Raw genomic sequence first — 57,393 nt, forward strand, 5'->3', positions numbered from 1 at the left:
CTTGCCCGCGAAGGGGCGCGCAGCGGCCCCAAAAATGGCGGAACGATACACATGACCCCCTGGCTGACAGTAGTAGGCATCGGCGAAGAAGGCTTCAGCGGCCTGGGCAAGCAGGCCCGGCGCGCCCTGCTGGGCGCCACGCGGATCATCGGCAGCCCGCGCCAGCTGGCCCTGCTGCCGCGTTGCATCAGTGCCGAGCGGCAAGACTGGCCAACGCCATTCTCCCTCGCCCCGGTACTGGCACTGCGCGGTGAGCCGACCTGCGTACTGGCCAGCGGCGACCCGATGTTCTTTGGCGTCGGCGCCAGCCTGGCGCGACAGGTAGCAGCCGAAGAAATGCAGGTGCTGTCGATGCCCTCCTCCTGTGCCCTGGCCGCCGCCCGCCTGGGCTGGCCACTGCAGGACGTGCAGGTGGTATCAGTTGTCGCACGCCCCTTGGCGGCGCTCAATGCCCACCTGTACAGCGGCCAGCGCCTGCTGGTACTGAGCAACGACGGCGACAGCCCTGCGGCCATCACTGCACTGCTGCGCGAGCGCGGCTTCGGGCCCAGCCGCGTGCACGTGCTGGAGCACCTCGGTGGTGCGGCCGAGCAGCACCTCTGCGGCACCGCCGATGACTGGCCGCACAGCCAAGTCGCCACCCTCAACCTGGTCGCCATCGAGTGCCTGGCCAGCCCGGATGCCGTGCGCCTGTCGCGTGTCCCCGGGCTGCCAGACAGCGCCTTCCGCCATGACGGCCAGCTGACCAAGCGCGACGTGCGCGCCATTACCCTGGCGCGCCTGGCGCCGCAGCCCGGTGAATTGCTGTGGGATGTCGGCGCAGGTTGCGGCTCGATCGGGATCGAATGGATGCGCGCTCACCCGGCCTGCCGCACCCTGGCCATCGAAGCCGACGAAGGTCGGCAGGGCTTCATCGAATACAACCGCAATGCCCTCGGTGTGCCGGGCCTTCAGCTGGTTCGCGGCAAGGCACCCGACGCGTTGGCCGAACTGGAACGCCCGGACGCGATTTTCATTGGTGGCGGCGTGACCCGCGAAGGCGTGTTGCCGCTGTGCTGGGACCGCTTGCGCCCCGGTGGGCGGCTGGTGGCCAATGCAGTGACCCTGCAAAGCGAGCTGGCCCTGGCGCACTTCCGTGAACAGCACGGTGGCGAGCTGACCCGTATCCATGTTGCCCAGGCCCAGCCGCTGGGTGCCTTCGACACCTGGCGCCAGGCGTTGCCGATCACCTTGCTCGACGTGGTGAAACCCCTCGATGCGTGAAGAAACCCGCGAGCAACCCGCGCCCCTGCGCAGTGGCCTGACCACCGGTAGCTGCGCCACCGCCACCAGCCTCGCCGCTGCCAAGTTGCTGCTGACCGGCCAGTGCGACGATGCGGTGAGCATCACCCTGCCCAAGGGCAAGGTGGTGCAGATGCGCCTGGAGTTCTGCCGCCTGGTCGGCGAGCGTGCCGAGGCGGGCACACTCAAGGATGCCGGCGACGACCCAGACGTCACCCACGGCGCCCTGCTCTACAGCCAGATCCGCTTGCAGGCGCAGCCCGGCATACGCTTCGTCGCAGGCCAGGGCGTTGGTACCGTCACCCGCCCCGGCCTGGTACTGGCAGTCGGTGAGCCGGCGATCAATCCAGTACCACGGCGGATGATCAGCGAGCACTTGCAGCAGCTGGCCGACGATTGCGGCTACCCGGGCGGCTTCGAGGTCACGGTCAATGTGCAAGGCGGGGAAGCGCTGGCGCTGAAGACCATGAACCCGCGCCTGGGCATCCTCGGTGGGCTGTCGATCCTGGGCACCAGCGGCATCGTCCGGCCCTTTTCCTGCTCGGCCTATATCGCCTCGATCCACCAGGGCATCGACGTGGCCCACACCAATGGCTACACCCACATCGCCGCCTGCACCGGCAACGCCAGCGAAGACACCATGCGCCGCGTCTACAACCTGCCCGAAATCGCCCTGATCGAGATGGGCGACTTCGTCGGCGCCGTGCTCAAGCACGTACGCAAGGTGCCGGTGCCACGCCTGACCCTGTGCGGCGGTTTCGGCAAGATCAGCAAGCTGGCTGCCGGCCACATGGACCTGCACAGCCGCCACTCCAGCATCGACCTGCCGCAGCTGGCAGGCTGGGCCGCTGAAATCGGTGCCGATGCGCAGCTGCAGGCGGCCATCATCGCCGCCAACACCAGCCAGCAGGCGCTGGCCCTGGCACATGCCGCCGGCATCGCCCTGGGCGACGCGGTGTGCGCCCATGCCCTGGCTTTCGCCCGCAGCGTGGTGCCGGCTCAGGTGCACGTCGAAGTGTTTGCCATCGACCGCCAGGGCGGCATCGTTGGCAAGGCAGGTGTGCAATGAACCGCCGAATCCTGCTGCTCGGTGGCGTCACCGAAGCCTTGGCCATCGCCCGTAATCTCGGCCCCGAGCATGTCTACAGCCTGGCCGGCATCGGCCGCGTGCCGCAGGACCTCGCTTGCCAGGTGCGGGTCGGTGGCTATGGCGGCGCTGACGGCCTGGCCGCTTACCTGCGTGAAGCCGGCATCACCCTGCTGATCGACGCCACTCACCCCTATGCGGCGCAGATCAGCCGCAACGCTGTCAGCGCTGCACGGGCGGCCGGCATTCCCTGCTGGGCCTTGCGCCGCCCGGCCTGGCAGGCACAGCCGGGGGACGACTGGCGTGAAGTGGAAGACTGGGCGGCGCTGATCGAGGCGCTCAAGCCGTTCAGACGACCATTGTTCACGCTTGGCCGCGAGCCACTGCAGCACCTTGCCGAGATTCCCCCAGAGCAGTTCTGGACCTTGCGCGCGCTGGAAGCCTGTGCGGGCAATGAGCGCTGCGAGGTGATCGGCGCGCGTGGGCCGTTTCACATCGAGGACGAGCGGGCACTGTTCGAACGTTGTCGCATCGATGTACTGGTCAGCAAGAACAGCGGCAGCGTGGCGACCGAACCAAAGCTCGACGTGGCACGGGAACGCGGGGTGCCGGTGGTGGTCCTGAAGCGTCCGACATTGCCTGCCGTGGATCGGGAATTCACCCAGGCAGGTCTATTGCTGGCCAAGATCAAGGACTGCCTGTAATGAAGTCAAAACGTATATCCCGTTGACATATACGTCCTCTCACTTAAACTCCAGTCACAGTTTGCTGCTTCCAAGGAGGCCCATCATGGAGCAAGGTGCAGTCTTCAAAAGTAACCGCAGCCAGGCCATCCGTTTGCCGAAATCCGTTGCCCTTCCCGATGAAGTGACCCGCGTAGACATCGTTGCCGTGGGGCGAACCCGCATCATCAGCCCAGCTGGGGAGGCATGGGACAGCTGGTTTGACGGCAACGACGCAAGTACAGACTTCATGGCCAGCCGTGATCAACCTGCCGACCAGGAACGCGAAGGGTTTTAATGCTCAGGTACATGCTCGACACGAACATCTGCATCTTCACTATCAAGAACAAGCCACAATTGGTTCGTGAAGCCTTCAACCGCCACCACGGTCAGCTGGCAATCAGTACCGTTACGTTGATGGAGCTGGTGTACGGCGCAGAGAAGTCAGCACACCCCGAGCGTAATCTTTCGATAGTGGAAGGCTTCGCTGCCCGCCTGGAAGTACTCGATTACGATAGCCAGGCTGCCGAACACAGTGGCCAACTACGTGCAGAACTGGCGAGGGCTGGTACACCGATCGGCCCATTCGACCAACTGATAGCTGGCCATGCCCGGGCTCGGGGGCTGGTGCTCGTAACCAACAACCTGCGTGAATTTCAACGAGTCCCAGGTTTGAGAGTTGAAGACTGGCTGGTCAATCCTGCAGGTCAGGCCTAACGCGGAAATTTCCTACTCATCACCGGCTCATCGGCAAGGAAACGCTCAGAAATTTCCAAGTGGCCTTTCGCCCACTGTGCGCCTTAGACTTTGTGCCTCCCCTCCGGAAGGCGTCGTTCATATGGAAATGCAATGGTGGATCTGGCTGGTCTTCGGTATCGGCCTGATCCTGCTCGAGCTGGTCCTGCCCACGTTCTTCATCATCTGGTTCGGCATCGGTGCCGTGCTGGTTTCGCTCATCGCCCTGGCCGCCCCCGCCCTGCAGCTGGACATGCAGGTGCTGCTGTGGGTGCTGTTCTCCTCGGTGACCACGTTCCTCTGGTTCAAGCTGTTCAAGCGCAAGCAGCCGGACGTGCGCTGGACCGCCGACAGCGTGATCGGTGAAGTCGGGTTGCTGACCAGCAGCGTCTCGCAATTCCAGAAAGGCCGCGTCCGCTTCCAGAAGCCGCTGCTCGGCAACGAGGAATGGACTTGCGTCGCCGACGGCGACATCCCGGCAGGCGAGCGTGTGCGCCTCGTCGCCATCGAAGGCAACACCGCCCGGGTCGTCCGGGCCTGAATTGGCATTTAAAAGGAAGTTTTCATCATGACCAGTCTCATCGTCGTCGGCGCCCTCGCCCTGTTCGTCCTGATCACCGTGTTCAAGGGGGTGCGCATCGTGCCCCAGGGCGAGGAATGGATCGTCGAGCGCCTGGGCCGCTACCACAACACCCTCAAGCCAGGCTTGAACATCGTCATCCCGTACATGGACGTGGTCGCCTATCGCCTGCCGACCAAGGACATCATCCTCGACGTGCAGGAGCAGGAAATCATCACCAAGGACAACGCGGTGATCGTCGCCAACGCCCTGTGCTTCGCCAAGGTGGTCGACCCACAGAAGGCCTCCTATGGCGTGCAGAATTTCTCGTTCGCCGTCACCAGCCTGACCATGACCTCGCTGCGCGCCATCGTCGGCGCCATGGACCTGGACGAGGCGCTGTCGAGCCGCGAACAGATCAAGGCGCGCCTGCGTGAGGCGATGTCCGAGCAGACCGAAGACTGGGGCGTGACCGTACGATCGGTCGAGATCCAGGACATCAAGCCGTCGGAGAACATGCAGCTGGCCATGGAGCGCCAGGCGGCCGCCGAACGTGAGCGTAAAGCCGACGTGACCCGCGCCGAAGGTGCCAAGCAGGCGGCGATCCTCGAGGCCGAAGCGCGCCTGCAATCGGCCAAGCTGGACGCCGAAGCGCAGATCAACCTGGCCGAGGCCTCGGCGCGGGCAATCTCGCTGGTCAAAGAAGCGGTGGGCAACGAGACCGTACCGGCCATGTACCTGCTGGGTGAGCGCTATGTGGGCGCCATGGAGAACCTGGCCAGCAGCAACAATGCCAAGGTCGTGGTGCTGCCAGCGGACCTGCAGGAAACCGTGCGCGGCCTGATGGGCCGCAACAAGACCTGAGCATCACGGGGCGCTTTGCGCCCCTTTCCACCCGCAACCTGCGTCACTTCACCGCACCCCACCATTTTTACCTATACTCCGCCTTACAATACCTTCCACGATTCCTGACCGGATCTCTCCATGCCCCCACGTCGGCACATTGCCTGGATAGCCTGCCTAGCAGTGCTGTTCAACCTGCTGGCCATGCCGCTGTCTTCCGCCGCGCCCAAAGGCCCGGCTGAGCAGCTGCTGTGGGGGGCTTTCTGTTCCAGCGTGGCTGGCAAGGCCAAGGTCGATGTCCAGGCCCTGGCCAAGATCGACCTCGGTAGCCAAAGCGATCAGCACTCCAACATGCAGCACTGCTGGTGCTGTTCGGGCGCTGCCCCACTGCTGGCCCTGCCAGGTTATCCGCCGCAACTGCACAACCCGCCGACGCTGTTGGCCGGGCGCGAGCCGCCACCCGCCAGTTACCAACCCACGCCGCGCCAGCTATGGCCCGCGCTCATTCCCCGTGCCTCTCCGCTGGCCTGAGTTCATCACGCTGTCTGCCTGAACCTGAACAGATCGGAGACTCACCATGCTCAAGCAAGCTCTTGTCCTGGCTGCCCTGTTGCTGCCCGGCGCCTACGCCAATGCCCATGAATACACCGTGGGCGACCTGCACATCGCTCACCCGTGGTCGCTGCAACTACCGCCCAACGCCCCCAACGTCGCCGCCTACTTCGTCGTGCACAACAACGGCAAGGCCGATGACCGCCTGCTCAGTGTCGACAGCCCGATCAGCGATGACGCGCAGTTGCATGAGCACGCCATGAGCGCCAGCGGCGCGATGAAGATGCAGCAGGTGCAAAGTGTGGCGGTGCCCGCCGGCAAAGACCTGGTGTTCGCCCCCAGCGCTTACCACGTGATGCTGATGCAGCCCAAGGACCGCAGCCTGCTCACCGACGGCAAGCGCTTCCCGCTGACCCTGCACTTCGAGAAAGCAGGTGACGTCACCGTCGACGTGGCCGTACAGAAACAGGCACCGGCAGACCAGCCCCAGGCCCACGAACACGCGCACTGACCCCCGCTGACCGGCGCTCGCCAGCATGAGCCTGCCGCGCAACAGCCTCAGCCGTACCACCCGCCCTGAACGCAGGCGCGCCGGTGGCGGCTGGCTGAGCCTGTTCGCCATGTGGATGATCTTCATCGGCCCGCTGATTTCACAGTCGATGCCGATGGACCACCATGCCGGCATGAGCATGCCGATGGACATGTCGATGTCCATGCCGGCGGGCAGCGATATCCATCACGGCCACGATAACGATGGCCAGTTGCATGTGATGTGGGAAAAGTGCGGCTACTGCAGTCTGCTGTTCAACTGCCCGGCCTTGCCACAAACCCTCAGCCCGCTCAGCGTCGCCAGTGCCGTTCCCCCCACAACCCTGCCCACCTCTACGCGCCAGGGCCATGCCCGGCAGGCCGTGTTCCCCGGTGCGCGCAGCCGCGCGCCGCCTCTTTCGATCAGCGTCTGAACTCCCGTTATCGCCCGGAGCCAGGAGGCTTCGCGCACACTCATGACTGATCGACTGGAATCATTATGTCCGGCTGCACCCCTGTTTTAGCTTCTTCCCTGCGAGGGACATTCGCCGCGCTGTGCGGCTCGCTGCTCGCCCCTGTGGCGCTGGCTGCCGCTCCTGGCCATGAAAGCCCCGACACCGAGCTGAGCCCGACGGTGATCACCGCGCTGGCACCGAGCTCGCCACTGACCGTGGTCACCAACCCCAAGGACCCGCGCCAACCCGTGCCGGCCAGTGATGGTGCCGACTACCTGAAGACCATCCCTGGCTTTTCCGCCATACGCGCCGGCGGCACCAATGGCGACCCGGTGCTGCGTGGCATGTTTGGCTCGCGCCTGAACATCCTTACCAACGGCGGCGTGATGCTCGGCGCCTGCCCCAACCGTATGGACGCCCCGACCTCCTACATCGCCCCGGAAACCTACGACCGCCTGACCGTGATCAAAGGCCCGCAAAGCGTGATCTGGGGGCCAGGCGGCTCGGCGGGTACCATCCTGTTCGAGCGTGAGCCGGAAAAGTTCGGCACCCTCGGCAGCCGGGTCAACGCCAGCCTGCTGGCCGGCTCCAATGGCCGCTTCGACAAGGTGCTCGATGCTGCGGGCGGCAACAGCCAGGGCTATGCGCGCTTCGTCGGCAACCAGTCGCACTCGGACGACTACGAGGATGGCAACGGCGACACCGTGCCTTCGCGCTGGGAGAAATGGAACGGCGACGTGGCCCTGGGCTGGACCCCCGATCAGGACACACTGCTCGAACTCACCGCCGGCAAGGGTGACGGCGAGGCACGCTATGCCGGCCGTGGCATGGACGGCTCGCAGTTCAAGCGCGAGAGCCTGGGCCTGCGCTTCGAGAAGTCCAACCTCGGCGAGGTGCTCGACAAGGTCGAGGCACAGGTCTACTACAACTACGCCGACCACGTGATGGACAACTACAGCCTGCGCACGCCATCAGGCACCGGCATGATGGGCATGCCCATGGTCAGCAACGTCGACCGCCGCACGCTGGGCGCTCGCCTAAAGGCCACCTGGCGCTGGGCGGATGTGCAACTGATTGGCGGCATCGACGCGCAGACCAACGAACACCGCCAGCGCGGTGGCATGGGCGTCGATGCGCACAAGGGCAAGCCCTGGACCAAGGACGCCGACTTCCACAACTATGGTGCTTTCGGCGAGCTCACCTGGTACGTCACCGGCGAAGACCGGCTGATCACCGGTGCCCGGCTGGACCGTGCCTCGGCCCGGGACTTCCGCAAGGGCAGCCCGACCCAAGGCGACACCCGCGCCGACACGCTGCCCAGCGGCTTCATACGTTACGAGCACGACCTGACGGCGATCCCCGCCACCACCTACATCGGCCTCGGCCACGCCGAGCGCTTCCCGGACTACTGGGAGCTGTTCTCGCCCAAGCTGGCGCCACCCGGTGCGGCCAACGCGTTCGACGGCATCAAGCCAGAGAAGACCACCCAGCTCGACTTCGGCATCCAGTACCGCGACGAGCGCCTGGAGGCCTGGGCCTCGGGCTACGTCGGGCAGATCCGCGACTACATCCTGTTCGACTACCGCACCGGGATGATGGGCATGAGCACCTCCCAGGCTCAGAACATCGATGCCCGCATCATGGGCGGCGAACTGGGCGCGGCCTACAAGCTCACCGAGCGCTGGAAGGCCGATGCCACCCTGGCTTACGCCTGGGGCAAGAACAGCAGCGACGGCAAGGCCCTGCCACAGATGCCGCCGCTGGAAAGCCGCCTGGGCCTGACCTACAGCCGCGACAGCTGGAGCGCCGGTGCCCTGTGGCGCCTGGTGGCGGAGCAGAACCGCATCGCCGAGAACCAGGGCAACGTGGTCGGCAAGGACTACGACAAGAGCGCCGGCTTCGGCGTGTTCTCGCTCAACGGCGCCTACAAGGTGAACCACAACCTCAAGCTCAGCGCAGGGGTCGACAACCTGTTCGACAAGGCCTACGCCGAGCACCTGAACCTGGCCGGGAATGCCGGGTTCGGCTACCCGGCCAATGATCCACAGCCGGTCAACGAGCCAGGCAGGACCTACTGGACCAAGGTCGATTTCAGCTTCTGACAACAACAACGGGCGCGGCTTCGGTCGCGCTCATCAGCTGGTCAAACGGGAGGTTCCCATGAGAGGAACACGCATCAACTTCTACAACCTGGCCTGGCGTTGGCACTTTTATGCGGGGCTGTTCGTCGCCCCGTTCATGATCCTGCTGGCGATCACCGGGATCATCTACCTGTTCAAGCCGCAGCTCGACCCGCTGCTGTACCGTGACTTGATGGTGGTCGAAGCCGGCCATCATCGACAGGGCGCCGACACGCTGCTGGCCGAAGTGCGCCAGGCCTACCCGAAAGGCCATGTCGGCCAGTACCTGCCGCCGATCAATGCCGAGCGCAGCGCGCAGTTCGTGGTGCATGACGGTGGCCGCGAGCTGAACGTGTTCGTCGACCCGTACAGCGGCAAGATCCTTGGCCAGCAGGACGGCAAGCAGAACCTGCAGGCCATCGCCCGCGCCCTGCACGGCGAGCTGATGGTCGGTACGGTCGGTGACCGCCTGGTTGAGTTGGCCGCCGGCTGGGGCATCGTGCTGGTGGTGTCTGGCCTGTACCTCTGGTGGCCACGCGGGCGTAACGGTGCCGGTGTGCTGTGGCCACGGTTTGCGGCGAAAGGTCGGTTGTTCTGGCGCGACCTGCACGCGGTGACCGGCTTCTGGGGTTCGGCCCTGCTGTTGCTGATGCTGGTCAGCGGCATGACCTGGACCGGCATGTGGGGCAAGCAGTACGCCGATCTGTGGAACCGCTTCCCGGCAGCCATGTGGAATGACGTGCCCAAGTCGGACCAGCAAGCGCGCGAACTGAACAGCGCACACCGTCAGACCGTGCCGTGGGCGATGGAGAACACGCCGATGCCGCAGTCCGGCGCGCATGCCGAACATGCCGGGCATCACATGATGGACAGTGCACCGGCTGCGCCTCAGGTGAGCCTGCAGCAGGTGGAAGACATCGCCACTTCGCGCCAGGTCGAACCGGGCTACAGCATCACCGCGCCTACCACCGCCGAAGGCGTGTACACCATCGCCGTGTTCGCCGACGACCCGCGCAACGATGCGACGCTGCATGTCGACCAGTACACCGGCAAGGTGCTGGCCGATGTGCGCTGGCAGGATTACAGCCCGGTGGCTCGTGCTACCGAGCTGGGCGTGATGCTGCACGAGGGCAAGATGTTCGGACCGTTGAACCAGATCATCATTTTGCTGGTGTGCCTGATGATCCTGCTGGGTTCGGTGAGCGGCCTGGTGATGTGGTGGAAGCGCCGGCCCGAGGGTGGCCTGGGCGTGCCGCCGCTGCGCCATGACCTGCCGCGCTGGAAGGCGGCGGTGGGGGTGATGCTGGTGCTGGGCGTGATGTTCCCGCTGGTGGGGGTGTCGATGGTGGTGATGTGGGTGGTCGATAGCCTGGTGGTGAGGCGCCGCCGGGTGCTGGCCAACGCCTGATCGCGCTTCAACCTGCACCGGCCTCTTCGCGGGCACGCCCGCTCCCACAGGAACAGCACAGCACTCGAACCCTGTGGTGTACCTGTGGGAGCGGGCGTGCCCGCGAAGAGGCCGGCACAGAAGAACAGCTGCTACCCAAAAGTCGAGTCGATCTGTCGCGCCCCGATCTGGCACGAGCGTGTTAGCCTAACCGGCTACCTCCGACAAGAAGACCGACCTTCCAAGGGAATGCAGCTTGATGACGCAAACTTCTCCCAACACGCCAGATGAACAACATCTGCAGCGCAACCTGACCAACCGCCACATCCAGCTGATCGCCATCGGCGGCGCCATCGGCACCGGCCTGTTCATGGGTTCGGGCAAGACCATCAGCCTGGCGGGCCCGTCGATCATTTTCGTCTACATGATCATCGGCTTCATGCTGTTCTTCGTCATGCGCGCGATGGGCGAACTGCTGCTGTCGAACCTCAACTACAAGTCGTTCATCGACTTCTCCGCCGACCTGCTCGGCCCCTGGGCCGGCTACTTCACCGGCTGGACCTACTGGTTCTGCTGGGTGGTCACCGGCATCGCCGACGTGGTCGCCATCGCCGCGTACACGCAGTTCTGGTTCCCCGACCTGCCGCAGTGGATACCGGCGCTGACCTGCGTCGGGCTGCTGTTGTCGCTGAACCTGGTGACCGTGAAGATGTTCGGCGAGCTGGAGTTCTGGTTCGCCCTGGTCAAGATCGTCGCCATCCTCGGCCTGGTCGCTACCGGGCTGTACATGGTCATCACCGGCTTCACTTCGCCGAGCGGGCGCACCGCGCAACTGGCCAACCTGTGGAACGACGGCGGCATGTTCCCCAATGGCCTGATGGGCTTCTTCGCCGGTTTCCAGATCGCCGTGTTCGCCTTCGTCGGCATCGAACTGGTGGGCACCACCGCCGCTGAAGCGAAGAACCCCGAGCGCACCCTGCCGCGGGCGATCAACTCGATCCCGGTGCGGATCATCGTGTTCTACGTGCTGGCACTGATCGCGATCATGGCAGTGACGCCATGGCGCGACGTGGTACCGGGCAAGAGCCCGTTCGTGGAACTGTTCGTTCTGGCCGGCCTGCCGGCGGCGGCGAGCATCATCAACTTCGTGGTGCTGACCTCGGCCGCCTCGTCGGCCAACAGCGGGGTGTTCTCCACCAGCCGCATGCTCTATGGCCTGTCCCAGGAAGGCGATGCGCCCAAGGCGTTCGAAAAACTGTCGAGCCGCTCGGTACCGGCCAACGGCCTGTACTTCTCCTGCACGTGCCTGCTGCTGGGTGCGGTGCTGATCTACCTGGTGCCGAACGTGGTCGAAGCGTTCACCCTGGTCACCACCGTGTCAGCGGTGCTGTTCATGTTCGTCTGGACGCTGATTTTGCTGTCGTACCTGAAGTACCGCAAAAACCGTGCGGCACTGCACCAGGCCTCGAAGTACAAGATGCCGGGCGGGCGCTTCATGTGCTACGTGTGCCTGGCGTTCTTTGCCTTCATCCTGGTGTTGTTGAGCCTGGAGGCGGATACGCGTTCTGCGCTGGTCGTCACGCCTGTCTGGTTCTTGCTGCTGGCAGTGACCTATCAGTTCGTGCGTAGCAGACGTCACCCGCGCACGGCCGTACGCCGCTCATCAGACCTCCCAGGGCAGTGATGACCTGACAGGGCCTCAGGCACGCCAGGCCCCTGTCGTGCCTGATCTAGCGAAGCACTGCCAGGCTCACGAGGATGGGTGCCTTCCAGGCCGGATCATTTACATTACGAGCCTCAAGCATCAACGTACCGTTGTACCAACCTGGTGGTAGCCCGGGGTTATCCAGCGCACTGTAACCCACGATCAGCTGCACCGGACCTCCGTCAGCATCGGGGTGGCATACAACCGTGCTGTTCATGGTCGTGCGCGGGCAGTTCGCTATCTGGCGCAAGGCTCTCAGGTTGACCGGACGAACGAGCCCGTCTTGCCCGGTCAGCTTCACGGTCAAGGTGGTCATGCCTGGGCCGCCATACGTCAATGACGTCGGCCCGACGTCGCTGGACAGTGCCACTACGCCGATTCTTGGGCGCCCTGGTACGGTAGCGACCACCGCGCTCGCCTCTGGCTGCTCGGAGACGTAGATCAGCCGCACGCCTTCGAACGCCGGGCTGTAGCCGCTCAACCGGCCGGCTTGCTCACGCCAGAGCCTGGCCATGTCGGCAGTCCTTGCGTTGCCCAGCGGCCTGCCTTCATAGCTGACTTGTGGGTTCGAGTAGTACGGCACGTTGTTACCGCACAGCATGGTGTGAGCGCCACCAGAGGTCTGGTAGCCAAAGCGATAATTGTCCGTGCCGTTCTCGTTGCAGTGACTCCCGCCAGCGTTATGGCCAACCTCATGGCGGAAGGCCAACGGATAATGAATGCTGTTGATGCTGCTTGCACCGGGTACGTAAGCCATTCCCGCGTAGGGTGATTTTTCGAAGTAGCCGACATTGATGTCATGCAGATAGGAAGCACGCAGCGGGTTCAGCAACTGTTGAAGCTGACCCAGGCCAGAACCGTCGACAGGAAGATCGGTTTCGGTCACGCGAACGCCGCCAAGGCGCAGCTTCACGCCCGTCACTTGTGAGTTGCGTAGGCCGAGATTGGACATTTCCAGTTGCGCCAGCGCAAATGCAACCGGATCGCTCCTGAGCACTGCCAGCGCCTGCTTCGAGAACAGTACCAAGGCATCGATTGCGCCATCGCTGCCAGGTCCGCTTGTGTCAGATGCTCTTGGTAACGCTGCGCGCTCTGCCAACGTGTCCGGCTTCAGATAGTCATAGGCAGGCTCTTCAACAAAGCGCCGTGAGCCAGCTTTATCGACATGAAGGGTGCCCCGCCGCCCCGGCCGGTCGATGATCGCCGTTAAAGCCCCTTCCCGGTCAGTGACCATTACCAATGCGCCTTCAACCCTGCCGCTGAGTGGCTCTGCAAGGTTGCCGCTGTCGATCCTGTAACCCTGGACATCAGCTTGCGAATCGATGTCCTGGAAGCGTCGGCCGCCCAGTTCCTGAGCGACCGCCGCCGTCAGAGGGCGTTCACCCGCTGTTTGAGCGGCATCTTGCGTGCAGCCCCCGGCAAACAGAAGCAGTGCTCCCCAGAGTCCGTGAATGGCTTTCCTGCACAGGACATTGTTCATGCTCTCCACCTCCAGATGTGGACTCGGGTTGACACAACATAGGGGAGCCATGCAGCTGCGCATACTGGCAGAAATGCTAGGTACAGCCAGCTGACAACAGACGCCCTCGGCGCTGGTCGTCACGCCTGTCTGGTTCTTGCTGCTGGCAGTGACCTATCAGGGCGTGCGTAGCCGCCGTCATCCGCGTTCGGCCGTGCGTAACGGCTGATGGCCTCGAGGGCTGCTTTGCAGCCCATCGCCGGCAAGCCAGGCTCCCACGGCTCCGCCCATATCGGGTGCAACCATGCAGGACACAACTATCGCAAGTGCGATGTGTCCGGTTCTGACAACGGGACGCCAATCCCGAACCGCAGAAACTACTGTGGTGCCGCATCGCTTGCCGCCCCTGCGTTGCGGCATTCGTCCTGTCTCGACCTGATATTTTTGCCAGTTGTGACCTCCCCGCCTTAGCCCTCAAATACTCCCAGATCGCGATGTATGGCAATGACCATCCTCACCCGTCAGGGAGCACGCCCGCATGACCGAGCAAGCCGCTACCGCCCACACCTACGCCAAGCTCTTCCCCGAACAGTTGGCCAACCCGTGCAGCCCCGATGCGCCCGAATCGAACACCGGGCCCATCGCCTATCTGCACGCCCTCTATCAAAAGGCCCTGGAAATGGAGGCGGCCAGCACGGACACCCGCCGCCTGACACTGGCGCAACGGCGCCCGGACATCGGCGCACTACTGCTCGATCCCGGCAAACTGGAGCACCCCGTCAGCGCACTGACCCTGGCCATTCGCGCCCTCGCGTACCATGCTCAGGAACGTGCCGGGGCAAAGGCTTACTTGCCCGAGGTACTGGCCAGCGCAGGCCAGCATGCCCACCTGCCGTTCAACTATGCCCACGAGCAAGTCAAGGCGGTACTCTCGTACAAGCGAACTCCTTTATTCGAATTGCTACAGCAGACGCAATACAGCTACCCCAACTTCTGCTATGAAGGGCTGCGCAGCGATGAGCTGCGCCAGGCCATGCGTAACGCCAGCGGCTTCAGCCCCGCCCTGCAAGCGTTGCTTCTGGAAGAAAAGCCCTTGCGCGAGATCGGCAACGAATGGCGTCAGTGGTACGGGATGGCCGATATCGACGCCAAAAAGGCCATTGCTTCGTTGCACGATGTCGAAACATTCGGCCGCCGAACCGGGCTGAGCTTCGAGCAGATACTGGAAATGCTGGCCGTGGCCGGGATCGATGACAATGCCGCGGCCAGCTACAGCCTGGTGCGCAGCTCCGATGCCTACCGCCCCACCGGCAAGCCTGTGCTGGACAAATTCCATTACGGCGCGGCATACATCAATGCGCGCCGAAAAACGCCACTCACGATCAAGGATGGCTTGGCCGGGGCAGGTATCAAACCGCGGTTTGACTCAATCGATTACAACTGCCTGTCGCGTATGTACCAGATGATCCACCTGCAACGGGCGCTGGCGCTGCCATTCAAGGACGTCGACCTGCTGTTGACGTCGATCCTGCGTGCCGAAGGTCAGTTCGACAACTGGCACCTGTCGCCATCCACTATCCGTGCCATGGGGGTTTTCCGCTACCTGAACGAGGCCTACGGCATAAGCGCCGAACAGTTCGCCGCTCTGGTGTGTGAAATCAACCCGTTTGCGGTTGGCGAGCAAGCACCGATGCTCGACCGGATACTCGATGGCCCAGGTGCCGGCCAGCTCGACACACCCAACCCACTGATCCTCGACGATCGCGTATTCGACCCGGCCGATGGCAAGGACGGCCAGTTCAAGGTCGTGCCGGCACTGGCCAAGGCCTTGGGCGTGGATGAGCAGGCAACCTTGGTGTACCTCGCGCAGGTCAAGCAGGCGCAAGGGCTGAAGGTGTACAAAGTGTCGCTGTCGTTGATTTCTGCGCTGTATCGCCTCAGCCGCTTGCATCGCCTGTTCAAGCGCTCCGCCCGCGAAGCAAGCGCCTTGGTTGGGCTGCTGGCAACGACCGGCACCGATGTGCTTGCACAGCTGGCAGGCACGCCGCTGATCAGTGACGTCCCGGGTGCCAGCGATGTGCTCGACACCCTGGTCGCGCTTGGCAACCTTGACCAGTGGCTGCGTCAACAGCAGATCCTGCCCAGTGCTCTGCTGGTGACGTTGGCGCCAGTCCCCACAACGGAGCTAGCGGTGGGCAGCTCGCTGCAAAGTACCCTTCAGAAGCATGGCGAACTTATCAGGGAAGCTCTGCTTCCCAAGGCGACTGAAAGCGATCAGCAAGAGGCGGCAGCAAGCTTGCTGATGTTCGTTTTTGGCAACCTGCTGCCTCAGCCCGGCCTCAGCCTGCAGCACGTGACGGCACTATTGGGCTGGCCCGGTACGACAGCGTCGCAGGTGCTGAAGGCAGCAATGACGGTCCTCGATCAGAACAGCAAGACCAAGGCCGCTGACCGATGGGAATCAAGCCTGGTGTGGTCCAAAGCCGAGCGCCGCTGCGCGCTTGTTGGCCTGCTGCGTGTGAGCCCCGGCGTGCTAAGGGCACTGTGTGACAAGCCGGAATGGTTCGACCTGGAAAAGACCCCGGACGAGGCCATTACCCTCGACCTGTGCTATCAACTCAGTCGCTTCCGGGATTGGGTCGAGGTGGGCAGAGCCAATGGCGCCGATGAGCGTGACGTCATCGGTTATCTGACCAGGCACCGTTTCTCCACCGTTCCAGAAAAAGTTACCCAAGCCGTCAAGGCATTGGGCACCTTGATAGGGTGGGATGAGCGCGAAGTGGAAGAGGCCTGCCCGAACATCATGACGGAACAGGCGGTAGAGGACACAAGGCCGACCTTTGACGACTTCCTGGAAACACTTTCCGACAGAGAACGTGACTACTACAACGTACGAGGAATCAAGCTCCACTTCGAGGCATTTATTGTGCGCCGAACGGGCAAGACCCAATACTTTGCTCCGTTCCAAGGTTTTGTGGACAAACTGATTGAATTTCTCAAGCAAAACCCGGGGCCGCTGCTACTCACACCGGACCAGTACCAAAAAGGATATAAGCCTGATGCATGGGTAGCGAGGTCGGAAGAAAAAAAAACAGACGCCGAGTTTGGCTACTTCCCGATTGCCATGGAAGCACTCGCTGACCGGCCTGGAACGGTCAATCGTCTGGTCGGCACGTCCTGTGTGCCCAGCACCATCAGCGACATCGACTATATCCTGCGGCTGAAACGGCTCAGCGAAAAGACCGGCCTGGCCTGCAACTCACTGCTGAGCCTCAGCGAGCTTAACGAAACCTCGCCGTACCGGGAGTTCGAGGGTGCCAGCCAGTTGCTGATGGCCAGCGTCGATGACGCGCTGCGCGAAGTAGTAGACAAGCAGATGCGCGAACACTGGCGCGACGCACTGGCCGGCTACCTGATCGCACACTGGGCACCGCCCGAGCCTGATGCGAAACCCAAAGTGGCCTCCTTCGATGACCTGTCGAGTTACTGCCTGACCGATATCCAGGTCGCCAGCGAGGTCACCACCACGTTGCTGAACCAGGCCATCGGCAGCCTGCAGCACTACCTTTCACGGCTGTTTGCGCGGCTTGAGCCGGGGTATGGCGACGCCGGGCCTTCCGGCGAGGATCAGGCTGAATGGCAGAATGGGCTGGGGCAGTACGGTACGTGGAAACGCCTGATCGACCGCTACAACCACCCCGCCAACCTCATCTACTACGCCAACCGCACCAACAAGAGCGTGGCGTTCCAGGAACTGGAGGTGGCCCTCAACCAGGGCAAGATGGACACCTCGCTGCTGCACACCGCCATCTGCAGCTACCTGGCCAAGTTCGAACGGGTCAGCAACCTGCAAGTGGTCAGCGGCTACCTGGACGGGCACAACCCCAAGCAGGACACCTATCACCTTATCGCCAAGACCAATACCACACCCTACGAGTATTACTGGCGAACGCTGGACATCAGCCTGCGTGACGATCAGAACCGGCTAAGCCCGCTGGCCTGGAGCGAGTGGGAGAAAATTGACCTGGCGGCCACGGGTGAAATAGCCCAAAGCAAGTCCGATGGCAAGCTTCACGACACCGTACGCCCGGTGGTCATCGCTGGTCGCCGGTATGTGTTCTGGGCAGAGCGTGGCAGCACTGACCTGCCGGATCACAACAACCAGAACAAGACCTTGCATAACAAGCGCAAGCTGTCGGTGAATTTCATATTCCAACAAAGCGACGCAACCTGGAGTACCAGTAATGAGCTGTTCTGCCTGAATGGCTATAAAGACGGAAAATGGGATGAAACACGCGCAAAAGATGTGAACTTCATGCCTGGTTTGATCGTGGTGGTTCAGGAAAACAGTGATAATGAGCTGTGGCTGACTGCGCTATTGCATGACAGCGAAAAGAAACTGGAAAAAGAAAAAGATACGCAACATGTGCGGAATACCGACTACTATCTTGAAGCGCGAGACCTCCTGCTGCTAGAGAACAAGGTGATAAATGATAAAGATGCTGACACACTCTATGCTTCGCTCTTGGAATCTTACAAAAACGCGCACGACATCCAGCATCCTTACAACGGCAATCCAAGGCATTTAAAACTAAAAGACTCCAGCATCAAAGACGCTGCCATTGATGTTGATTTTTCTACTCCCAGCAAAGACACCATTCGCATCAATATACACCTACCCACACCCAAAGATGATCCCTTTTATGTTACACTGGAAGAATTCAGTATTGCAGAAGTCTTTGCAGACAACAAAAAAATTAAAGGAGATAGAAGCGACCTTAGGAATTGCCGCTCATCAAAAGCCAAAACCCCAATCGAATTCAAAATCGAAGCAAGAACATACAAGGAAATCAAGATAAAACTTGCCCGGGAAGTTGTTTTGTCAACCCCTAAAAAAACCGATCACAGAATTATCGAATTGGGGGAAGCTGTATACGAGATAAAGTCAAATACCGACGCTGACGAAACTTGGACTATTTCCCTTGCATCCAATGCAAACCAGGCACAATATCTCGACCTGAGTCAGGTTGCAAAGGATAACCCTGAACTCCCAACACATAAGATCCGCCTCAATACACTGTTCGGCAAGAACCTCGTCGCACGCGCCAGCCAGGGGGTAGAGAGGGTACTTGCTTGGGACACGCAAGAACTGCAAGAACCGAGCCTTGAATCAGACTCGAAAGCGCCTGTCGACATGGACTTCCATGGCGCTAACGCTCTTTACTTCCGAGAACTTTTCTTGCATGTACCGGCTCTGGTGGCCATGCGCCTGACCGAACAACAACAGTTCGAAGAAGCCGAAGACTGGTACCTGCGTTACCTGTTCAACCCTTACCGGAGCAAAGACGACGCGCATGGCCGCCCCGCCCCCTGGGGCACCCGTCCGCTTTCCCAGGTGGGCACCTTGAGTTCTTCCCTGCGCAAGGGTGTCGATCCCATCAGCCGGGTGTTCACCCTTTCGCGTCACTACCAGCAGGCGATCTACTTGTCGCTGCTGGAAAACTGGCAGTTACAGGGCGACCATTTCTACCGTCAGCTCACCCTCAGTTCACTGAACCAGGCCTGGCTTTGCTACCAGCAGGCGCAACAGTTGCTCGGCCCGCTGCCACAAGGCAGCAATGCCTCGCGCTGGAACGCTGTGACCTTGGCCTCGGTCAACGAGGGCAGCTTCCGCCGACCCATCAATGGCCGGGTGCTTGACCTGCACCAAACCCTGCAAAGCCGGCTGTACAACCTGCGCAATGGGCTTACCCTTGATGGCAAAAAGCTCCCGCCGCTGGACTGGGGCAGCGAAAGCCTGGACGCTTTCGACAATGGGCGAGGCGGCGTGAGCAATCTGCCTATCCCTTACAGCAGTGGCCAGGTTGATATCCCGCACTACCGCTTCCGTCAACTGCTGCCCCTCGCCAAGGCAGCCGCCCAGCAGTTGTCGGATTTCGGCCGGCACTACATGAGTTTGATGGAGGAAGAGTTCAACACCAGCCTGTCGGTGCAATTGAAAGCGCAGGATATCAAGATGGCCGAGTTTGCAATTCGCTTGCAAAAAGAGGCCATCAGCGGCGTGACAGCCAAGAAAAAGGTACTGCTGCTCAGCCGCGACAAAGCACTGGCGCAGAAACAGTACTTGAGCGATCTCATTGATGTGGGTCGCTCACCTGAAGAGGAAAGCGCAACGGCGTTCACCTGGATGGGAAATACCTTCAGGATCGCCTCGCAAATTTTGAACACTTGTTCCGGTACGGTCGCGACGGTAACACCGACCATCTTCGGGCTCGCGGTCGGAGGCACCGAACCTAAAGGTGCACTGCAAGCTTATGCCGAGGACTTCGCTACTGGGGGCATGATAGCGGACTCTATCGCGGCAGAGCTGAAGGCCCAGGCAGATTACAATCGCCGCGCTGCCGAATGGACGTTCAATGAAGCCCAGACCGAATGGGACCTAAAAATAATCGATCAGCAAGTGAAAGAAACCAATATCGAACTCAATGCCAGCACCATTGCCCTTGAACAGTGCCAACAGGACCTGGTTAACCTGAAGGAAGCCTACGTCTCCATGACCACCGGGTTTACCATCATCCCCGTCTATAACTGGCTGGTGGCACGCCAGGAGTATATCTACGGGGCGGCCTACGACGCTGTACGCTCACTGTGCATGGGGGTAGAGGCCGCTTGGCGCTATGAAATCGGCGACTACCGGCGTGACAGCTTCATCGATACCAGCGCCTGGCGCGACAACTACAAAGGCATGCTGGCGGGCGAATCGCTGCTGCTGAACCTGCAGCAGATGGAAAATGAATACCTGGCCAGAAACGAGCGGCGGTTGACTATCAAGAAGACCTTCAGCCTCAAGAACCAGCTGGACAGTGATGCAACCAAGGCCGAAGAAAAGTGGGCCGATATTTTCAAGAAGAATGCTAAACGCAACACCCCGCTGACCCACACGTTCGAATTCAAGGCAGATGATTTCGACAAAAGTTACCCGGGTCAGTACCTCCGCCAACTGAAATATGTGTCCGTCACGCTCGTACTCAAGGCAGACAAACAGCCGCAAGAGCTGTGTGCAATCCTCAAGCAAACAGCCAGTACCACGCTGCTTGAGCCTCACAAGGATGCAGCTCGCTCCTTCTATCCAGGCACGGAGGACGACGTCGTGGTGAAGAGCGCGAAAGATAATCCCAGACTGGTCCTGCGTAACCCCCGCGAAAACCAGCAGATCGCGTTGTCGTCAACCGTGGCCGAAGACGGGCTTGGCTACGATGCCGGTACCTGGGTGTATGAATTGATGTTCCACGATGGCCGTTACCTGCCGTTCGAAGGTACCGGCGCTATCTCGCAGTGGACGCTGGAGCTATTGGGCGATGAGGGCCTGCTCAAGGACCTTTCGATCATCGAGGACATACGGTTCAACATGGTTTATACGGCCAAGGCGGGCGATGGCGATTTCATCAAGGAGATAGACAAGGTCAGGAAAGGGGTTGCCACAGCGCAACAAGGCGATGCGTAACGGCTGATGGCCTCGGGGGCTGCTTCCGCAGCCCCAATCCTGTGCAAAGCAACCCCCCTGGCACCAACCTGGCCCGGACAAACGCCCCAACACCTCGCACACCCCCTCTATCCCGCCGCTTTCGCCACTAGGCACACCCCTTGCAACGCCCCTCCCCGCTTGGCCAACACCATAAAAACACTCAGCGGAGAGAGCACATGAAGCGTCGCAGTCTGATCAAGGCCTTTACCCTCAGCGCATCCATTGCCGCCATGGGCCTGAGCTGGAGCATCCAGGCCGCCGAAACCATCAAGGTCGGCATCCTGCATTCGCTGTCCGGGACCATGGCGATTTCCGAGACCTCGCTCAAGGACATGGCGCTGATGACCATCGACGAGATCAACGCCAAGGGCGGTGTGAACGGCAAGCTGCTCGAACCGGTGGTGGTAGATCCGGCTTCCAATTGGCCGCTGTTCGCTGAAAAGAGCCGCCAACTGCTGACCCAGGACAAGGTCGCGGTGGTGTTCGGCTGCTGGACCTCGGTGTCGCGCAAATCGGTGCTGCCGGTGTTCGAGGAGCTCAACGGCCTGCTGTTCTACCCGGTGCAGTACGAGGGCGAAGAGATGTCGCCGAACGTGTTCTACACCGGCGCCGCGCCCAACCAGCAGGCCATTCCGGCCGTGGAATACCTGATGAGCGAGGATGGCGGCAGCGCCAAGCGCTTCTTCCTGCTGGGCACCGACTATGTCTACCCGCGCACTACCAACAAGATCTTGCGCGCCTACCTGCACAGCAAGGGTGTGGCCGACAAGGACATCGAAGAGGTCTACACCCCATTTGGTCACGCCGATTACCAGACCATCGTCGCCAACATCAAGAAGTTCTCCGCCGGCGGCAAGACGGCGGTTATCTCTACCGTCAACGGCGATTCCAACGTGCCGTTCTACAAGGAACTGGCCAATCAGGGCCTGAAGGCCACCGACGTGCCGGTGGTGGCGTTCTCGGTGGGCGAAGAAGAGCTGCGCGGCATCGACACCAAGCCACTGGTGGGCCATCTGGCGGCGTGGAACTACTTCGAGTCGGTGGATAACCCGGTCAACCAGAAGTTCGTCGCCGACTGGAAGGCCTACGCCAAGGCCAAGGGCCTGCCGGGTGCCGACAAGGCCGTGACCAACGACCCCATGGAAGCCACCTACGTGGGCATCCATATGTGGGCACAGGCCGCCGAGAAGGCCAAGTCTACCGATGTCGACAAGGTGCGCGAGGCACTGGCGGGGCAGACCTTCAAGGCGCCGTCGGGCTTTACCCTGACCATGGACAAGACCAACCACCACCTGCACAAGCCGGTGATGATCGGCGAGATCCAGGATGACGGGCAGTTCAGCGTGGTCTGGGAGACCGAGCGGCCGCTGCGGGCACAGCCTTGGAGCCCGTTCATTCCGGGCAATGACAAACGGCCGGACTATGCAGTGAAAGGTAACTGAGTGCATGGGGCTGCTCTGCAGCCCATTCGCGGGCTCGCCCGCTCCCACAGGGGTTATGCAGTGTTCAAGACCTGCACAGTACCTGTGGGAGCGGGCATGCCCGCGAAGAATCCACCGCCGTTTTTCAGGATTACCCGCATGCTCAGACTGCTGCTCACCCTGTTCCTGCTAATCCCTCTGGCAACCCAGGCCAGCGAGGGCGAATTCTTCCTCACCGCCAAACCCGCCGAGCAAGCCCGCCTGCTCGAAAGCTGGGCGGCGCAACCCGACGCCGCACGCCTGCCGCTGCTGGACAACCTGCGCCAGGGCCGCATCGCCGCCGATGACACGCGCAAGGTGCGCCTGAACAACCGCCTGCGCGGCCTGATCGACAACGCCCTGGCCAGCCACCAACTACTCAGCGACAACAGCGCCACCCGCCTGGCCGCCGCGCAACAATTGCAAAAGAGCGCGCAACCGGCACAGATGGCCTTCCTCGACCGGCGCTTCGCCAGCGAGCCAGACGCCGCCGTGCACGCCGCCCTCGGCCTGGCCCTGGCCAACCTGCAACTGGGCGCCAGCGAGCCGGCCGTGCGCCTGGCTGCGGTGCGCCTGCTCGGCGAAACCGGTGACCCGCTGGCCCGCACCCGCCTCGAAGCCCTGCTGCAACCCGGCGCAGAAAGCGACCCGGGCGTGCGCACCGCAGCCGAAACCAGCCTGGCCCAGGTCAAGCGCAAGCTGCTGGTCGGCGAACTGCTTGGCCAGGCCTTCAGCGGCCTGTCGCTGGGCTCGATCCTGCTGCTGGCCGCGCTGGGCCTGGCGATCACCTTCGGCCTGCTCGGGGTGATCAACATGGCCCACGGCGAGATGCTCATGCTCGGCGCCTACAGCACCTACATGGTCCAGGTGCTGCTGCAGCGTTATGCCCCCGGTGCCATCGAGTTCTATCCACTGATCGCCCTGCCGGTGGCCTTCGCGGTCAGCGCCGGGGTCGGCATGGCTCTGGAGCGCACGGTGATCCGCCACCTCTACGGCCGCCCGCTGGAAACCCTGCTGGCCACCTGGGGCATCAGCCTGATCCTGATCCAGGCCATCCGCCTGCTGTTCGGCGCGCAGAACGTCGAGGTCAGCAACCCGGCCTGGCTGTCGGGCGGCATCCAGCTGCTGCCCAACCTGGTGCTGCCCTACAACCGTCTGGTGATCATTGGCTTCGCTCTCGCCGTGGTTCTGCTCACCTGGCTGCTGCTCAACCGCACGCGGCTCGGCCTGAACGTGCGCGCCGTCACTCAGAACCGCAACATGGCCGCCTGCTGCGGTGTGTCCACCGGGCGTGTCGACATGCTCGCCTTCGGCCTTGGTTCCGGCATCGCCGGCCTGGGTGGCGTGGCCTTGAGCCAGGTCGGCAACGTCGGCCCGGACCTGGGCCAGAGCTACATCATCGACTCGTTCCTGGTGGTGGTGCTCGGCGGCGTCGGCCAGCTGGCCGGCAGCCTGTGGGCAGCGTTCGGCCTCGGCATCGCCAACAAGCTGCTTGAGCCGCAGATTGGTGCGGTGCTCGGCAAGATCCTCATCCTTGCGTTGATCATTCTGTTCATCCAGAAGCGCCCGCAAGGCCTGTTCGCCCTCAAGGGACGGGTAATCGACTGATGAACCAGCCACTGCTTGTCACCGCTACGCAAAAGGCCGGGCCACGGCTGTCGCTGGCCATCGGCGCGGTCGTCGTCCTGCTGCTGGTGGCCCTGCCGCTGCTGTCGCTGCTGCCGGCTGATCACTCGCTGCAAGTTTCGGCCTACACCCTGACCCTGGTCGGCAAGATCCTCTGCTACGCCATCGTCGCCCTGGCCCTGGACCTGGTCTGGGGCTATGCCGGGTTGCTGTCGCTGGGCCACGGCCTGTTCTTCGCCCTCGGCGGCTACGCCATGGGCATGTACCTGATGCGCCAGGCGGCCGGCGACGGCCTGCCGGGGTTCATGACCTTCCTGTCCTGGACCGAACTGCCGTGGTACTGGGCCGGCACCCAGCACTTCGCCTGGGCCCTGTGCCTGGTGGTGCTGGCACCCGGGTTGCTGGCACTGGTGTTCGGCTGGTTTGCCTTCCGCTCGCGGATCAAGGGCGTGTACTTCTCGATCATGACCCAGGCGCTGACCTTCGCCGGCATGCTGCTGTTCTTCCGTAACGAAACGGGCTTCGGTGGCAACAACGGCTTCACCAGCTTCCGCACCATCCTTGGCTTCGACATCGCCGCGCAAGGCACCCGTGCAGTGCTGTTCCTGCTCACCGTCGGCCTGCTGCTGGCCAGCCTGTACCTGTGCTGGCGCCTGACCCAGAGCAAGTTCGGCCGCCTGCTCACCGCCGTGCGCGATGCCGAGAACCGCCTGATGTTCTGCGGCTACGACCCGCGTGGCTTCAAGCTGCTGGTGTGGGTGCTCAGCGCCGTGCTGTGCGGCCTGGCCGGTGCGCTGTACGTGCCGCAGGTGGGCATCATCAACCCCAGTGAAATGTCGCCGACCAACTCCATCGAAGCCGCCGTGTGGGTAGCCCTGGGCGGGCGTGGCACGCTGATCGGCCCACTGCTCGGCGCCGGCCTGGTCAATGGCATGAAGAGCTGGTTCACCGTGGCCTTCCCGGAGTTCTGGCTGTTCTTCCTCGGCGCGCTGTTCATCATCGTGACCCTGTACCTGCCCAAGGGCGTGGTCGGCCTGTTGAAGAAAAGGAGCCAGCCATGAGAGGCGTGCCCCCGGTGCATCCGGAATTCATGCTCGAACCCGTATTCGACACCCTCGGCAGCGGCCGCGAGGCGATCGGCCTGGGCCAGAGCCGCAAGGCCGGCCTCGACACTCGCCACGGCACGGTACTGAGCCTGGAGGACATCAGCGTCAGCTTCGACGGCTTCAAGGCCCTCAACGCACTTAACCTGTACATCGGCGTCGGTGAACTGCGCTGCATCATCGGCCCCAACGGCGCCGGCAAGACCACGATGATGGACGTGATCACCGGCAAGACCCGCCCTGACACCGGCAGCGCCTTCTTCGGCGACACCCTCGACCTGACCCGCATGAGCGAATACCAGATCGCCCAGGCCGGCATCGGCCGCAAGTTCCAGAAGCCCACGGTGTTCGAAGCACTGACTGTGTTCGAGAACCTGGAGCTGGCCCTGAAGACCGACAAGTCCGTATGGGCCAGCCTGGTCGCGCGCCTGAGCGGCGAACAGCGCCAGCGCATCGAGGACGTGCTGACCACCCTGCGCCTGCTGCCCTTGGCCCAGCGCCAGGCGGGCCTGCTGTCGCACGGGCAGAAGCAGTTCCTCGAGATCGGCATGCTGCTGGTGCAGGAACCACAACTGCTGCTGCTGGATGAACCGGTGGCGGGCATGACCGATGCCGAGACCGAGTTCACCGCCGAACTGTTCAAGGGCCTGGCCGGCAAGCATTCGTTGATGGTGGTGGAGCATGACATGGGCTTCGTCGGCAGCATTGCCGACCATGTCACCGTGCTGCACCAGGGCAGCGTGCTGGCGGAAGGTTCGCTGGAACAGGTGCAGGCGGATGAGCGGGTGGTCGAGGTGTATCTGGGCCGCTAGACAAGGAAACCTGTACCGGCCTCTTCGCGGGTAAACCCTCCCACAGGGGATTGCGCAGTACCTGTGGGAGCGGGCTTGCCCGCGAAGAGGCCCGCACAGGCAAAGCAGATCTGTCAGGAACTACATATGCTGAAAATCGACACCCTGCACCAGTACTACGGCGGCAGCCACATCCTGCGCGGCCTGTCCTTCGAAGCCAAGGTCGGCGAAGTCACCTGCCTGTTGGGCCGTAATGGCGTGGGCAAGACCACCCTGCTGCGCTGCCTGATGGGACTGGTACCGGCCCGTGAAGGCAGCGTCGAGTGGGAAGGCAAGCCGATCACCACGCTCAAGCCCCAGCAGCGGGTGCACGCCGGAATCGCCTACGTGCCTCAGGGCCGTGAGATCTTCCCGCGCCTGACTGTCGAAGAAAACCTGCTGATGGGCCTGTCGCGCTTCCCGGCCCGCGAGGCACGCGAAGTCCCCGCGTTCATCTATGAACTGTTCCCGGTGCTGGAGCAGATGAAGCAACGCCGCGGCGGCGACCTGTCCGGTGGCCAGCAGCAACAACTGGCCATTGGCCGGGCCCTGGCCAGCCGCCCGCGGTTGCTCATTCTCGACGAACCGACCGAAGGCATTCAGCCCTCGGTGATCAAGGAAATCGGCGCGGTGATCCGCCGTCTGGCCGAGCGCGGCGACATGGCGATCCTGCTGGTCGAGCAATTCTACGACTTCGCCGAAGAACTGGCCGACCAGTACCTGGTCATGGCCCGGGGCGAGATCATCCAGCGTGGCCGCGGTGAAAACATGCAAGCCGAAGGTGTGCGGGGGCTGGTAACCATTTAATCTGCATCCAACGACCCTGCGAGACGCTGTCATGAGTTACGAAATCCGCGATGCCCTGGCCACCGACGTGCCGGGCATCCTCGACATCTACAACGACGCCGTGCGTAACACCACGGCGATCTGGAACGAGAACCCGGTGGACCTGGGCAACCGCCAGGCCTGGTTCGAAGCACGGGCGCAGCAGGGCTATCCGATCCTGGTGGCGGTGGATGACACCGGTGTGCTGGGTTATGCGTCCTTTGGCGACTGGCGGCCGTTCGAAGGTTTTCGCCTGACCGTGGAACACTCGGTGTATGTGCGTGGTGACCAGCGCGGCAAGGGGCTGGGCCCGGTGCTGATGGCGGCGCTGATCGAGCGCGCGCGTGGGTGTGGCAAGCATGTGATGGTCGCGGCCATCGAAAGTGGCAATGCCGCCTCGGTACGGCTGCATGAGCGGCTGGGCTTCGTGGTGACCGGGCAGATGCCGCAGGTGGGGGTGAAATTTGGCCGCTGGCTGGATTTGACCTTCATGCAGCTGGTGCTGAACCCGGGGGCAGAACCCACCTGAGATTGATGTTGGCTGTGCTGGCCTCTTCGCGGGCTCGCCCGCTCCCACAGGGATCGCACAAGATTTGAGATCTGCGCAGTACCTGTGGGAGCGGGCATGCCCGCGAAGAGGCCGGGGTTGCAAACCTCACATCTGGGTGAACCTGCCCAGCCGCTGCCTCAGCATGCTGTTCTCACTGCGCAGCTGCTGCACCTCTTGCAGCAGCTCCAGCGCCAGCGCCACCCCTTCCCACTCCAGTTCCAGCTCCTGATGCAGCTTCGCCGCGCGCTTGGCCAATAGCGGCGCCTGATCGTCGAACAACCAGTCCTCCGGCGTTCGCCCGGAAGGTTCGACAATGCCGTGCTCGACGATCTCGATCACGCAGTCAGCCGTGATATCGGCTTCCTGACACAGGGTACGCATGTCCAGTTGAACGATCAGGGTGCTGCTCATGATCACTTACTCCATTGTGTCCTCGGGTCGAACGCCGCTTTCTCGGAAAGCTGGGTCCACAGTTCACGGATGGCGGCGTCGGATGCCGGCGGCATCACCACTTTCAGCTGCGCGTAAAGGTTGCCGCGCTCGCCGTGCTTGTTCGCCAGGCCCATGCCCGGCACGCGCAGGCGCTGGCCGCTCTGGCTGTCGGGGCGGATGGTCAGGTTGATCTTGCCGGTCAGGGTCGGCACCGCCACCTTGGTGCCCAGGGCAGCCTCCCACGGCGCCAGTGGCACGGTGATGATCAAGTCATGGCCTTCGACATCGAACAGCGGATGCGGCGCCATGCGCACGGTCAGGAACAGGTCGCCGTTGGCACCACCGCCAACGCCCGGGGCGCCCTGGCCCTTGAGGCGGATGCGCTCGCCGTCGGTGACCCCGGCAGGGATCTTCACGTTCAGGGTCTTGGTGGTGAACCCGGTGCGCTGGCCGGCCGCATTGGTCTGCGGCACCTGGAAACTGATCTGCTTGGATTCCTTGCTGAGGGTTTCTTCCAGGAAGATCGCCAGTTCAAGTTCCACGTCCTGCCCCCGCCTGCCGGCACTGCGTTGTTGTTGCCGGCCGCCGCCACCGAACGGGTTACCGCCGCGAGCACCGAAGATCGAGCTGAAGAAGTCGGAGAAGTCACCGCCTTCGAAGCCACCGCCAGCGCCACCTGCGCCACCACGGCTCTGCCAGCCTGGCGGCGCCTGGAACGGCCGGCCATGCTGGCCGCCGTACTTGCGGATTTCGTCGAACTCGGCGCGCTTCTGCGCGTCACCCAGCACCTCGTAGGCCTCGTTGGCCTCCTTGAACTTGTCCTCGGCGTCGCGTTCCTTGCTGACGTCAGGGTGATACTTGCGCGCCAGCTTGCGGTAAGCGGCCTTGATCGCCTTCTCGTCCGCCGTGGGCTCTACGCCGAGTATCTTGTAATAGTCTTTGAAGTCCATCTATGGATCACCAATGTGAATTTTCGTATTGCATCTGAAGATAGGGCTCAAGCATAGCCTTTCAAGTGCGCTTGGAGTTGCCTCAAGGCAGACGATCGGTCTTGATTCTGTAGCCAACTCGCATACACTGCGCGGCCGTTTTGCCTCCGGAAGCCTTTTCCCATGTCTGACGTATCGCCGGCCCGCGCCCTGGGCATCGACTTCGGCACCTCCAACTCCACGGTCGGCTGGCACCGCGAGGGCGCTTCGTCGCTGATCGCCCTGGAAGACGGCAAGATCACCCTGCCCTCTGTGGTGTTCTTCAACATCGAGGAGCGTCGCCCGGTGTACGGTCGCCTGGCGCTGCAGGAGTACCTGGAAGGCTACGAAGGCCGCCTCATGCGCTCGCTCAAAAGCTTGCTGGGCTCCAAGCTGATCAAGCACGACACCAGCGTGCTGGGCAGCGCCCTGCCGTTCAAGGACCTGCTCGGCATGTTCATCGGCGAGCTGAAAAAGCGTGCCGAGGCTGCCGCCGGTCGCGAATTCGAGCAGGTGGTGCTGGGTCGCCCGGTGTTCTTCGTCGATGAAGACCCGGCAGCCGACCAGGAGGCCGAGGACACCCTTGCCGAGGTGGCGCGCAAGATCGGCTTCAAGGACGTGTCGTTCCAGTATGAGCCGATTGCCGCAGCGTTCGACTACGAGTCAGGCATCAGCGCTGAAGAACTGGTGCTCATCGTTGATATCGGCGGTGGTACTTCGGACTTTACCCTGATCCGCCTGTCACCCGAGCGCCATCGGGTGGCCGAGCGCCAGAGCGACATCCTCGCCACTGGCGGTGTGCACATTGGCGGTACCGACTTCGACAAGCAGCTGAGCCTGCAGGGCGTGATGCCGCTGTTCGGCTACGGCAGCCGGATGAAGAGCGGCGCGCTGATGCCGACCAGCTACCACCTGAACCTGGCGACCTGGCACACCATCAACGCCCTGTATTCACAGAAGTCGCAGCTGGCACTGGGCAGCATGCGCTACGACATCGAGGACACCCTGGGCATCGATCGCCTGTTCAAGCTGATCGAGGAGCGCGCCGGGCACTGGCTGGCGATGGAAGTGGAAGCCAGCAAGATCGAGCTGACCGAGCAGGACAGCCGCCGCGTCGACCTCAGCCGTATCGAGCGCGAGCTCGGTGTGGACCTGACCCGGGTGCTGTTCGAGGAGGCCATCGAGGGGCTGCTGGAACGCGTGCGCGGCAGTGTGACCGAGTTGCTGGTCAAGGCTGGCGTGAGCGCGGGCCAGGTGGATACGGTGTTCTTCACCGGCGGTTCGAGCGGTATTCCGGCCTTGCGCAACAGCGTGTCGGCGATGCTGCCCAATGCGCGGCACGTGGAAGGCAACATCTTTGGCAGCATCGGTAGCGGCCTGGCTATCGAGGCGCGCAAGCGCTACGGCGCTGCCTGAGCAATTTTGGGGCGGCTTTGCAGCCCTTTCGCGACACAAGGCCGCTCCTACAGGTGACCGCGTTCCCTTGTAGGAGCGGCCTTGTGTCGCGAAAGGGCCGCAAAGCGGCCCCAGCGATCTGTCAGACCAGCTCGGCCCGCTTCAGCTCACTCTTCAGGTAGGCGTAATAGACCGGCCCCGCCACCACCCCCGGCAAGCCGAACGCCGCCTCGAACACCAGCATCGCCAGCAACAGCTCCCAGGCCTTGGCGCTGATCTGCCCACCGACGATCTTGGCGTTGAGGAAATACTCGACCTTGTGGATCACGATCAGATACCCCAGCGCCGCCGCCGCCACCCAGATCGACAACGACATGCCGACAATGGTGATCAGGGTGTTGGACATCAGGTTGCCAATGACTGGCAGTAGCCCGAGCAGGAAAGTCAGTACGATCAGTGTCTTGGTCAGCGGCAGGTGCACCCCGAACAATGGCATCACCACGGCGAGGAAGATCCCGGTGAACGCAGTGTTGAGCATCGAGATCTTGATCTGCGCGAAGACGATGTTGCGAAATGCCTGCACCAGCAGGTTCAGCCGCTCGAACAGGGCCGCAGCCAATGGCTTGCGCCGGGAAATGTCGGGGATGCGCTGCAGGGCGATGATGGCGCCGAGGATCATGCCGATCAGCAGCGTCACGAACATGTGCGCCATACCCTTGCCCACCAGCTGCAGGTCGCTCAGGTGGCTCTTGATCCAGTCACCGATGGCCACCTTGAACTCCGCCGCACTGGCCGGCAGGTAGGCTTCGATGAACGGTGGCAGCTGGCTGCGGGCGCGCTCGACCAAAGTCATGAACTTGTCCAGCGAGGCCCCGGGGTTCTCAGCCTCGTGCAGCAGGAAGCTGAAGGCACCGGCAATCAGCAGGGTCAGGACGCTGACCACCAGCACCCCCAGCAGCGCCACCGCCAGCCAGCGCGCACGCTGCCCGGCGATCAGCGGTTGCAGGCGCGGGGTGAGCATGTTCACCAGCTCGAACACCAACAGGCCGGCCAGCAGGCTGGGCAGCAACTTCAGGGGCAGAGCTAGCAACAGGCCGGCCATGACGATGATCAGGCTGGCCAAGGTGATCTGGCGGGGGGTGAAAGTCATACAGCCTCGACGGCAGACGGCGGGAATGGCCGCAGTCTGCCAGCCTTCAGCACACAGGCATAGGCGCAGGTCACTTCTTCTTCAGGCAGTCGCTCATGAACGCCTTGCGTTCGTCACCCTTGAGCGCCTTGGTGCTGGCGTCGGCGTTGCAGGTTTTCATCTTTTCCTGCTGCGACTGCGGCACGTCCTTCTTCAGGCAGGTGCTCATGAACGCTTTGCGCTCATCGCCCTTGAGTGCCTTGGCCGTGGCGTCGGCGTTGCAGGTTTTCATCTTTTCCTGTTGCGCCGTGTTGGCGGCAAATCCTTGCGCACTGAACAGCACAGCCAGAGCCAGCAGTGGCACGTGCAGCATCTTCATGGAGTGGTCTCCTTGTCTCCGCGCCCGATGCACGGACATGTGCCTGAGTGTAGACAAGGTTTCTGACATTTTGCCTGGGCATGGATGGGCCTTCATGATGACCTTGGCCGGGGGCCATCCGGGCCGCGCCAGTACGCGGCTAAAGCCCGGCTGCCTTGAGCCGCGCCGCATGTTCGGTGAACAGCCGCAGCGGCTCGACCCCCTTGCCCACCGCGCCTAGCGACTGGTTGACGATGTCCAGGTGATCGAGCGGAAAGTCATCGCCGATCACCTGCCCCAGGTGCGAGCTGAAGCGTCCGATCATGCCGTCGCAATGGCCCTTTTCCCTGACGAAACTGCGCGCAAACAGCCGGCAGAAATAGCTGCTGCCGTCGAAGCGGTTGCGCCCCTGGTCGGTCAGCCCCGGTTGCAAGGTGCCAGACCAGGAGTAGTAGCGCACGCCATTCACTTCATACGCGCCTTCCCCACCCCAGGTTTCCGGCAGCCCCCTGTGGATAAGCCTGGTTGAACAGCGCCACGCCGGCACTGGTCAGGGCCTGATGCGAAGCATGCACGTCGACCGGCAGCGGGTCGCGCCGCCAGCCGGTTTCCAGCCATACCAGCAACACCGCCAGGCCATGCAGGACGGCCTTGAGCATGCGCCCTTGGGGTGAATCCCCAGGCGCCGAGCGCTCAAGGTGATCGGCCAGTTCCGAGCCATGGTTGGGCCCCGCCACCGAAGTGACCGAAGCGACCCGACCCGGCCGTTTGGCCGCCGCATAGCGTGCGTTGAGCGCCCCCTGGCTGTGGCCGATGAGGTTGACCTTGGCAGCGCCGGTGCGCTGGCAGATGTCTTCGATGATCGCCAGTAACTGCTCGCCGCGCACTTCATTGGAATGCACCGGCGAGACCTGTACCGGAAACACCTGGGCGCCGCCCTTGCGCAATGCCGGCACGATGCCGAACCAGTACGGATAGAGCAGCACCCGGACAAATCCGAGCATGCCCGGCACCAGCACCAACGGGTATCGCGTGGCCAACGCCTGCTGCATGGCTTGAACTCCTTTGCGTGGACGACCAGCCAACACTAGCGCCGCTTCGATGACCACCGCAATCGAACTCCTGGCGCTTCGCAGGGTTCCAAGCCAAACAGACCCTTTGCAAGGAGCGGGACCATGTACAAGCAGACCCTGGCAATCCTTCTGGCAAGCGCGGCGCTGGCCGGCTGCAGCAACCGCCCGGAAAACCCGGTGGACTACGTCACCTTCCGCGACGAACCGCTGGTCAAGCAGGTGGAAAACGGCATGACCATGCAGAAGGTCATCGCCATTGGCGGCAGCCCGTCGAACGTGATCGACCTGCCGCACGGCGGGACCTGCAACGACTACATCCTCAACCGCGACGGCCACCAGCAGCCGTACTACGTGCGCTTCGACGCCACCGGCCATGTCGATGCCAAGGGCTTCAAGACTTGCAAGCAACGAGAAGAGGACAGCAAAGCCGCCCATGGCGCTTGAGCGTCCCGCCAACCGTGACCACCCGACCTGATATGTTTGGAGACAACCATGAGCAACGTTGAACTGACCGATGTGCAAACCCTGCGCGAACGTGCCCGTCAGCATGTCGAGCAAGGGGCGGTGACCGAGGGCTACCACGCCGACCGCCAGGAAATCCTGCGCCTGCTCAACGAGTCGCTGGCCACCGAGCTGGTCTGCGTGCTGCGCTACAAGCGCCATTACTTCATGGCCAGCGGGATCAAGGCCAGCGTGGCGGCCAGCGAGTTCCTGGAGCATGCGAACCAGGAAGCCGAACATGCCGACAAACTGGCCGAACGCATCGTGCAGCTGGGCGGCGAGCCGGACTTCAACCCGGACAACCTCAGCAAGAATTCCCATGCGCAGTATGTGGCGGGTAGTTCGCTGAAGGAGATGGTGCTGGAGGACTTGGTGGCAGAGCGAATTGCCATCGACAGCTATCGCGAGATCATTCAGTACATTGGCGATAAAGACCCCACTACCCGGCGGATCTTCGAAGACATCCTGGCCCAGGAAGAAGAGCACGCGGACGACATGTCCGACCTGCTGCAAGGGCTGTAATTGCTGGGGGCGCTTTGCACCCCTTTCGCGACACAAGGCCGCTCCTACAGGGAATCGCGTAATCCTGTGTAGGAGCGGCCTTGTGTCGCGAAAGGGCTGCAAAGCAGCCCCCTGCTATTTCTGCTTTTTCACCGCAGCCGGCGCCTTGCCGGCTTTCATCTGCTGCAGCAACGGCGTGCACTGGTTGGGCGCATCACCGCTGCTGGGCGCCACCAGCGCCAGCAACCCAGCCGCCGGCCCGGCAACCACGCCCAACGCCACCATCCCCGCCCCACGCAGCGCCAGCGGCACTGCCTGCACCCCGGCACTCGGCTTGGCAAACGGCCCGCGCACATACAGCGGCGAACGCAACGAGAACAGCCGCAGCCCCTTGGACTCCGGGGTGACCTTCAAGTCGAGCTGCTCACTGGCAAAGTTGGCCGTGCCGTTGATGTAGATGATCGCGTTCTCGGTGTCGAAGATGAACAACCGCGTGCTCGCCAGCCCGTCCTTGATCCCGACATCGGCCGCCGCGCAGTTGATCTTCACGTCCTCGTCACCAAACAGTTTGCCGACCACGTAATTGCCGACATTCAGCCCGGCGATCTCCATCAGGCTGCGGCTGATGGCACCATCGTTGATCAACATGCGCAGGTTGCCATTGGCCGTGCCCAACAATGCCGCCACCGAGTTGCCACGCCCGCTGATGTCGGCATCGCCGTTCAACTCGCCGAAGCTGGTCTGCATCGGCGCAAAGGTGGGGTACAGCTCTTTGAGCTTGAAGCCACGGGCTGTCAGCTGGGCACGCCCCTGCAGCGGCACGTTGCGGCCGTCCAGGCGAATGTTCGAAGCCAGGCTGCCACCGGCTACGCCAAAGCGCAGCGGCTCCAGGCGCAGCAGGCCATCGTCGAGGATCACGTGGGCGGACAGGTCGTTGAATGGCAGCTTTTCGCTGTGCACGATGCGCTTGCCGGCAAAGGTGACGTCGGCGTCCATGGCTCGCCAACGCTCGGTGCGGAACTCTTCAACCGGCAGCACCTTGTCGGCCGGCTGTTTGCTGGCACCGCCGCGGGCCTTCTGCTCGGTGTTGGAGTCGGCACCGATCAGCGGCGCCAGGTCCTTGAACAGCAACTGGTTGGACACCAGGTTGCCGGAGAGCTTGGGACGTGGCTGGCTGGCGACGAACGCCAGGTCGCCATGGATGTCGCTGTCGCCGATCTTGCCGTTGAAGCCCTGGTAATTGAAGGTCGCGCCTTCGGCGGCATGCAGGTTGGCGCCGAGCCGGCCGTCGGTTGAATAGGCCGGGGTGTCGGGCAGCGTCACGCCGGTCAACGGGTAGAGGTTGCCCAGGCTGGCACCGGACAGGCGCAGGCGCAGATCCAGCGCGCCGAGGTTGCGCGGGTCGGTCAGGGTGCCGGCCAGCACGACATGGGTATCGGCAATGTGTACATCGGCCTGCAGCGGGAATGGCTGGCTGGCGTCTTGCAGCGCCAGCAGGCCGCCGATCTTGCCGGTACCGGACACCGGCTGGCCCTTGTAGCGGCCTTGAGCCTTGAGCCCGAAAGCATAATCCTGCGCGCCGCCGGCCTTTTCGGCGCTGGCCTTGCCGACGATTTCACTGAACGGGATCGGTTTGCCCAGCGGGTCGATCTGCACCTTCATGCTGGTTTTCAACGTCTGGTCATCGAAGCTGACATTGCCTTGGTCAAAGCCGATGGCACCGATGTCCAGCTGCCAGCTGGACGGTTCCTCGTTTTCGGCCTTGGGCCCGAAGTCGAACGTCCAGTTGGCGCGGCCATCCGCCAGTCGCGTAAGGCTGGCGGTGGGTTTGGTCAGATCGATGCGCGGGATGCTGATGCGCTGGAATACCAGTGGCAACGGCGCCAGGCGGAACTCCACGCGCTCCAGGCCGACCATCTGCGGCTGTTTGAGCCAGTCAGGGTTGCCCAGGGTCAGGTCTTCGGCAATGAAGTGCGGCCACGGCACCCAGGCGCGCCAGCCACCTTCTTCCGGCTCGGTGCGCCAGTGCACGGCGAGGTTGCCATTGATCGCGAACGGCCGGTGCAAGACCTCGGATACCTTCTCGTTGAGTAGCGGCTTGACGCGATTCCAGTCGAAGGTGGCGATGATCACCACCAGGATCGCCAGCAGGGTGAACAAGGTGGCTATGGTCCAGACGAAAATTCTGGCGGGACGCGTCATTGCGTGATTCTCCTGACGGCATGGCACAAAGCAGGCGTAACGGTGGCACTCAGTATCTGGGACTGATGAAAACCCGCTGGGTTTTATCGCAGACGGCCATCATAGCGAGTTTTGTCGGGTTTCTTGCTCGGCCGTTGCGCTCATCCCAGGCATTCAGGCGCCTCGACACATTAGCGGCAAATAGCCGCAACACATCTTCAAACACCTGAGATAGAGCCTTGCGCTTAAGCTATCAATAGCGTCGATTGTTACCATTACCCGTATGAACTTCTCTCTGGCGTCACCGGGCGTAGCATTGGCTTCGTACCCACTTTCCAGCCCCCGAGAGGAGCACCGAATCATGAAACGCACCCTGCTGACCCTGACCCTGTCGATCCTTGCGGCCAACGCCTTCGCTCTGCCAGCTGCCGACCAGCACCTGACCGCCGAATCGCGTTCCAGCGCTGCTGAAATCGCCCAACCACTTAAAAGCGTCGCCGAAGGTGGCTCTGATCGCCTGATCGAACGCTCCGGTCGTGTAGCCGAAGGTGGCTCTGATCGCCTGATCGAACGCTCCGGTCGTGTAGCCGAAGGTGGCTCGGACCGTCTGATCGAACGCTCTGGTCGTGTAGCCGAAGGTGGCTCCGACCGCTTGATCGAACGCTCTGGTCGTGTAGCCGAAGGTGGCTCTGACCGCCTGATCGAACGCTCTGGTCGTGTAGCCGAAGGTGGCTCGGACCGTCTGGTTGAACTCAGCCATGTGAGCTGATCGCCATGGCCGAAAACAACAATCTCTGTCACACCGCTTGCTCCCCTCCCAGCCCGGTCCATTGACCGGGCTTCGTTTTTTTATCTAGAGTGCCCAGCCTCACCGTCACAGAAGCCCGCCCCATGCTGCCGCGCGCCGAACAGAAGCTACAGACCCGCCAGGCCCTGCTGGACGCCGCCTGCCAGCTCATGGAGAGCGGCCGTGGCTTTGGCAGCGTGAGCCTGCGCGAAGTGGCCAAGGCGGCAGGCATCGTGCCTACCGGTTTCTATCGGCACTTTTCCGACATGGACGCCCTGGGCCTGGCGCTGGTCGCCGAAGTCGACGCCACATTCCGCCAGACCATCCGCCTGGTGCGGCAAAACGAATTCGAGCTCGGCGGCATCACCGATGCTTCCGTGCGCATCTTCCTTGATGTGGTCGCCGCCCACCGCGCCCAGTTCCTGTTCCTCGCCCGCGAGCAATACGGCGGATCGCAAGCCGTGCGCCAGGCCATCGCCCGCCTGCGCCAGGACATCAGCGACGACCTGGCCACGGACCTTGCGCGGATGAAGCGCTGGCAACACCTGGATACCGCCGCGCTGGCGGTGATGGCCGACCTGGTGGTGAAGACTGTGTTCGCCACCCTGCCGGAACTGATCGACAGCCCGGAGCCGGGTTATTCACAGGCGCTGAGCGCCCAGGAAAAGATCACCCAGCAACTGCGCTTCATCTTCGTCGGCGCGCGCCACTGGCAAGGCCTGGGCAACCCGAGCTGATCGCTCTCCTGGTCTGGCCCTTTCGCGGGCAAGCCCGCTCCCACAGGTATTGTGTTGCCCTCAGGCCCGGTGCGGTCCCTGTGGGAGCGGGCTTGCCCGCGAAGAGGCCGGCACAGCCAACCCACAACCCCAGTTCTGCTACCATGGCGCCCTGCCCGAAAGCGACGAGCGCCAACATGCCCAACCCCCGCCCCACCCTGCCCGAACTGGCCCGCTTCAACCAGCACTTCGCCGAACGCATCGTGCCGCTGTGGCAAGGCCCGGGCTGGAACGCCGACATGGCCCTGCCCTACGAGGCCCTCGACGCCCAGCACCGTCCGTTGCCGGTGCAGCGCTACCGGGCCATGGCCTGTGCCCGTCAGCTGTACCTGTTCAGCAGCCGTATCGAGCAACCGGGGGCGGCCGAGCGGGCGGCGGCGCTGTTCCGTTCGTTGCAGAAGCACTTCCACGATGCCGAGCATGGCGGCTGGTTCTACAGCATCGACGCCGAGGGCAAGCCGCTGGACCGGCGCAAGGACCTGTACACCCACGCCTTTATCGTGTTCGCCTGCGCGCACTACTGGGGCAAGGTCGGCGAAGGGCTGGTGGAAGCCACCCTCAATGCCGCCCTGGAAGTGGTCGACGAGCAATTCGCCCGCGATGATGGCCTGTACGAAGCCAGCCTTGGCGAAGACTGGGCCGACCTCGGCAGCGGCCCGCTGCAGAACCCGCAGATGCACCTGGCCGAGGCCTTCCTGCAAGTGCTGGCGGTACGCGAGGACGAGCACGTGCAGCAGTCGCTGCTGCAACTGTGCACAGCCCTGCAGGAACACTTCATCGAGCCGCAACACGGGCTGATGCTGGAAAAGCCGCGAGGCGCTGTGGATAACTGGTTCGAGCCGGGGCATCAGTTCGAATGGTTCTACCTGCTGGAAACCTCGCCGCTGCTGCGCGGGACTGCGCTGCATGCCTCCATCGAGCGGGCCTTCGGCTATGCCGAGCTGTGCGGGGTCAACAATGCGGCCGTGCTGGCCATGCTCGACGTGGAAGGCAACGTGCTCGATGCGACCCAGCGGATCTGGGCACAGGCGGAATACCTGCGGGCGCTGGTGTTGCGCGCGGGCAATGAGGCGAAACTGCTGGTCCAGTTGAAGGCGATGGAACAGCAGTTTCTGCATGCCGGTGGCTGGTATGAGTGCCGGGATGGTGAAGGGGCGGTGAGCCGGCATGACATGCCCTCGACTACGCCTTATCACCTTGCTACCTGCCTGGAAGGCTTGCAGCGCCTGGCCTGAAACCTCTCCTGTGGGAGGGTCCTCGGATCAGTCCCTGGTGGAGCGGTCGATCGACAGCCCGGCGAAGTCCTGGCGCACCGGCATCAGTTCGAGGCTGTTGATGTTGATGTGCGCCGGCTGATTGAGGATCCAGAAGATGGTCTCGGCGATGTCCTGCGGCTGGATTGGCTCGGCGCCCGCGTAGGTGGCGTCGTACTTGGCCTGGTCACCATTGTTGCGCACCAGCGAGAACTCGCTCTCGCACAGGCCCGGCTCGATGTTGCTCACCCTCACACCCGTGCCGCGCAGGTCGCAGCGCAGGCTCAGCGAGAACTGGCCGACGAAGGCCTTGGTGCCGCCATACACGTTACTGCCCGGGTAGGGGTAGTTGCCCGCCACGGAACCGACGTTGAGGATCGACGCGCCGCGACCATGGGCGATCAGGCGTGGCAGCAGCATATGGGTGGTGTACATCAGGCCCTTGATGTTGGTGTCGACCATGGTTTCCCAGTCGTCCAGGCTGCAGTTCTGCGCAGCGTCCACACCCAGCGCCAGGCCGGCGTTGTTGACCAGGCCGCGCAGCTTGTCGAAACCGGCCGGCAGGCTGGCGATGGCCTGCTCCATGGCCTTGCGATCACGCACATCGACGGCCAGGCCGTGCACTTCGGTCTTGGCCGACAGCTCGGCGCACAGGGCATCCAGGCGTTCCTTGCGACGACCGGTGAGCACCAGCTTCCAGCCGGCCTCGGCGAAACGGCGGGCGGTGGCCTCGCCAAAGCCGGAAGTGGCGCCAGTGATGAATACGGTGGACGTCATGCTCTGTTCCTCACGGTAGGTTGTCATCGGCAGCTTTGCAGCATGCCCGCGCCAGACGCTGGCAGCAAGCCGTTCAGGCCGCTGTTCATTTTTTGTTCATATGTGGCAAACCCTTGTGGCAGAGGGCTCGACGCCAGCTATACGCATGTTATCCACAAGGCTTTCCCCATGGATTGGGGGCAACTTGTCGCCTGCGCGGAACCCTTTCAGCTTGACGGGGTCGGTGGATATCTTTCGGTGATGGCGCAACGCTTTCAAGCATGCCGCCTACAGCGGTCTGTCCAATGCTTCTTCACAGAGTTATCCACAGGAAATCAAGCGCAATCTACAGGAGTGCTCCGGTGTAGAAAATGCCGCTGGGAACAGGCACCGAGGGTAACTGATCAAATTATGACCAGATCCTTGCAGGCCTTGTGAATAAAGGGATAGCGCGAGATGCCACCATGTTTTCCACAGGCGGCTCCACATGAATCGTGGACAACATCTGCCCTGTGGAAACAAAGGCTTGCGAGGGGATCGTAGCGTGGCTCGAGAAAGATATGCGACAAGTTGTCCACATTGAACAAAGGGGCTGCAGTGCAGCCCCGGCTATCACTCAATGCCCGCCAAGATACGCGTTGCGGACCTCCTCGTTGACCAGCAGCTCCTGCCCCGTCCCGCTCATGCGGATCTGCCCGTTGACCATCACGTAAGCCCGGTCCGACAGCTTCAGTGCATGGTTGGCGTTCTGTTCCACAAGGAAGATCGTCATCCCGCTCTTGGCCAGTTCGCGCAGGGTCGCGAAGATCTGCTTGACCACGATCGGCGCCAGCCCCAGCGATGGTTCGTCCAGCAACAGCAGCTTCGGCCGGCTCATCAGCGCCCGGGCAATGGCCAGCATCTGCTGCTCGCCACCGGACATGGTCATGGCCCGCTGGTTACGCCGCTCCTTCAGCCGCGGGAACAAGTCGTACATGCGCTGCATGTCTTCGTCGGCATGTTTGTCGCCGATGGGGATGGTGCCCATCATCAGGTTCTCCTCGACGGTCATGTCGGGAAACACCCGGCGCCCCTCCGGTGACTGGGCAATGCCGTTGGAGGCGATGTAGTGCGACGACTTGCGGGTGATGTCGGTGCCGCGGTAGACGATATGCCCCGCCGCCGCCCGCGGCTGGCCGAAGATCGACATCAGCAGGGTCGACTTGCCGGCGCCGTTGGCACCGATCAGGCTGACCGTCTCGCCTTCGTTGATGTGCATCGAGACCTTTTTCAGCGCCTGGATCGGCCCGTAGAACACGTCCAGGTCCTTCAGCTCGAGAATGGGTGCACTCATACCAGTTCCTCTTCGTCTGCACCCAGGTAGGCGGCGATCACCGTCGGGTTGTGGCGGATATCCTGCGGCGCGCCTTCGGCAATCACGTTGCCGTGGTCCAGCACGACGATATGGTCGGAAATGCTCATGACCATGCCCATGTCGTGCTCGATCAACACCACAGTGATGTCATGCTCGTCCCGCAGCACACGGATCATGCGGCTGAGGGCTTCGGTTTCCTGCGGATTCAGGCCTGCTGCCGGTTCGTCCAGGCAGATGATCTTCGGCCGCGTGCACATGGCCCGGGCAATTTCCAGGCGACGCTGCTGGCCGTACGACAACTCGCCAGCCAGACGGTTGGCGCAGTCGACCAGGTCGACCACTTCCAGCCAGTAGAATGCGTGGTCGAGGGCGTCGCTTTCGGCCTTGCGATAGGCCTTGGTGTTGAGCACCCCGGCCACCAGGTTGCGGTTGACCCACATGTGCTGGGCTACCAGCAGGTTTTCCACCACCGACATTTCCTTGAACAGGCGGATGTTCTGGAAGGTGCGCGCCAGGCCTGCGCGGTTGACCAGGTGAGTACCGCCGAACATCTTGTAGTACAGGCGGTTGGCAAAGCGCGCCGGCGACACGAAGTCGGCCGCCTGGAAGCGCTCGCCAAGCAGCTGGATGACGTTGGTGCGGCTGCCGCGCACGTTCAGCTCGATACGCCCGCCGCTGGCCTTGTAGAAGCCGGTCAGGCAGTTGAACACGGTGGTCTTGCCGGCGCCGTTGGGGCCGATTAGGGCGAAGATCTGGTTGCGCTTGACCTTCAGGCTGACGTCGCTGAGCGCCTTGATGCCGCCGAACTGCATCATCAGGTTGTCGACCGAGAGAATGATTTCGTCGCTCATGGCGCCACTCCTTTACGCGGGGTCACACCGGTACGGCTGATGCGGATCAGCCCACGCGGTCGCCAGATCATCATCAGCACCATCAACACACCGAACAGCAGTACCCGGTATTCGGAGAAGCTGCGCAGCAACTCCGGCGCCACGGTCAGCACGAACGCTGCGATCACCACGCCGACGGTCGAGCCCATGCCGCCAAGCACGACGATGGCGAGGATCAGTGCGGACTCGAAGAAGGTGAACGACGACGGGTTGACGAAGCCCTGGTAGGTGGCAAAGAACACCCCGGCCAAGCCTGCGGTGGAAGCACCGAGGGTGAAGGCCGAGAGCTTGACCAGTACGTGGTTCAGGCCCATCGAGCGGCAGGCGATCTCGTCTTCGCGCAGCGCTTCCCAGGCGCGCCCGACCGGCATGCGGGTCAGCCGGTGCTTGATGTACAGCACCGCCAGCACGACCAGGAACAGCACGGCGTAGATGAACACGAACTTGAGGTTGGCGTTGTAGTCGATGCCGAGGAACTCGTGGATCGGCACCCCGCCGTCCTTGGCCCTGCGGCCGAACTCCAGGCCGAAGAAGGTCGGCGACGGCGCCGGCATGCCGTTCGGGCCGCCGGTGAACGACAACCAGTTGTTCAGCACCAGACGGATGATCTCGCCAAAGCCAAGGGTCACGATCGCCAGGTAGTCACCGTGCATTCGCAACACCGGGAAGCCGAGGATGCACCCCGCCAGCGCTGCGGCGATGGCCGCCAGCGGCAGCACGCTCCAGAAGCCCAGGCCGAGGTACTGGTACCCCAGCGCCAGGCCGTAGGCACCGATGGCATAGAACGCCACATAGCCCAGGTCGAGCAAGCCGGCGAGGCCGACCACGATGTTCAGGCCCAGGCCCAGCAGCACGTAGATCAGGCCGAGGATGACCACGGTCAGCAGGTACTTGTTGGCGAACACCGGGAAGATGATGGCGATCACCACCAGCGCCGGGATGATGTAGCGCAACCGGGACTTGTAGTCCGGGGCGTTGACGTGCACGCCCGAGCCGCCGCTGTCGAAGCCTTCGAGCATGCGCCGGCCGGCGGCGGTCTGCACGAAGAGGCTGAGCAGGAAGCGCCCGAGCATCACCCCGCCGACCAGCCACGCCACCCGGCGTGGTTCGGCGTTGAAGGTGTAACCGTCGAGCACCACGCCGACGATCGGACCGAAGACGATGAGCGCCAGAAGGCCAGCGACGATGGTCTCCAGCAAGCTGCGTTTGATATCGAAACCGTTGGTTTCCGAGGCAGAAGCAATCTTGGCAATCGACATGTTCACACCTTAGCCACTAGCGGGCGACCCAGCAGGCCTTGTGGGCGGAAGATAAGGATCATCACCAGCAGCGAGAAGCTGAACACGTCCTTGTAGTCGGAGTTGATCAGGCCGGAGAACAGCGACTCGGAAATCCCCAGGATGATGCCGCCGAGCATGGCGCCAGGCAGCGAACCGATGCCGCCCAGTACCGCAGCGGTGAACGCCTTGATACCGATGATGAAGCCGGCGTAGAAGTCGAAGGTGCCGTAGTTCAGGGTGATCAGCACGCCGGCCAGGGCGGCCATCACTGCACCGATGACGAACACGTAGGAGATGACCCGGTCGGTGTTGATGCCGAGGATCGAGGCCATCTTGCGGTCTTGCTGGGTAGCGCGGCACATGCGGCCGAGCTTGGTGTACTTGATCACATAGGTCAGCAGGCCCATACCGACGAACGCCGCCACCAGGATGAAGATCTTGGTGTAGGTCAGTTGCACGAAGCCGGTGCCGACCTCGATGCGCATGGCACCTTCGAGCAGGGTCGGCACGCCTTGCTGGCGGGCGCCCTGGCTGATCTGTGCATAGTTCTGCAGGATCAGCGAGATGCCGATGGCACTGATCAGCGGTGCCAGGCGGGTGGAGTTGCGCAAGGGTTTGTAGGCGATGCGCTCGATGGTGAAGCCATACACACCGGTGACGACGATGGTGAACAGCAGAGTACCCAGCATCAGCAGGGGGAACGACTCGATACCGAAGTAGGCCAGCAATGCCAGGCTGATCGCCGCGAGGTAAGCGGAGATCATGTACACCTCGCCGTGCGCGAAGTTGATCATGCCGATGATGCCATAGACCATTGTGTAGCCGATGGCGATCAGGCCATAGACCGACCCGAGGGTCAGGCCGTTGACCAGTTGCTGCAGGAAAATACCATCCATAACGCAATCTCACCTGAGCGAGACTGCACGAACGCTGACTACCACAAGCCACGGATGAAGCGGCCCCAGCAGCGCAGAACCGTGCACGTCTCCGAATAAGGACAGGTACCGCAGGGGCAATGGCCCGGACGGGCGTCCGGGCCAGGTGCCGTTATTATTTTTGTTTTTCCAGCTGGTGGTACTTGCCGTCCTTGTCCCACTGGTAGACCACGTAGTCGGAGACGGTCAGGTCACCCTTTTGGTCCCACTTCTTTTCGCCCATGACGGTCTTCACTGGGTTTTGCTTGAGCCACGCGGCGGCAGCCTGGCCCTCGTTTTTTCCTGCACCGTTAAATGCAGCAGCGAGTGCCTGCAGCGAGGCGTAAGCATACAGTGTGTAGCCTTCAGGCTCGGTCCCGGCCTTGCGGAACTCTTCCACCACTGCCTTGCTGTCTGGCAGCAGGCGCGGGTCGGCGCCGAAGGTCATGTAGACGCCATCGACGTACTGCGCGCCGCCGGCGGTGGACACCAGTTCGTCGGTGACGATGCCGTCATCGGACATGAACTTGACGTCCTTCAGGCCCTGCTCGCGCAGCTGGCGCACCAGCGGGCCCGCTTCCGGATGCAGGCCACCGAAGTAGACCACGTCGGCACCGGCAGCACGGATCTTGGTGACCACGGCGCTGAAGTCTTTTTCGCCGCGGGTCAGGCCTTCATACAGCACCGGCTTGACGCCGCGCTTCTCCAGCTGTGCCTTAGTCGCATCGGCCAGGCCCTGACCGTAGGTGTCCTTGTCGTGCAGCACCGCGACCTTCTTGCCCTTGAGCACGTCGACGATGTAGTCACCGGCGACGATACCCTGCTGGTCGTCACGGCCGCACATGCGGAACATGGCGGAAAGGCCGCGCTCGGTGACCAGCGGGTTGGTGGAGCCCGGGGTGATGGCGATCACGCCGGCTTCGTCATATACCTCAGAGGCCGGGATGGTGTTGGAAGAACAGAAGTGACCGACCACGCCGATCACCTTGTCCTGATCGACCAGGCGGTTGGCCACGGCCACGGCCTGCTTCGGCTCGCAGGCATCATCGCCTTTCACCAGGACGATCTTCTCGCCATTCACGCCGCCAGCGGCGTTGATCTTGTCGGCCGCTGCCTGCGCACCTTTCATGTACTGCTCGCCAAACGCTGCGTTGGCCCCGGTCATGGGGCCCGCGACGCCGATCTTGACGTCGGCCTGAACATACGAAGAAACACCCAGTGCCGTAGCTACGGCAAGAGCCAGGAAACCTTTCTTGTAAAACGTCTGCGACATGAGGTGGTGCTCCTAGAGTTTTTTTAGTGTGGCACTACAACTTCTCAGCCCTGTGCTCAGAGCAAGGGCCGTGCCATCGGTTTTGTCTTCCGGGAAAACACACTGCAACGGTTGCCCCCTGGCGACCGACGGCCTTTTCTTTATTGAGCGTGCAACCGTCTGCCACGCGGCAGGCGCCACCACACGTACAGACAAGGAGCAACCGTCGAGTGCCATCATTGCAACCCTGGCAGGTGTTTACGTGCAACCGCCCTGTAACAGTGGACGTCACCGAAGTGCACACCGGTGGTGCGCGACTGCTACAGGCAGCACTGTTCCAAGGCTAGCTGGTGCACGGAAAATCACCTGATTTGGCTATTACGCGGCCTCTGTGGGAGCTGGCTTGCCCGCGCAGAGGCCGGCCCAGACACAACAAGACTCAAAAGACTGGCACAATGTCCACCATTCGCCGTTTCCGGAGCCCCCTTTGATGAGCGAGAGCGCATTCGCCGAGCGCATCGTGCATAACCTGCTCGACACCGACTTCTACAAGCTCACCATGATGCAGGGCGTGCTACACAACTACCCAGACGCCGACGTCGAATGGGAATTCCGCTGCCGCAACGGCGAGGACCTGCGCCCCTACCTTGGCGAGATCCGCCACCAGCTCGAACTGCTCGCCGACCTGACCCTGGATGATGGCCAGCCGGCCTTCCTCGAACGCATCAGCTTCCTCAAGCCCGACTTCCTGCGCTTTCTGCGCCTGTTCCGCTTCAACCTGCGCTATGTGCGCCTTGGCATCGACAACGGGCAGCTGTACCTGCGCCTGAAAGGCCCCTGGCTGCACGTGATCCTGTTCGAAGTGCCGCTGCTGGCCATCATCAGCGAGGTGCGCAACCGTCACCTGCACCCGCGCATGCGCCTGGCCGAAGCCCGTGATCAGCTGTACCGCAAGTTCGACTGGCTGCGCGCCCACGCCAGCGACGACGAGCTGGCCGAGCTGCAGGTGGCCGACTTCGGTACCCGCCGGCGCTTTTCCAGCCGTGTGCAGGAGGACGTGGTGCGTGTGCTGCGCGACGACTTCCCGGGCCGCTTCGTCGGCACCAGCAATGTCGACCTGGCCTGGAAACTGGATATCAAGCCACTGGGCACCATGGCCCACGAGTGGATCATGGCCCACCAGCAGCTCGGCCCACGGCTGATCGACAGCCAGATCGCCGCCCTGGACTGCTGGGTCCGCGAGTACCGCGGCCTGCTCGGCATCGCCCTGACCGACTGCATCACCATGGATGCCTTCCTCAACGATTTCGACTTGTACTTCGCCAAGCTGTTCGACGGCCTGCGCCATGACTCGGGCGAGCCGGTGGCCTGGGCGGAAAAGGCCATCGCCCATTACCAGAAGCTGGGTATCGACCCGATGACCAAGACCCTGGTGTTCTCCGATGGGCTCAACCTGACCCGCTCACTGGAAATCTTCCGTGCCCTGCGCGGTCGCATCAATGTCAGCTTCGGTATCGGCACCAACCTTACGTGCGACATCCCAGGTGTGGCGCCCATGAACATCGTGCTTAAAATGACCGACTGCAACGGCTCGCCGGTGGCGAAGATTTCGGACGAGGCCGCCAAGACCCAGTGCCGTGACGAAAACTTTGTCACCTACATGCGTCACGTATTCAAAGTCCCCAGCAAGGAGTAACCCATGCAAGCGGTTCAGCAGGAAATTGCCCAGGCGCTGAAAGTACAGCCGCCGTTCGCCGACGCCGCTGCGCTCGAGGCCGAAGTCGCCCGGCGCGTGGCGTTCATCAAGGACTGCCTGGCCAATGCCCGGCTCAAGACCCTGGTGCTGGGCATCAGCGGCGGCGTCGATTCGCTGACTGCCGCCCTGCTCGCCCAGCGCGCCATCAACGAGCTGCGTGCCGAAACCGGCGACCAGGCCTACACCTTCATCGCCGTGCGCCTGCCGTACCAGGTGCAGCATGACGAGCACGACGCCCAGGCCTGCCTCGAGGTGATCAAGGCCGATGAGGTGCACACGGTGGATATCGCCCCAGCCGTGCGCGCATTGGCAGCCGAAGTGGTGGAGTTGAAGAATGGCTCGCCAGCCCTGGTGGACTTCGTGGTCGGCAACGTCAAGGCACGGACCCGGATGGTCGCCCAGTACACCATCGCCGGCGCTCGCGCCGGCCTGGTAATTGGCACCGACCACGCCGCCGAGGCGGTGATGGGCTTCTTTACCAAGTTCGGTGACGGCGCTTGCGACCTGGCGCCGCTGAGCGGGTTGGTGAAGAACCAGGTGCGGGCGATCGCACGCAGCTTCGGCGCGCCGGAGTCGCTGGTGGAGAAGGTGCCGACTGCCGACCTGGAAGATCTGGAGCCGGGCAAGCCGGACGAAGCGTCCCATGGCGTGACCTACCAGCAGATCGATGCCTTCCTCCATGGGCAGCCGGTGGATCAGGCAGCGTTCGACATAATCGTCGCCACCTACCGCAAGACCCAGCACAAGCGCGAACTGCCATTCGCTCCTTGATCAGGCTGTAGAAGAACCTGTGGCAGCGGGTTTACCTGCGAATGCAAGGGTGGATTCACCAAAGCATTCGGGGCGGTTCGGCGCCCCGATAAACCCGCTCCCACAGGGTTTGGCGTCAGGCTTTGTTTACTTGACGACGACCTTGCCCTTCATCATCGAGATGTGGCCTGGGAACGAGCAGAAGAAGCCGTAATCTGTGCCAGCAACCAGCTTGGCCACATCAAAAGTCAGCGAGTCCTTTTCGCCTGCACCAATGATCTTGGTGTGGGCGATGACGCGCTCATCACCGTCCTTCAGGTAATTCTTTTCGATCCCAGCGGCCAGGCCGTCGGTGGCGATCGGCTGCATGTCAGCTTCCTTGCTGATGACCACGTTGTGGCCCATGACGTTCTTCGGCAGGTTGCCGGAGTGAGTCAGGTTGACGGTGAATGCCTTGCAGCTCTTGTCGACGACGATCTCCTTGGTGTTGAAGGACATCTGGTCGGTCGAGTCGACAGTTACCGAGCACTCGGCTGCGAAGACAGAAGCGCTGGCGAGGGTCAGCAGGGATACCGCTACAGCTTTCGCAAACATCATGAATCTCCTTGGCAGGGTTTTATCAATTGCGAGACTGCCTGAAACCGTTCAGCCCCCTGCTGACATGGGTCAAGGGGGTGTCAAGTGGCCAGCCAGTAGAATTGTTCGATCGATTGTATACAACCAATCTAAGAGCACATCATGCCCTTTTAATGGACGATGGAACAACCTCTCATTTAGGAGCAATCGCAATGACCTTCACAAATTTCATGAACAGCCTACTCGCCGCCTATGCCCACGGGGCCACGGGTGCCACTTGCGAGTTCTCCCGTCCGGAGTGAAACCAGCGTTGGAGACGTCAGACTATTCGCTTTACCCTGTCAGCGATATGACTGGAGAAACACGATGTCTGTACGTTCCGTTTGTGTGTTCTGTGGCGCCAGTATCGGCGCCAACCCCGCCTACCGTGAGGCGGCCATCGCGCTGGGCCAAGCCATTGCCCGCCGCGGCCTGACCCTGGTCTACGGTGGTGGCGCGGTCGGCCTGATGGGCACCGTCGCCGACGCGGCCATGGCTGCGGGTGGCGAAGTGATCGGGATCATTCCCGAAAGCCTGATGAACGCCGAGATCGGCCATAAAGGCCTGAGCCGGCTGGAAGTGGTCGACGGCATGCATGCGCGCAAGGCACGCATGGCCGAGCTGAGCGACGCCTTCATCGCCCTGCCGGGTGGCCTGGGTACGCTGGAGGAGCTGTTCGAGGTGTGGACCTGGGGGCAACTGGGTTATCACGCCAAGCCGCTGGGGCTGCTCGATGTGAATGGCTTCTACGAGAAGCTGGGCGGGTTCCTCGACCACATTGTCGAAGAAGGCTTCGTGCGGCCGCAGCACCGGGCCATGTTGTTGCTTGAGCAGCAGGCGGATGAGCTGCTGGACGGGATGGAACGGTTCGAGTCGCCGGTTTTGCCGAAGTGGGTCGACAAAAAGCCTGACTGATCCGAGATATCGGGGCTGCTTTGCAGCCTTTCGCGACACAAGGCCGCTCCCACAAAGCACTGCGTACGCAGATCAATGTGGGAGCGGCCTTGTGTCGCGAAAGGACCGCAAAGCGGTCCCAAAAGGGGGGCTGTTAGCGCGGAATGACGGGCTGACGCGGCTTCTTGCCCTTGCCGCCACCACCCTTGGCGGCTTCCTTGCGCTCTTTGGCCGCCTGCTGGTTGCGGGCAAACGCCTCGGCCTTGGCCTTCTCGCGCTTGTCCCACGGCTTGCTACCATCGCTGCCCCGCGGTGGCAGGCCGGTGTGCTGGGTGAGGATCTTCTGATCCTTGCCCACCTTGTGGCTACCGGCCGGGGTCGAGTTCTTGCGGCGCGCGCTCTGATACGTGTCGGTCTGCGGCTGGTGCAGCGGGATCAGCTGATGCTTGCCCGGCCCGATCAGGTCGGCACGGCCCATGCGCTGCAACGCTTCACGCAGCATCGGCCAGCCCTTCGGATCGTGATAGCGCAGGAACGCCTTGTGCAGGCGGCGCTGCTCGTCGCTCTTGACGATCTCCACCCCTTCGCTCTTGTACGTGACCTTGCGTAGCGGGTTCTTGCCCGAATGGTACATGGCCGTGGCCGACGCCATCGGCGACGGGTAGAACGCTTGCACCTGGTCGGCGCGGAAGCCGTTGCCCTTGAGCCACAGGGCCAGGTTCATCATGTCTTCGTCGGTGGTGCCTGGGTGCGCGGCGATGAAGTACGGGATCAGGTACTGTTCCTTGCCCGCCTCTTTGGAGAACTTCTCGAACATGCGCTTGAAGCGGTCGTAGGTGCCGATGCCCGGCTTCATCATCTTGTCCAGCGGGCCACGCTCGGTATGCTCCGGAGCGATCTTCAGGTAGCCGCCAACGTGGTGGGTAACCAGCTCCTTGACGTACTCCGGCGATTCCACCGCCAGGTCGTAGCGCAGGCCCGAGGCGATCAGGATCTTCTTCACACCCGGCAAGGCGCGGGCCTTGCGGTACAGCTCGATCAACGAGCTGTGGTCGGTGTTGAGGTTCTCGCAGATGCCCGGGAACACGCAGGACGGCTTGCGGCAGTGCTTCTCGATGTCGTGGCTCTTGCAAGCGATGCGGTACATGTTGGCGGTCGGGCCGCCAAGGTCGGAGACCACCCCGGTGAAGCCCGGGACCTTGTCACGCATCTCCTCGATCTCGTTGAGGATCGACTCGTGGGAACGGTTCTGGATGATGCGGCCTTCGTGCTCGGTGATCGAGCAGAAGGTGCAGCCACCGAAGCAGCCTCGCATGATGTTCACCGAGAATCGGATCATCTCGTAGGCCGGGATGCGCTCCTTGCCGTAGGCCGGGTGCGGCACACGGGCATAAGGCATGCCGAATACGTAGTCCATTTCCTCGGTGCTCATCGGAATGGGTGGCGGGTTGAACCACACATCCACCTCACCGTGCTTTTGCACCAGGGCGCGGGCATTGCCCGGGTTGGTTTCCAGGTGCAGCACACGGTTGGCGTGCGCATAGAGCACCGGGTCGTTCCGCACCTTCTCGAACGACGGCAGGCGGATCACCGACTTTTCCCGGGTAACGCTCGGGCTGTCGAGGATCTGCACCACCTTGGCTTCGTACGGGTCTTCCTGTTCGCCCTTGGCCTGCTCGATGGCGCAGGCCTGGGTGTCCTGGGTGTTCACGTACGGGTTGATGATCTTGTCGACGCGGCCGGGGCGATCGATACGGGTCGAGTCGATCTCGTACCAGCCTTGCGGCGTGTCACGGCGCACGAAGGCGGTACCGCGTACGTCGGTGATGGTCTCGATCTTCTCGCCATTGGACAGGCGCTGGGCCACTTCGACCACCGCACGTTCGGCGTTGCCGAACAGCAGGATGTCGGCGCTGGCGTCGATCAGGATCGAATGGCGGACCTTGTCCTGCCAATAGTCGTAGTGGGCGATGCGGCGCAGCGAAGCCTCGATGCCGCCGAGCACGATCGGCACGTGCTTGTAGGCTTCCTTGCAGCGCTGGCTGTACACCAGGCTGGCGCGGTCCGGACGGCTGCCGGCCAACCCGCCGGGGGTGTAAGCGTCGTCGGAACGGATTTTCTTGTCCGCGGTGTAGCGGTTGATCATCGAATCCATGTTGCCGGCGGCCACGCCGAAGAACAGGTTCGGCTCGCCGAGCTTCATGAAGTCGTCTTTCGACTGCCAGTTCGGCTGGGCGATGATGCCCACGCGGAAGCCCTGGGCTTCCAGCAGGCGGCCGATGATGGCCATGCCGAACGACGGGTGGTCGACATAGGCGTCACCGGTCACGATGATGATGTCGCAGGAATCCCAGCCGAGCAGATCCATCTCCTCCCTGCTCATCGGCAGGAAAGGTGCTGGCCCGAAGCATTCGGCCCAGTACTTGGGATAGTCGTAGAGTGGTTTGGCTGCTTGCATGTCAGTGACCGGTTCTGGTGTGCAGGGAAATCGCGGGCGCGGAATATAGCACAAATTTTGACCAAATCCGACGGTGGTTGTCGGATTCATGAAGCTGAGGCTTATTCGTCGTCGTCGAAGTTATACATACCCGGCGCAAGGTTTTCGAAGCGGGTGTACTTGCCGATGAACGCCAGGCGCACGAAGCCGATGGGGCCGTTACGCTGTTTACCGATGATGATTTCCGCCACGCCCTTGTGCTCGGTTTCGGGGTGGTACACCTCGTCGCGGTACACGAACATGATGACGTCGGCGTCCTGCTCGATTGCACCAGATTCACGCAAGTCGGAGTTCACCGGGCGTTTGTTCGGCCGCTGTTCCAGGGAGCGGTTCAGCTGCGACAGGGCAATCACCGGGCAGTTGAATTCCTTGGCCAGGGCCTTGAGGGAACGGGAGATCTCGGAAATCTCGTTGGTCCGGTTGTCACCGGCCGAACCCGGGATCTGCATCAGCTGCAGGTAGTCGACCATGATCATGGCGATCTCGCCGTGCTCACGGGCCAGGCGGCGGGTACGCGCACGCATTTCCGAGGGGCTGATACCTGCGGTATCGTCAATGAACAGCTTGCGATCGTTGAGCAGGTTGACCGCCGAGGTCAGGCGCGGCCAGTCGTCGTCATCCAGCTGGCCTGAACGCACCTTGGTCTGGTCGATGCGGCCCAGGGACGAGAGCATACGCATGATCAGCGATTCACCTGGCATCTCGAGGGAGAACACCAGCACCGCCTTGTCGGTACGCAGTACGGCGTTTTCCACCAGGTTCATGGCGAAGGTGGTCTTACCCATCGACGGTCGACCGGCGACGATGATCAGGTCGGCCGGCTGCAGGCCGCTGGTCTTCTCGTCGAGGTCGGTGAAGCCGGTGGACACGCCCGTGATGTCGCTGTCGGAGTTGAACAGCGTGTCGATGCGGTCGATGGCCATGGTCAGCAGTTCGTTGACACCCACCGGGCCACCGGTTTTAGGCCGCGCCTCGGCGATCTGGAAGATCTGCCGCTCGGCATCGTCGAGGATTTCCTCGGCATTGCGCCCTTGCGGGTTGAAAGCGTTGTCAGCGATGTCGGTACTGATGCTGATCAGCTGGCGCAGGGTCGCCCGCTCGCGAATGATCGCGGCGTAGGCCTTGATGTTGGCCACCGATGGGGTGTTCTTGGCCAGTTCGGCCAGGTATGCCAGGCCGCCAACCTGTGACGAAAGGCCTTCCTTGTCCAGCTGCTCGTGCAGGGTCACCACGTCGAATGGCTGGTTGGCATCGGCCAGCTTGTGCACGGCACGGAAGATCAGGCGGTGGTCATGCCGATAGAAATCGCCATCCGAGACCTGGTCCAGTACCCGCTCCCAGGCGTTGTTGTCCAGCATGAGGCCACCGAGCACGGCCTGTTCGGCCTCGATGGAATGCGGCGGCACCTTCAGGGCAGCGGTTTGCAGGTCGAGCTGTTCGGAGTTGGTGATCTCGTTCATGGCCACGAAAAAATTCTGGAGGATGAAAAAGACAAAGGGCACGGCCTGAGTGAACAGGACCGTGCCCGATGTTAACCGGCTACCCCGTGAGGGACCACCAGTCAGTGCAGCTTAGGCAGCTACGACGACCACGCGTACGGTGGCTTCAACGTCGCTGTGCAGGTGCACGGCTACGTCGTATTCGCCAACCTGACGGATGGTGCCGTTCGGCAGACGAACTTCAGCTTTAGCTACTTCAACGCCGGAGGCGGTCAGGGCGTCAGCGATGTCGTGGGTGCCGATCGAACCGAACAGCTTGCCTTCGTCGCCAGCGGTGGCAGTGATGGTCACTTCCAGCTCGGCCAGTTGGGCAGCACGGCTTTCAGCCGAAGCTTTACGCTCAGCAGCTGCTTTTTCCAGCTCGGCGCGACGCTCTTCGAACGCAGCCAGGTTGGCGGCGTTGGCAACGGTGGCCTTGCCGAATGGCAGCAGGAAGTTACGGCCGTAACCAGCCTTAACTTTAACTTTGTCGCCCAGGTTGCCCAGGTTAGCGACTTTTTCCAGCAGGATCAGTTCCATTTGGTAAAACCTCTTAACTTTTAACCTTCACCGTTCGCGGAGTCTTTCCCCGGAGGGGACTTGCGACCGCGAAAATCAATCAGGCTGTCGACAATGGCCAGGACCATCAGCAACGGGTAGATCAGCTGCATGATCAGCGGCAACGTCACGTACATGCCCACCAGCCAGAAACCGGCCAGTCGCCCCTGTGCCACGAGGCCGTGCATCAAGGCGATGCCAGCCAGCACCAGTACCAGGCTCGACGCCGATGCCAGGATGATGAATTGCGACCCGATAAACGGAGCCACCACCATCACTGCCACCAAGACCGCCATGGTCTGCTTCGGCAACCTCAGTTCGCGAAATTCGCGACCGAAGCCTCCAGGGTTGTACAACGCTGCTTGCCAATAACGCGCCAGCACCAGGGCCAACACGCTGAACAATTGCACCGTCACTGCTGTGGAAGCGACCAGCACAGGGCGGATCAGCTCACCGGAGAGCACCGGCTCCCCTTCGATTTTCGGCATGGCTTCGGCAAACGCCTTGGCCAGCACATCGAAGGTCTGTGCCAATGCCATGTCGAGCACGAGGCTGAAAACCACGGCAAACACGGCACTGGCGACCAGCACACGACTCCAGGGATGTTCGGCGCGCAACAGCGCGGCCAGGCCCAGGGCACCGGCGATCACCAGGAAGGTGATCGGATCGCCCATCAACCACACGGCCAGCCCGGCCAGCAGGCCGCCGGCGATGACCGTTGAAGCATCCTTGAACCCACGCCGCAGCAGCACAAGGCTACCGGCAGCGGCACTCAACCAGAACAGCAGCGGCAGTACCGCGCTGATGACCACCACCAGGGTGGCCTGCACACGACCGCGCATGATGAAACTTGCTAACGCTCGCATGCTAATCCCTTACTGCTTGTCGACGACCCGGTCTCAGCGGCCGTGGCTGTCGGTGTAGGGCAGCAGGGCCAGGAAGCGGGCGCGCTTGATAGCGGTAGCCAGCTGACGCTGATAACGAGCTTTGGTACCGGTGATACGGCTTGGAACGATCTTGCCGGTTTCGGATACGTAAGCTTTCAGGGTGTTGAGATCTTTGAAGTCGATCTCTTTCACGTCTTCAGCAGTGAAGCGGCAGAATTTACGACGACGGAAGAAACGTGCCATTTAATAGGCTCCTCTAAAGGTCCGTGGATTACTCGTCAGCGTTATCGCTGGAGTCGCTGTCATTGCTGTCGTCGCCGTCGGCGGATTCAGCATGCTCAGGACGCTCACGACGCTCACGGCGCTCGCTGCGGTTTTCTTCAGCCTTCAGCATCTCGGACTGGCCGGTTACGGCTTCGTCGCGACGGATGACGAGGTTACGGATAACGGCATCGTTGTAGCGGAAGTTGTCTTCCAGCTCGGCCAGGGCCTTGCCGGTGCACTCAACGTTCAGCATCACGTAGTGAGCCTTGTGAACATTGTTGATTGCGTAGGCCAGTTGACGACGGCCCCAGTCTTCCAGGCGGTGGATCTTGCCGCCATCTTCTTCGATCAGCTTGGTGTAACGCTCAACCATGCCGCCGACTTGCTCGCTCTGGTCCGGGTGAACCAGGAAGATGATTTCGTAATGACGCATGAATGCTCCTTACGGGTTAGTAGTCTGCCAGCGAATCTGGTCAGACAAGGAGTGAATGACACTGTATGTCTTGCACGGAGGGGAGGCACATATGCGCCTGCCAGCTCGGCAAGGGGCGCAATTGTAGAGAAGGCGTGGCGCACAAGCAAGGTGATTGGTGAATATTTGAACAGCCGGAAATATATTCACAGGCCACTGGCCCTTTCGCGGAGCAAGCCCGCTCCTACAGGGATCGCACAACATCTGTGGGAGCGGGTTTATCGAGGCGTCGAACCGCCGCGAAGAGGCCAGTACAGGCTGACGATCAGCGCTTGGCCTGACGCTGGCGTACAGCCTCGAACAGGCACACGCCCGTCGCCACCGACACGTTCAGGCTGCTGACGCTACCGCTCATCGGCAATTTCACCAGAAAATCGCAATGCTCGCGGGTCAGACGGCGCATGCCCTTGCCTTCCGCACCCATGATCATTACCAGTGGGCCGGTCAGGTCCTGCTGGTAGATCTCCTGCTCAGCTTCGCCAGCCGTGCCAACCACCCACAGGCCACGCTGCTGCAGCTTCTCCAGGGTGCGCGCCAGGTTGGTCACGGCCACCAGTGGAATCACTTCGGCCGCGCCGCAGGCCACCTTGCGCACGACCGGGGTCAGGGTTGCCGACTTGTCCTTGGGCACGATCACCGCCGTGGCACCGGCCGCATCGGCGGTGCGCAGGCAAGCGCCAAGGTTGTGCGGGTCGGTCACGCCATCGAGTACCAGGATCAGCGGCGGCGTTTCGCTGCGCTCGAGCAGTTCCTCAAGCATCAACTCACCCCACACCTGGCTCGGGCTGACCTCGGCGACCACGCCCTGGTGCACGCCCTCGACCCAGGCATCCAGCTCACGGCGCTCGGCCTGGCCGACCGGCACGCGGTTCTGCGCGGCCAGTTCCAGCAACGCCTGTATGCGTGGCTCGCTACGCCCTTCCGACAGCCAGATCTGCTTGACCCGCTTTGGATGGTGTTGCAGCAATGCCTGCACGGCGTGCACGCCGTAGATCTTTTCCAGCTGACTCATGACTTGTTCTTGCTCTTGCGTGGCGCGCCGGACTTCGACGGGCCTTTACGGTGCTTGGTCGGCTTGCCAGACGGCTTGCCGCCCTTTTCCGACTTGCTGCCGGCGTGGCCGCCGCTGCGCGCCTCGCTCATCAGCGCCTTCTTCATTTCACGGCTCTTGCGCACTTCGGCGTTACGCTGCACGGCGTCTTTGGGGAAGTACGCTTCGGCAGTTTCGCTCTTGCGGCTGCGCGGTTTTGGCGTGGCCTTGGCCTCGGCCACTGGCTCGGACTTCCCGGCGACTGGCGCAGCAGCACCACGCCCCTTGCGACCGATCGGCGCACTGAGCTGCTGCTCGGAAACTTCGAAGTCGATCTTGCGCTCGTCGAGGTCGACGCGCATGACCTTGACCTCGATGGTGTCGCCCAGGCGGAAGCTACGCCCGGTGCGCTCGCCCGACAGGCGGTGGTGCACCGGGTCGAAGTGGTAGTAGTCGCCCGGCAGCGCACTGACGTGGACCAGGCCTTCCACATAGATGTCGGTCAGCTCGACGAACAGGCCAAAGCCGGTGACTGCCGTGATCACACCTGGGAAGGTCTCGCCCACGCGATCCTTCATGAACTCGCACTTGAGCCAGTTGACCACGTCACGGGTGGCTTCATCGGCACGGCGTTCGGTCATCGAGCACTGCTCACCGAGCTGGTCGAGCGCATTCACGTCATACGGGTAGATACGCGCCTTGGGAATACTCATGGCGCCTGCGCGCTTGACGTGCGGGGTATCGACCTTGGAGCGGATGATGCTGCGGATGGCGCGGTGCACCAGCAGGTCGGGGTAACGGCGGATCGGCGAGGTGAAGTGGGTGTACGCCTCGTAGTTCAAGCCGAAGTGGCCGTTGTTGTCGGTGCTGTACACCGCCTGGCTCAGCGAGCGCAGCATCACGGTCTGGATCAGGTGGAAGTCCGGGCGCCCGGCGATGCTTGCCAGCAGGGCCTGGTAGTCCTTCGGCGACGGGTCCTTGCCCTTGTGCAGGGTCAGGCCCAGCTCGCCGAGGAAAGCACGCAGTTTTTCCAGGCGCTC

The 57,393-nt window shown here is 62.5% G+C and carries 50 protein-coding genes and 1 pseudogene (1 of these 51 only partly in view); 29 read left to right on the plus strand and 22 right to left on the minus strand.

All coding sequences use genetic code 11. The features are described from left to right. Nucleotides 1–51: 51 nt before the first annotated feature. The 13 genes from APH33_RS25465 (at nt 52) to cycA (ending at nt 11,953) form a co-directional block, all read left to right on the plus strand. A complete protein-coding gene (locus APH33_RS25465) occupies nt 52–1,263 on the plus strand; it encodes a bifunctional cobalt-precorrin-7 (C(5))-methyltransferase/cobalt-precorrin-6B (C(15))-methyltransferase (RefSeq protein ID WP_054887810.1) in 1,212 nt (403 codons plus the stop codon). Next, entirely contained in the window at nt 1,256–2,350 is a 1,095-nt protein-coding gene (locus APH33_RS25470; protein WP_054887811.1) for a cobalt-precorrin-5B (C(1))-methyltransferase, read from the plus strand. The genes APH33_RS25465 and APH33_RS25470 overlap by 8 nt, the downstream gene beginning before the upstream one ends. After that, on the plus strand, nt 2,347–3,072 hold the full coding sequence (locus APH33_RS25475; protein WP_054887812.1) for a cobalt-precorrin-6A reductase: 726 nt from the start codon (nt 2,347–2,349) through the stop codon (nt 3,070–3,072). Before APH33_RS25470 ends, APH33_RS25475 begins: the two co-directional genes overlap by 4 nt. Nucleotides 3,073–3,157: 85 nt before the next feature. Then, nucleotides 3,158–3,388, plus strand: coding sequence for a type II toxin-antitoxin system VapB family antitoxin (gene vapB / locus APH33_RS25480; RefSeq protein WP_054887813.1), 231 nt, complete (start codon nt 3,158–3,160; stop codon nt 3,386–3,388). Continuing rightward, a complete protein-coding gene (vapC, locus tag APH33_RS25485) occupies nt 3,388–3,807 on the plus strand; it encodes a tRNA(fMet)-specific endonuclease VapC (protein ID WP_054887814.1) in 420 nt (139 codons plus the stop codon). The genes vapB and vapC overlap by 1 nt, the downstream gene beginning before the upstream one ends. Nucleotides 3,808–3,928: 121 nt before the next feature. After that, nucleotides 3,929–4,366 (plus strand): NfeD family protein, encoded by a 438-nt coding sequence (locus tag APH33_RS25490; protein ID WP_054887815.1) that lies wholly within the window; start codon nt 3,929–3,931, stop codon nt 4,364–4,366. Nucleotides 4,367–4,393: 27 nt separating this feature from the next. Next, nucleotides 4,394–5,248 (plus strand): SPFH domain-containing protein, encoded by an 855-nt coding sequence (locus tag APH33_RS25495; RefSeq protein WP_054887816.1) that lies wholly within the window; start codon nt 4,394–4,396, stop codon nt 5,246–5,248. Between the two features lie 120 nt (nt 5,249–5,368). Beyond that, the gene (locus APH33_RS25500; protein ID WP_054887817.1) at nt 5,369–5,758 is read left to right on the plus strand and encodes a DUF2946 domain-containing protein; all 390 of its coding nucleotides are present in this window, start codon (nt 5,369–5,371) and stop codon (nt 5,756–5,758) included. 46 nt (nt 5,759–5,804) lie between these two features. Next, nucleotides 5,805–6,290, plus strand: a complete 486-nt coding sequence (locus APH33_RS25505; protein ID WP_054887818.1) for a copper chaperone PCu(A)C — start codon at nt 5,805–5,807, stop codon at nt 6,288–6,290. A gap of 25 nt (nt 6,291–6,315) precedes the next feature. Beyond that, nucleotides 6,316–6,741 carry a DUF2946 domain-containing protein gene (locus APH33_RS25510; protein WP_054887819.1) on the plus strand — a complete coding sequence of 142 codons (426 nt, stop codon included), beginning with the start codon at nt 6,316–6,318 and terminating at the stop codon, nt 6,739–6,741. 65 nt (nt 6,742–6,806) lie between these two features. Continuing rightward, nucleotides 6,807–8,864: a TonB-dependent copper receptor gene (locus tag APH33_RS25515; protein ID WP_054887820.1), complete on the plus strand. Its 2,058-nt coding sequence runs from the start codon at nt 6,807–6,809 to the stop codon at nt 8,862–8,864. A 58-nt stretch (nt 8,865–8,922) separates the two neighbouring features. Beyond that, the gene (locus APH33_RS25520) at nt 8,923–10,290 is read left to right on the plus strand and encodes a PepSY domain-containing protein (protein ID WP_054887821.1); all 1,368 of its coding nucleotides are present in this window, start codon (nt 8,923–8,925) and stop codon (nt 10,288–10,290) included. Nucleotides 10,291–10,528: 238 nt separating this feature from the next. Then, the gene (gene cycA / locus APH33_RS25525) at nt 10,529–11,953 is read left to right on the plus strand and encodes a D-serine/D-alanine/glycine transporter (RefSeq protein ID WP_054887822.1); all 1,425 of its coding nucleotides are present in this window, start codon (nt 10,529–10,531) and stop codon (nt 11,951–11,953) included. Between the two features lie 46 nt (nt 11,954–11,999). On the opposite strand, the gene APH33_RS25530 is transcribed toward cycA, so the two are convergent. Further along, entirely contained in the window at nt 12,000–13,454 is a 1,455-nt protein-coding gene (locus tag APH33_RS25530) for a hypothetical protein (protein WP_054887823.1), read from the minus strand. Nucleotides 13,455–13,971: 517 nt separating this feature from the next. On the opposite strand from APH33_RS25530, the gene APH33_RS25535 reads away from it, so the two are divergent. The 7 genes from APH33_RS25535 (at nt 13,972) to APH33_RS25565 (ending at nt 27,331) form a co-directional block, all read left to right on the plus strand. Further along, nucleotides 13,972–20,937: a neuraminidase-like domain-containing protein gene (locus APH33_RS25535; protein WP_054887824.1), complete on the plus strand. Its 6,966-nt coding sequence runs from the start codon at nt 13,972–13,974 to the stop codon at nt 20,935–20,937. A 197-nt stretch (nt 20,938–21,134) separates the two neighbouring features. Beyond that, nucleotides 21,135–22,400 (plus strand): urea ABC transporter substrate-binding protein, encoded by a 1,266-nt coding sequence (urtA, locus tag APH33_RS25540; protein WP_054887825.1) that lies wholly within the window; start codon nt 21,135–21,137, stop codon nt 22,398–22,400. A gap of 96 nt (nt 22,401–22,496) precedes the next feature. Then, nucleotides 22,497–24,026, plus strand: a complete 1,530-nt coding sequence (urtB, locus tag APH33_RS25545; protein WP_371263274.1) for an urea ABC transporter permease subunit UrtB — start codon at nt 22,497–22,499, stop codon at nt 24,024–24,026. Next, nucleotides 24,026–25,105, plus strand: a complete 1,080-nt coding sequence (gene urtC, locus APH33_RS25550; protein WP_054887827.1) for an urea ABC transporter permease subunit UrtC — start codon at nt 24,026–24,028, stop codon at nt 25,103–25,105. Before urtB ends, urtC begins: the two co-directional genes overlap by 1 nt. Further along, nucleotides 25,102–25,959 (plus strand): urea ABC transporter ATP-binding protein UrtD, encoded by an 858-nt coding sequence (urtD, locus tag APH33_RS25555; protein WP_177332447.1) that lies wholly within the window; start codon nt 25,102–25,104, stop codon nt 25,957–25,959. The genes urtC and urtD overlap by 4 nt, the downstream gene beginning before the upstream one ends. 126 nt (nt 25,960–26,085) lie before the next feature. After that, nucleotides 26,086–26,784, plus strand: a complete 699-nt coding sequence (urtE, locus tag APH33_RS25560) for an urea ABC transporter ATP-binding subunit UrtE (protein ID WP_054887828.1) — start codon at nt 26,086–26,088, stop codon at nt 26,782–26,784. A gap of 31 nt (nt 26,785–26,815) precedes the next feature. Beyond that, nucleotides 26,816–27,331 carry a GNAT family N-acetyltransferase gene (locus APH33_RS25565; protein WP_054887829.1) on the plus strand — a complete coding sequence of 172 codons (516 nt, stop codon included), beginning with the start codon at nt 26,816–26,818 and terminating at the stop codon, nt 27,329–27,331. A 126-nt stretch (nt 27,332–27,457) separates the two neighbouring features. On the opposite strand, the gene APH33_RS25570 is transcribed toward APH33_RS25565, so the two are convergent. Both APH33_RS25570 and cbpA read right to left on the minus strand, forming a co-directional pair. Further along, nucleotides 27,458–27,763: a chaperone modulator CbpM gene (locus APH33_RS25570; RefSeq protein WP_054887830.1), complete on the minus strand. Its 306-nt coding sequence runs from the start codon at nt 27,761–27,763 to the stop codon at nt 27,458–27,460. Nucleotides 27,764–27,765: 2 nt separating this feature from the next. Further along, nucleotides 27,766–28,734: a curved DNA-binding protein gene (gene cbpA / locus APH33_RS25575; protein WP_054887831.1), complete on the minus strand. Its 969-nt coding sequence runs from the start codon at nt 28,732–28,734 to the stop codon at nt 27,766–27,768. Nucleotides 28,735–28,896: 162 nt separating this feature from the next. Between cbpA and APH33_RS25580 the strand changes: the two genes are divergently transcribed. Then, nucleotides 28,897–30,168, plus strand: a complete 1,272-nt coding sequence (locus tag APH33_RS25580; protein ID WP_054887832.1) for an Hsp70 family protein — start codon at nt 28,897–28,899, stop codon at nt 30,166–30,168. A gap of 121 nt (nt 30,169–30,289) precedes the next feature. Here APH33_RS25580 and APH33_RS25585 read toward each other — a convergent pair whose 3' ends face one another. The 3 genes and pseudogenes from APH33_RS25585 to APH33_RS25595 all read right to left on the minus strand — a co-directional run bounded on the left by APH33_RS25585 (nt 30,290) and on the right by APH33_RS25595 (nt 32,686). Then, nucleotides 30,290–31,297: an AI-2E family transporter gene (locus tag APH33_RS25585; protein ID WP_054887833.1), complete on the minus strand. Its 1,008-nt coding sequence runs from the start codon at nt 31,295–31,297 to the stop codon at nt 30,290–30,292. Between the two features lie 70 nt (nt 31,298–31,367). Beyond that, a complete protein-coding gene (locus tag APH33_RS25590) occupies nt 31,368–31,655 on the minus strand; it encodes a PsiF family protein (RefSeq protein ID WP_054887834.1) in 288 nt (95 codons plus the stop codon). A gap of 139 nt (nt 31,656–31,794) precedes the next feature. After that, nucleotides 31,795–32,686: pseudogene (locus APH33_RS25595) on the minus strand (alpha/beta fold hydrolase). 123 nt (nt 32,687–32,809) lie between these two features. On the opposite strand from APH33_RS25595, the gene osmE reads away from it, so the two are divergent. After that, complete coding sequence (gene osmE / locus APH33_RS25600) at nt 32,810–33,151, plus strand: osmotically-inducible lipoprotein OsmE (RefSeq protein WP_054887835.1); 342 nt, start codon at nt 32,810–32,812, stop codon at nt 33,149–33,151. Nucleotides 33,152–33,199: 48 nt separating this feature from the next. Next, nucleotides 33,200–33,730: a bacterioferritin gene (locus tag APH33_RS25605; protein WP_054887836.1), complete on the plus strand. Its 531-nt coding sequence runs from the start codon at nt 33,200–33,202 to the stop codon at nt 33,728–33,730. Nucleotides 33,731–33,844: 114 nt separating this feature from the next. Here APH33_RS25605 and APH33_RS25610 read toward each other — a convergent pair whose 3' ends face one another. Continuing rightward, the gene (locus APH33_RS25610; RefSeq protein ID WP_054887837.1) at nt 33,845–35,911 is read right to left on the minus strand and encodes an AsmA family protein; all 2,067 of its coding nucleotides are present in this window, start codon (nt 35,909–35,911) and stop codon (nt 33,845–33,847) included. A gap of 340 nt (nt 35,912–36,251) precedes the next feature. Between APH33_RS25610 and APH33_RS25615 the strand changes: the two genes are divergently transcribed. From APH33_RS25615 to APH33_RS25625, 3 genes are all read left to right on the plus strand, one after another. Beyond that, the gene (locus APH33_RS25615) at nt 36,252–36,659 is read left to right on the plus strand and encodes a hypothetical protein (protein WP_054887838.1); all 408 of its coding nucleotides are present in this window, start codon (nt 36,252–36,254) and stop codon (nt 36,657–36,659) included. A 122-nt stretch (nt 36,660–36,781) separates the two neighbouring features. Beyond that, nucleotides 36,782–37,414: an HTH-type transcriptional repressor FabR gene (gene fabR / locus APH33_RS25620; protein ID WP_054887839.1), complete on the plus strand. Its 633-nt coding sequence runs from the start codon at nt 36,782–36,784 to the stop codon at nt 37,412–37,414. Nucleotides 37,415–37,590: 176 nt separating this feature from the next. After that, nucleotides 37,591–38,688 carry an AGE family epimerase/isomerase gene (locus APH33_RS25625; protein WP_054887840.1) on the plus strand — a complete coding sequence of 366 codons (1,098 nt, stop codon included), beginning with the start codon at nt 37,591–37,593 and terminating at the stop codon, nt 38,686–38,688. Between the two features lie 27 nt (nt 38,689–38,715). Here the strand turns inward: APH33_RS25625 and APH33_RS25630 are convergent, their stop codons facing one another. The 6 genes from APH33_RS25630 to APH33_RS25655 all read right to left on the minus strand — a co-directional run bounded on the left by APH33_RS25630 (nt 38,716) and on the right by APH33_RS25655 (nt 45,173). After that, nucleotides 38,716–39,483 (minus strand): SDR family oxidoreductase, encoded by a 768-nt coding sequence (locus APH33_RS25630; RefSeq protein ID WP_054887841.1) that lies wholly within the window; start codon nt 39,481–39,483, stop codon nt 38,716–38,718. 595 nt (nt 39,484–40,078) lie between these two features. Continuing rightward, on the minus strand, nt 40,079–40,795 hold the full coding sequence (locus tag APH33_RS25635) for an ABC transporter ATP-binding protein (RefSeq protein WP_054887842.1): 717 nt from the start codon (nt 40,793–40,795) through the stop codon (nt 40,079–40,081). After that, nucleotides 40,792–41,667 carry an ABC transporter ATP-binding protein gene (locus APH33_RS25640; protein WP_054887843.1) on the minus strand — a complete coding sequence of 292 codons (876 nt, stop codon included), beginning with the start codon at nt 41,665–41,667 and terminating at the stop codon, nt 40,792–40,794. Before APH33_RS25640 ends, APH33_RS25635 begins: the two co-directional genes overlap by 4 nt. Continuing rightward, the gene (livM, locus tag APH33_RS25645; RefSeq protein WP_054887844.1) at nt 41,664–42,965 is read right to left on the minus strand and encodes a high-affinity branched-chain amino acid ABC transporter permease LivM; all 1,302 of its coding nucleotides are present in this window, start codon (nt 42,963–42,965) and stop codon (nt 41,664–41,666) included. The genes APH33_RS25640 and livM overlap by 4 nt, the downstream gene beginning before the upstream one ends. 2 nt (nt 42,966–42,967) lie before the next feature. Further along, nucleotides 42,968–43,882 carry a branched-chain amino acid ABC transporter permease gene (locus APH33_RS25650; protein WP_054887845.1) on the minus strand — a complete coding sequence of 305 codons (915 nt, stop codon included), beginning with the start codon at nt 43,880–43,882 and terminating at the stop codon, nt 42,968–42,970. A 154-nt stretch (nt 43,883–44,036) separates the two neighbouring features. Next, a complete protein-coding gene (locus tag APH33_RS25655; RefSeq protein WP_054887846.1) occupies nt 44,037–45,173 on the minus strand; it encodes a branched-chain amino acid ABC transporter substrate-binding protein in 1,137 nt (378 codons plus the stop codon). 469 nt (nt 45,174–45,642) lie between these two features. Here APH33_RS25655 and pncB point away from each other — a divergent pair, with 469 nt between their 5' ends. Beyond that, nucleotides 45,643–46,848 (plus strand): nicotinate phosphoribosyltransferase, encoded by a 1,206-nt coding sequence (gene pncB, locus APH33_RS25660; protein WP_054887847.1) that lies wholly within the window; start codon nt 45,643–45,645, stop codon nt 46,846–46,848. A gap of 3 nt (nt 46,849–46,851) precedes the next feature. Continuing rightward, complete coding sequence (gene nadE / locus APH33_RS25665) at nt 46,852–47,679, plus strand: ammonia-dependent NAD(+) synthetase (protein ID WP_054887848.1); 828 nt, start codon at nt 46,852–46,854, stop codon at nt 47,677–47,679. 126 nt (nt 47,680–47,805) lie between these two features. Here nadE and azu read toward each other — a convergent pair whose 3' ends face one another. Continuing rightward, nucleotides 47,806–48,252 (minus strand): azurin, encoded by a 447-nt coding sequence (azu, locus tag APH33_RS25670; RefSeq protein WP_054887849.1) that lies wholly within the window; start codon nt 48,250–48,252, stop codon nt 47,806–47,808. Nucleotides 48,253–48,600: 348 nt separating this feature from the next. Here azu and APH33_RS25675 point away from each other — a divergent pair, with 348 nt between their 5' ends. Further along, nucleotides 48,601–49,188, plus strand: coding sequence for a TIGR00730 family Rossman fold protein (locus APH33_RS25675; protein ID WP_054887850.1), 588 nt, complete (start codon nt 48,601–48,603; stop codon nt 49,186–49,188). 133 nt (nt 49,189–49,321) lie between these two features. Here the strand turns inward: APH33_RS25675 and APH33_RS25680 are convergent, their stop codons facing one another. The 8 genes from APH33_RS25680 to rnr all read right to left on the minus strand — a co-directional run. Next, nucleotides 49,322–51,625 (minus strand): YgiQ family radical SAM protein, encoded by a 2,304-nt coding sequence (locus APH33_RS25680; protein WP_054887851.1) that lies wholly within the window; start codon nt 51,623–51,625, stop codon nt 49,322–49,324. 101 nt (nt 51,626–51,726) lie between these two features. Continuing rightward, entirely contained in the window at nt 51,727–53,124 is a 1,398-nt protein-coding gene (dnaB, locus tag APH33_RS25685) for a replicative DNA helicase (RefSeq protein ID WP_054887913.1), read from the minus strand. Nucleotides 53,125–53,235: 111 nt separating this feature from the next. Continuing rightward, on the minus strand, nt 53,236–53,682 hold the full coding sequence (rplI, locus tag APH33_RS25690) for a 50S ribosomal protein L9 (protein ID WP_054887852.1): 447 nt from the start codon (nt 53,680–53,682) through the stop codon (nt 53,236–53,238). Between the two features lie 20 nt (nt 53,683–53,702). Next, nucleotides 53,703–54,566 (minus strand): hypothetical protein, encoded by an 864-nt coding sequence (locus APH33_RS25695; RefSeq protein ID WP_054887853.1) that lies wholly within the window; start codon nt 54,564–54,566, stop codon nt 53,703–53,705. 33 nt (nt 54,567–54,599) lie between these two features. Then, nucleotides 54,600–54,830 (minus strand): 30S ribosomal protein S18, encoded by a 231-nt coding sequence (rpsR, locus tag APH33_RS25700; protein WP_003249563.1) that lies wholly within the window; start codon nt 54,828–54,830, stop codon nt 54,600–54,602. A gap of 28 nt (nt 54,831–54,858) precedes the next feature. Then, nucleotides 54,859–55,284, minus strand: a complete 426-nt coding sequence (gene rpsF, locus APH33_RS25705) for a 30S ribosomal protein S6 (protein ID WP_013974420.1) — start codon at nt 55,282–55,284, stop codon at nt 54,859–54,861. A 304-nt stretch (nt 55,285–55,588) separates the two neighbouring features. Beyond that, nucleotides 55,589–56,335, minus strand: coding sequence for a 23S rRNA (guanosine(2251)-2'-O)-methyltransferase RlmB (rlmB, locus tag APH33_RS25710; RefSeq protein WP_054887854.1), 747 nt, complete (start codon nt 56,333–56,335; stop codon nt 55,589–55,591). After that, nucleotides 56,332–57,393, minus strand: the 3' portion of a protein-coding gene (gene rnr, locus APH33_RS25715; RefSeq protein ID WP_054887855.1) for a ribonuclease R. It continues 1,515 nt past the right edge of the window; 1,062 of the gene's 2,577 nt are visible here — the last part of the coding sequence; its start codon lies beyond the right edge, outside the window — the gene reads right to left on this strand; it ends in the stop codon at nt 56,332–56,334. The genes rlmB and rnr overlap by 4 nt, the downstream gene beginning before the upstream one ends.

The sequence above is a fragment of the Pseudomonas sp. NBRC 111130 genome (assembly GCF_001320485.1).
Classification (GTDB): domain Bacteria; phylum Pseudomonadota; class Gammaproteobacteria; order Pseudomonadales; family Pseudomonadaceae; genus Aquipseudomonas; species Aquipseudomonas vlassakiae.

Coding starts and splice junctions, on each gene's coding strand:
- APH33_RS25465 (WP_054887810.1), top strand. CDS start 52: ATGACCCCCTGGCTGACAGTAGTAGGCATCGGCGAAGAAGGCTTCAGC.
- APH33_RS25470 (WP_054887811.1), top strand. CDS start 1,256: ATGCGTGAAGAAACCCGCGAGCAACCCGCGCCCCTGCGCAGTGGCCTG.
- APH33_RS25475 (WP_054887812.1), top strand. CDS start 2,347: ATGAACCGCCGAATCCTGCTGCTCGGTGGCGTCACCGAAGCCTTGGCC.
- vapB (WP_054887813.1), top strand. CDS start 3,158: ATGGAGCAAGGTGCAGTCTTCAAAAGTAACCGCAGCCAGGCCATCCGT.
- vapC (WP_054887814.1), top strand. CDS start 3,388: ATGCTCAGGTACATGCTCGACACGAACATCTGCATCTTCACTATCAAG.
- APH33_RS25490 (WP_054887815.1), top strand. CDS start 3,929: ATGGAAATGCAATGGTGGATCTGGCTGGTCTTCGGTATCGGCCTGATC.
- APH33_RS25495 (WP_054887816.1), top strand. CDS start 4,394: ATGACCAGTCTCATCGTCGTCGGCGCCCTCGCCCTGTTCGTCCTGATC.
- APH33_RS25500 (WP_054887817.1), top strand. CDS start 5,369: ATGCCCCCACGTCGGCACATTGCCTGGATAGCCTGCCTAGCAGTGCTG.
- APH33_RS25505 (WP_054887818.1), top strand. CDS start 5,805: ATGCTCAAGCAAGCTCTTGTCCTGGCTGCCCTGTTGCTGCCCGGCGCC.
- APH33_RS25510 (WP_054887819.1), top strand. CDS start 6,316: ATGAGCCTGCCGCGCAACAGCCTCAGCCGTACCACCCGCCCTGAACGC.
- APH33_RS25515 (WP_054887820.1), top strand. CDS start 6,807: ATGTCCGGCTGCACCCCTGTTTTAGCTTCTTCCCTGCGAGGGACATTC.
- APH33_RS25520 (WP_054887821.1), top strand. CDS start 8,923: ATGAGAGGAACACGCATCAACTTCTACAACCTGGCCTGGCGTTGGCAC.
- cycA (WP_054887822.1), top strand. CDS start 10,529: ATGACGCAAACTTCTCCCAACACGCCAGATGAACAACATCTGCAGCGC.
- APH33_RS25530 (WP_054887823.1), bottom strand. CDS start 13,454: ATGAACAATGTCCTGTGCAGGAAAGCCATTCACGGACTCTGGGGAGCA.
- APH33_RS25535 (WP_054887824.1), top strand. CDS start 13,972: ATGACCGAGCAAGCCGCTACCGCCCACACCTACGCCAAGCTCTTCCCC.
- urtA (WP_054887825.1), top strand. CDS start 21,135: ATGAAGCGTCGCAGTCTGATCAAGGCCTTTACCCTCAGCGCATCCATT.
- urtB (WP_371263274.1), top strand. CDS start 22,497: ATGCCCGCGAAGAATCCACCGCCGTTTTTCAGGATTACCCGCATGCTC.
- urtC (WP_054887827.1), top strand. CDS start 24,026: ATGAACCAGCCACTGCTTGTCACCGCTACGCAAAAGGCCGGGCCACGG.
- urtD (WP_177332447.1), top strand. CDS start 25,102: ATGAGAGGCGTGCCCCCGGTGCATCCGGAATTCATGCTCGAACCCGTA.
- urtE (WP_054887828.1), top strand. CDS start 26,086: ATGCTGAAAATCGACACCCTGCACCAGTACTACGGCGGCAGCCACATC.
- APH33_RS25565 (WP_054887829.1), top strand. CDS start 26,816: ATGAGTTACGAAATCCGCGATGCCCTGGCCACCGACGTGCCGGGCATC.
- APH33_RS25570 (WP_054887830.1), bottom strand. CDS start 27,763: ATGAGCAGCACCCTGATCGTTCAACTGGACATGCGTACCCTGTGTCAG.
- cbpA (WP_054887831.1), bottom strand. CDS start 28,734: ATGGACTTCAAAGACTATTACAAGATACTCGGCGTAGAGCCCACGGCG.
- APH33_RS25580 (WP_054887832.1), top strand. CDS start 28,897: ATGTCTGACGTATCGCCGGCCCGCGCCCTGGGCATCGACTTCGGCACC.
- APH33_RS25585 (WP_054887833.1), bottom strand. CDS start 31,297: ATGACTTTCACCCCCCGCCAGATCACCTTGGCCAGCCTGATCATCGTC.
- APH33_RS25590 (WP_054887834.1), bottom strand. CDS start 31,655: ATGAAGATGCTGCACGTGCCACTGCTGGCTCTGGCTGTGCTGTTCAGT.
- osmE (WP_054887835.1), top strand. CDS start 32,810: ATGTACAAGCAGACCCTGGCAATCCTTCTGGCAAGCGCGGCGCTGGCC.
- APH33_RS25605 (WP_054887836.1), top strand. CDS start 33,200: ATGAGCAACGTTGAACTGACCGATGTGCAAACCCTGCGCGAACGTGCC.
- APH33_RS25610 (WP_054887837.1), bottom strand. CDS start 35,911: ATGACGCGTCCCGCCAGAATTTTCGTCTGGACCATAGCCACCTTGTTC.
- APH33_RS25615 (WP_054887838.1), top strand. CDS start 36,252: ATGAAACGCACCCTGCTGACCCTGACCCTGTCGATCCTTGCGGCCAAC.
- fabR (WP_054887839.1), top strand. CDS start 36,782: ATGCTGCCGCGCGCCGAACAGAAGCTACAGACCCGCCAGGCCCTGCTG.
- APH33_RS25625 (WP_054887840.1), top strand. CDS start 37,591: ATGCCCAACCCCCGCCCCACCCTGCCCGAACTGGCCCGCTTCAACCAG.
- APH33_RS25630 (WP_054887841.1), bottom strand. CDS start 39,483: ATGACGTCCACCGTATTCATCACTGGCGCCACTTCCGGCTTTGGCGAG.
- APH33_RS25635 (WP_054887842.1), bottom strand. CDS start 40,795: ATGAGTGCACCCATTCTCGAGCTGAAGGACCTGGACGTGTTCTACGGG.
- APH33_RS25640 (WP_054887843.1), bottom strand. CDS start 41,667: ATGAGCGACGAAATCATTCTCTCGGTCGACAACCTGATGATGCAGTTC.
- livM (WP_054887844.1), bottom strand. CDS start 42,965: ATGTCGATTGCCAAGATTGCTTCTGCCTCGGAAACCAACGGTTTCGAT.
- APH33_RS25650 (WP_054887845.1), bottom strand. CDS start 43,882: ATGGATGGTATTTTCCTGCAGCAACTGGTCAACGGCCTGACCCTCGGG.
- APH33_RS25655 (WP_054887846.1), bottom strand. CDS start 45,173: ATGTCGCAGACGTTTTACAAGAAAGGTTTCCTGGCTCTTGCCGTAGCT.
- pncB (WP_054887847.1), top strand. CDS start 45,643: ATGAGCGAGAGCGCATTCGCCGAGCGCATCGTGCATAACCTGCTCGAC.
- nadE (WP_054887848.1), top strand. CDS start 46,852: ATGCAAGCGGTTCAGCAGGAAATTGCCCAGGCGCTGAAAGTACAGCCG.
- azu (WP_054887849.1), bottom strand. CDS start 48,252: ATGTTTGCGAAAGCTGTAGCGGTATCCCTGCTGACCCTCGCCAGCGCT.
- APH33_RS25675 (WP_054887850.1), top strand. CDS start 48,601: ATGTCTGTACGTTCCGTTTGTGTGTTCTGTGGCGCCAGTATCGGCGCC.
- APH33_RS25680 (WP_054887851.1), bottom strand. CDS start 51,625: ATGCAAGCAGCCAAACCACTCTACGACTATCCCAAGTACTGGGCCGAA.
- dnaB (WP_054887913.1), bottom strand. CDS start 53,124: ATGAACGAGATCACCAACTCCGAACAGCTCGACCTGCAAACCGCTGCC.
- rplI (WP_054887852.1), bottom strand. CDS start 53,682: ATGGAACTGATCCTGCTGGAAAAAGTCGCTAACCTGGGCAACCTGGGC.
- APH33_RS25695 (WP_054887853.1), bottom strand. CDS start 54,566: ATGCGAGCGTTAGCAAGTTTCATCATGCGCGGTCGTGTGCAGGCCACC.
- rpsR (WP_003249563.1), bottom strand. CDS start 54,830: ATGGCACGTTTCTTCCGTCGTCGTAAATTCTGCCGCTTCACTGCTGAA.
- rpsF (WP_013974420.1), bottom strand. CDS start 55,284: ATGCGTCATTACGAAATCATCTTCCTGGTTCACCCGGACCAGAGCGAG.
- rlmB (WP_054887854.1), bottom strand. CDS start 56,335: ATGAGTCAGCTGGAAAAGATCTACGGCGTGCACGCCGTGCAGGCATTG.